This window comes from Micromonospora sp. AB353 (genome assembly GCF_049538395.1).
Taxonomy (GTDB): Bacteria; Actinomycetota; Actinomycetes; order Mycobacteriales; family Micromonosporaceae; genus Micromonospora; species Micromonospora aurantiaca.
On the sequence record NZ_JBMVFV010000023.1, the window covers coordinates 1 to 57226 of the forward strand.

Sequence of the window (57226 nt, forward strand, 5' to 3'; positions counted from 1 at the left end):
GCCGCCCCCGGTTCCCGCCCCGGCTCTGCCGCCGGGGCTACCGGCTCCCGTCCCGCCCCGGCTGGTGCGGCTGCCGAGTCCGGCCCGTCCGCCGCCGAATCCGGCCCGCGTCTCGCCCCGGCGGCGACCGAGGCGACAGCGGCTGCCGGGGTCCGCTCCGACACGGACGCCGGGTTCCCCGCGTCGGCCGCCTCCGAGCGGGCCGCCGCCGGCTCGGCGACGTCCGGTCCGGCCGCTGCCCGACGCCCGGTACCGCCGTCCGCGGTGATGCCCGACCCGGCCACGCCCGAGCCGCCCCGCCCCGGCGCGGCGAATCCCGGTGCGCTCGACGCGGTGGCGGTACGCCGGGTCTGGCCCGAGGTGGTCGGCAAGGTCAACCGGAGCAACAAGCGGATCGCCGCGCTGATGCGGGACGCGGTGGTACGCGACCTGGACGGCGACACCCTGGTGCTGACCGTGAAGTCGACGGTGCTGGCGAAGATGATGGCCGATCACGCCGCAGTGCTGACCGATGCGCTCTACGAGGAGCTGGGCGGCCGCTGGCAGATCCGCTGCGAGGTGGCCGGGGAGCGTGGCGCGGCCTCGCTCGGTGGCCCGTCCCGCCCGTCCGGAGCGAGCCGTGCGCAGGCCGACGCCGCGTCGGCCCGCAGCGCGTCCGACAGCGCACCGCCCCGCCCGGCGTCCGCCCCGACGGGTGCCGCGTCCGACGCCGCTCCCGGTCGCCCGGACCCCGGAGCGGCCGGCACCGCTCAGGCGCGCCCCGCTTCCGGCAGCGCAGCAGACTTCTCTCACTCGACCGCACCCGACCCGGGACCGGGCCGTCCGGACTCCGGTGCCGCCGGGCGTCCGGAATCGACGAAGCCCGACAGCATGGCCCGATCCTCGACCGCGCCGGCCGCTGCGGCTGGGCCGGTCGGCGAGGAGGACTGGCCGGAGCCCGTTCGGCCCGGTGGCGCGGCTGCCGGAACCGCCTCGGCGGCGGGCACCGGGGATACGGAGGACTGGCCGGCGGCGGCCCGTCCGGGCGGGGGCACGGCGACCGCTACCGCCCCTGTCGTCGTACCCAAGCCTGCTGCACCCGCGGCGGCGCCGGCACCCGCCGGTGGGGCGGGGCCGGCGGGGCCGAAGAACAGCGCGATCGCGGCGGCGCGGGCGGCTGCGGCGGCTGCCGCTGCGGGCGGTGGTCCCGGCAAGGGGCCGCGCGGGGCGCAGCCGGCGCGGAAGACGGCCGATGCCGAGTGGGCGGGCGAGCCGCCCTACGACCCGGACTTCGACGGCCCGGTGCGGGGCGGTGGCGCGCCCGCGGCGGCGCCCGCCTACGAGGGGTTCGATCCGGGCGACGAGCCGCTCGACGACGTGATCGACGAGCGGACCGCCCGGCAGTCGAGCGAGGAGCAGGCGGTGCAGCTGCTGCGCGAGACGTTCGGCGCGGAGAAGATCGACGAGGTGGACGCGCGCTGAGCGCGCGCCGACCGCGATTCAGCGGTGCCGTGGCCCGACTAGGCTGGGCGCGGCCGACCAGACGAGTGGAAGAAGGAGCGGTCCGTGCGCCCAGGTGGACAGCCGAACATGCAGCAGATGCTGAAGCAGGCGCAGAAGATGCAGCAGCAGATCGCCAAGGCCCAGGCCGAGCTGGCCGAGGCGGAGCTGACCGGCACCGCCGGCGGGGGCCTGGTCACCGCTACGGTCGCCGGTACCGGTGAGCTGAAGGCGATCAAGATCGACCCGAAGGCGGTCGACCCGGAGGACGTCGAGACGCTCGAAGACCTGGTGGTCGCCGCGGTGCACAACGCCGCCGAGGCGGCCCGCGAGTTGACCGAGAAGAAGATGGGCCCGGTCGCGGGCGGCATGGGCGGCCTCAGCCTGCCCGGGTTCTGAGCCGGCAGATGTACGAGGGTGCCATCCAGGATCTGATCGACGAGCTGGGCCGGTTGCCGGGCGTGGGCCCGAAGAGCGCCCAGCGGATCGCGTTCCACGTGCTGTCGGCGGATCCGGCCGACGTGAACCGGCTGGCCGGCGCGCTGCGCAAGGTCAAGGATCTGGTCCGGTTCTGCACGACCTGCTACAACGTGGCCGAGTCGGAGCAGTGCCGGATCTGCCGCGACCCACGGCGCACGGACGAGGTGCTCTGTGTGGTCGAGGAGCCGAAGGACGTGGTGGCGATCGAGCGGACCGGCGAGTTCCGCGGGCGCTACCACGTGCTCGGCGGCGCGATCAATCCGCTGGAGGGCATCGGCCCGGACAACCTGCGGATCCGTGAGCTGATGACCCGCCTCGGCGGCGGCGAGATCCGCGAGCTGATCCTCGCCACCGACCCGAACACCGAGGGCGAGGCGACAGCCACCTATCTGGCGCTGATGGTCAAGCCGATGGGGATCGCGGTGACCCGGCTCGCGAGTGGACTGCCGGTCGGCGGCGACCTGGAGTACGCCGACGAGATCACGCTGGGCCGGGCCTTCGAGGGCCGCCGGGCCGTCTGAATCCAGTGTGCCGCCTCCGGCGGGTGCCCTGCGGGGTGCCCGCCGGACGTGTCTCCGGGCCGGACCGGCATGTCCGTCGATCTGACAGGAACGTGCGTCCGGGACCGGATCGACGTAATAAATTCGGCCTTCTGGCCGACGAAACATCGGCAGCTCAAGTGATCCTCCTTCGATTCGTATGCCTCGTTGCGGAACAGACACGATTCGATACCAACCCGCCCCCCGCCCGTTTCCGCGCCGTCCACCCGAGGGCTAAGGTCTGCGCACATCGGTGACCCTGTCACCACGTTGTCCGTACCCCCAAGGACGAGGTGAAGCACCATGCGTGCATCCAGGCCGAAGGTCGCAATCGCGGCCGTCGCGGTCGCGGCCCTCGCGGTTGCAGGCTGCGCCGAGAGCGACCGTGAGAGTGGCTCCGGAGATAGCAAGAAGGACACCCTCGTCTTCGGCGTCGCCGGAGACCCGAAGGTGCTCGACCCCAGCTTCGCCAGCGACGGTGAGTCGCTGCGCGTGGCGCGCCAGGTCTTCGAGACCCTGGTCCGTCCGGAGGAGGGCGGCACCAAGGTGACGCCGGGCCTCGCCGAGTCCTGGACGCCGGATGCGGCGGGCACGACCTGGACCTTCAAGCTCCGCTCGGGCGTCAAGTTCCACGACGGCACCGACTTCAACGCCGAGGCCGTCTGCGCCAACTTCGACCGCTGGTACAACGCCAAGGGCCTCATGCAGAGCCCGGACGTGACCGCGTACTGGCAGGACGTCATGGGCGGGTTCGCCAAGAACGAGAACCCGGACCTGCCGCCGAGCCTCTTCAAGTCCTGCACCGCCAAGGACGCCACCACTGTGGACCTGGCGTTCACCCGGGTCTCCAGCAAGATCCCGGCCGCGCTGATGCTGCCGTCGTTCTCGATCCAGAGCCCCAAGGCGATGGAGCAGTACGACGCCAGCAACGTGACCGGCACCGCCGAGGACATCAAGTACCCCGCGTACGCGATGGAGCACCCGACCGGCACCGGCCCGTTCAAGTTCAAGGCGTGGGACGTCGCGAACAAGACGCTCACCATCGAGCGCAACGACGACTACTACGGCGACAAGGCCAAGCTGAAGACCATCATCTTCAAGACGATCTCGGACGAGAACGCCCGCAAGCAGGCGCTCCGCTCGGGTGACATCCAGGGCTACGACCTGGTCGGCCCGGCCGACGTCGAGCCGCTGAAGAAGGAGGGCTTCAACGTCCTCACCCGGCCCGCCTTCAACGTCCTCTACCTGGCGATCAACCAGAAGGGGAACCCGAAGCTGGCCGACCTGAAGGTCCGGCAGGCCATCGCGCACGCGCTGAACCGGCAGGCCCTTGTCGACTCGAAGCTGCCCCCGGGCGCCAAGGTCGCGATGAACTTCATGCCCGACACCGTCGAGGGCTGGAACGGCGACGTCACCAAGTACGACTACGACCCGGCCAAGGCGAAGGCCCTGCTGGCCGAGGCGGGCGCGTCGAACCTGACGCTGAAGTTCCACTACCCGACCGAGGTCACCCGGCCGTACATGCCGAACCCGAAGGACATCTTCGAGCTGCTCTCGGCGGACCTCAAGGCGGTCGGCATCAACGTCCAGGCCATCCCGCTGAAGTGGAGCCCGGACTACCTCAACGCCACCACCTCCGGCAACAAGCACGACCTGCACTTCCTCGGCTGGACCGGTGACTACGGCGACGCGTACAACTTCATCGGCACCTTCTTCGACCGCCCGAAGGACGAGTGGGGCTTCAACAACGCCCAGCTCTTCGCGCAGTTCAAGGACGCCGACACCACCGCCGACGCGGCGGCCCGTACGGAGAAGTACAAGGCACTGAACAAGTCGATCATGGACTTCCTGCCGGGTGTGCCGATCTCGCACTCCCCGCCGGCGATCGTGTTCGGCAAGGACGTGACCGGGATCAAGGCGAGCCCGCTCACCGACGAGCGGTACGCGACCGCAGAGTTCAAGTGATCTGAAGGCACCGTACGCGGGCGGGCGCTGTGACCACAGCGCCCGCCCGCACCCCTCCGCACACCCTCCGAGGCGCCCGTGTTCCGGTTCATCATCAGACGCCTGCTACAGCTGATACCCACGCTGTTCGGGCTCTCCGTCCTGCTGTTCATCTGGCTCCACCGACTTCCCGGCGGGCCCGAGACCGCGATCCTCGGTGAACGGGGCACGCCCGAGACGCGCGCCGCCATCCGGCGCAACCTCGGCCTCGACGAGCCGATCCTGGTCCAGTACGCCCGCTTCCTGCGGCGGATGATCCGGCTCGACCTGGGCACCTCGACCGGTACCAAGCGGGCCGTCACCACGGAGTTCGTGGAACGGTTCCCCGGCACCGTCGAACTGACGATCATGGCCATGATCCTCGCGGTCGGCATCGGCATCCCGCTCGGCTACCTGGCCGCCCGCCGCCGGGGCCGGTTCCTCGACCACGCCTCGGTCGGCGGATCGCTCATCGGCATCTGCATCCCGGTCTTCTTCCTGGCGTACGTGCTCAAGGCGATCTTCGCGGAGAACCTGGGCTGGTTCCCCTCCAGCGGCCGGCAGGATCCGACCATCGGCGCGACCCGGGTCACCAACTTCTTCGTCCTCGACGGGCTCATGACCCGCGAGTGGGACGCCGCCGCCGATGCGCTCTGGCACCTCGTGCTGCCGGGTATCGCGCTCGCCAGCATCCCGCTCGCGATCATCGTCCGGATCACCCGGGCCAGCGTGCTGGAGGTGCTGAACGAGGACTTCGTCCGCACCGCCGAGGCCAAGGGCCTGACCGAGCGGACCGTCCGCCGCCGGCACGTGCTGCGCAACGCCATGCTTCCGGTGGCCACCTCGATCGGTCTCCAGACCGGTCTCCTGCTCTCCGGCGCGGTGCTCACCGAGACCGTGTTCGCGTTCAGCGGCATCGGCGCGTTCGTCGCCGAGTCGATCAGTCAGCGCGACTACCCGGTGCTGATGGGCTTCATCATGATCATTGCGGTGGTGTACGTGCTGGTGAATCTCCTGGTCGACCTCTCCTACAGCGTGATCGACCCGAGGGTGAGGGTGCGATGACCATCACCACTGGCAAGAAGCGCGAGAAGATCGACCGGCTCGCCGAACTGGCCGCCCGCGACGACGAGCAGGGGGTGAGCCTCTGGAAGGAGGCGTTCCGCCGGCTGCGCCGCAACCCGGCCGCCGTCATCGGCGTGGTCATCCTGGCGGTCTTCGTCCTGGTCGCGGTCATCGGGCCGTTCCTCGTCCCGTACAGCCCGACCGACTCCATCGGCATCCGCGAGGGCCTGGTCAAGTCCGGCCAGGGCATCATTCCGGGCGCCTCCGCCGACCACTGGCTCGGCTTCGACCACCAGGGCCGGGACGAGTTCAGCCGGCTCATCGTCGGGGCCCGGCAGACGCTGCTCGTCGGCGTCGTCTCCACCCTGATCGGCCTCGCGGTCGGCGCGTTGATCGGCGGCGTCGCCGGTGCCGCGGCCGGCCTCGGCGGGCGCTGGGGCCGCTGGATCGACACCACCCTGATGCGCTTCATCGACATGCTGCTGGCCATGCCGAGCCTGCTGCTCGCGGTGAGCATCGCGGCGCTGCTCGGCGCCAGCCTCACCACCGTGATGATCGCCGTCGGTGTGGTGTCCGTGCCGATCTTCGCCCGGCTGCTGCGCGGCTCGATGATCGCGCAGGCGAACAGCGACTACGTGCTGGCCGCGACGTCGCTCGGCGTGAAGCGCTCCAAGATCGCCCTCACCCACGTGGTGCCGAACTCGATCGCCCCGGTCATCGTGCAGGCCACGCTGACGCTGGCGACCGCGATCATCGAGGCGGCCGCGCTGTCCTTCCTCGGTCTCGGCAACCCCGACTCGGCCATCCCGGAGTGGGGCGTCATGCTCGCCGACGCGCAGCCGTACCTGGGCATCCGGCCGGGCCTGGCGATCTATCCGGCGCTCGGCATCATCATCACCGCGCTGGGGTTCACCCTGCTCGGTGAGGCGATGCGCGAGGCTCTCGATCCGAAGCTGCGGAAGTAGGTCAGTCAGCCATGGCACTGCTCGAAGTGGACGACCTCTCCGTCACGTTCGCCCGTCGTGGGCAGCGCACCGTGCACGCGGTGGACGGGGTGTCCTTCTCGGTCGACGCCGGCGAGGTGGTCGGTCTGGTCGGCGAGTCCGGCTGCGGCAAGAGCGTCACGTCGCTGGCCATCATGGGCCTGCTGCCCAAGCAGCCGGGCCTGCGCGTGGGCGGCAAGGCGGTCTTCGACGGCACCGACCTGCTCCAGCTCGACGACCGATCCCGCCGCGACATCCGCGGCCGGGACGTGGCGATGATCTTCCAGGATCCGCTGTCCTCGCTGAACCCGGTCATCCCGATCGGGCTCCAGGTGACCGAGGTGCTGGCCCGGCACCGGGGCATGAAGGGCGAGGCGGCCACCAAGGAGGCGGCGGCCCTGCTCGACCGGGTGGGCATCCCGGACCCGCGACGGCGCCTGAAGGAGTACCCGCACCAGCTCTCCGGCGGCATGCGGCAGCGGGCGCTGATCGCCATGGCTGTCGCCTGCCAGCCCCGGCTGCTGATCGCCGACGAGCCGACCACCGCGCTCGACGTCACCATCCAGGCGCAGATCCTGGAGCTGCTGAAGGACCTGGTCCGGGACTCCGGCACCGCGCTGGTGATGATCACCCACGACCTCGGCGTGGTCGCCGGTATGTGCGACACCATCAACGTGCTCTACGCCGGCCGGGTGGTGGAGACGGCCACCCGCCGTCCGCTGTTCCGCCAGCCCCGGCACCCGTACACCGAGGGGTTGCTCGGTTCGGTGCCGCGCCTGGACGCCGGCCGCGGCGAACGGCTCAACCCCATCCCCGGCTCGGTGCGCGACGTGCTGCCCTGGCCGGACGGCTGCGCGTTCGCCCCGCGCTGCGCCCGCCGCGTCGACGCCTGCGTGGGCGAGCCGCCGGAGCTGGTGATCACCCACGACGCCCGCAGCTACCGCTGCGTCAACCCGGTGCCGGTGCCCGGCCTGACTCCGGAGGCGGACGCCCGCGCGACCGCGCCGACGACCACCGAACCGGGTGCGGTGCCGGCCCAGGCCGAACCGGCCGACCCGCCCGCCGTGCCCGGCTTCGGACCGGCTCCGCGCGAGGAGGAGACCCCATGAGCGACAACGACATCCTCGTCGAGGTCCGTGACCTGAAGGTGCACTTCCCGATCCGCCGGGGCGTGCTGTTCGACCGGACCGTCGGGCACGTCAAGGCGGTCGACGGGGTCGACCTCAGCATTCCGCGCGGCAAGACGTACGGGCTGGTGGGTGAGTCGGGCTGCGGCAAGTCCACGCTGGGCCGGGCGCTGCTCCAGCTCAACCCGCCGACCAGCGGCGAGGTGAAGTTCGACGGCGTCGAGCTGACCACGCTCCCGGCCGGCAAGCTGCGCGCGATGCGCCGCCGGATGCAGATGATCTTCCAGGATCCGATGTCCAGCCTGGACCCCCGGCAGAACGTCGAGTCGATCCTGACCGAGGGCCTCCAGACCCACGGCATCGGCGCCAACCGGGACGACCGGCGGCGGATCATCGGCGAGACGCTCGATGCGGTGGGCCTGCCCAAATGGGCGCTGTCCCGCTACCCGCACGAGTTCTCCGGCGGCCAGCGCCAGCGCATCGGTATCGCCCGCGCCCTGGTGCTCGGCCCGGAGCTGATCGTCGCCGACGAGCCGGTCTCCGCGCTGGACGTGTCGATCCAGGCGCAGGTGGTCAACCTGCTCGACGAACTCCAGGACAGCCTCGGCCTGACCTACCTGGTCATCGCGCACGACCTGGCGGTGGTGCGGCACATCTCCGACATCGTCGGCGTGATGTACCTGGGCGCGCTGGTGGAGGAGGCGCCGAGCGACCGGCTCTACACCGAGCCGATGCACCCGTACACCAGGGCGCTGATGTCGGCGGTGCCGGTGCCGGACCCCGACGTGGAGGACCGCCGCGAGCGCATCCTGCTCGCCGGTGACCTGCCCTCGCCGGCCAACCCGCCGTCGGGCTGCCGGTTCCACACCCGCTGCCCGTGGGCACAGCCGACCCGCTGCGCCGACGAGCGGCCCGAACTGCGCCAGATCGGCGCCAGCCGGGTGGCCTGCCACTGGGCCGAGCAGATCGCCGCCGGTGAGCTGCGCCCGCACGAGGTGACCGCGAAGGTCACCCGGCCGGAGGGCGAGGGCGAGGAGCCGGGCGTGGTCTCCGCGCCGAGCGAGCCCGGATCGTACGTCTGACACGACGAAGCGCGTCCCCACCCGGCCCGGGTGGGGACGCGCTTCTCGTCTGTCAGCCCTCGGGACGGTTGAGCAGGCCCACCGCGATCGTGTGCACGGCGTCCAGCGCGGCCGGGTCGGCCAGCGGCGCGGAACCGCCGGTGACCGCGTACCACTCGTCGGCGTCCTTGTACTGCACCCGCAGCGTCACCCGGCCGTCGGCGTGCTCGGTGCGCAGCGTCAACTCGCCGGTCACCACGCCCACCTCGTCCGTCATGACCCCGCCCGGACCGGCCGTGATGTCCGAGGTGCGGTCCGCCGGTCCGCCCGGCGCGCCCCCGGCCGGCGCCCCCGGCACCGCGTCGGCGGTCATGCCCGCCCCGGCCACGTCGGTGGGCTCCGGCTGCCGGCCGTCCGCCGTCATCCCGGCCGACGCCGGACCGGCGGGTGCGGCGTCTGTGTCCGGCGTGCCCGCCGGGGCCGGTGTGGCGTCCGGCCCGGTCACGGTTTGCTCGCCCATGTGCAGCCCTCCAGCATGTCGGTGAGAGCGGCCTTCTCGGCACTTGTCACAGTCAGCCGCCAGTAGTGCTTCACCGTCACCCAGTCCGCCGCGTACTGACACCAGGACGACCGGTTCGGCGGCTTCCACTGGGACGGATCCTGGTCACCCTTTGCCCGGTTGGACCGCGCCGAAACCGCGATGAGCTGCGGCCTGGTCAGGTCGTTGGCGAAGTCGCCACGCTTCGAGTCGTCCCACTCGGCCGCGCCCGACCGCCACGCGGCGGCCAGCGGCACCGTGTGGTCGATGTCCACGTCCGACGGATCGTTGAGCACCACACCGTCGTAGACGCTCTCCCACCGGCCGCCCACCACGTTGCAGCCGGACAGCTTGATGCCCTCGCCGTCGCGTTGCAGCACGCTGTCGCGGACGTCGCAGTTCTTGCCGGTGTCGCGCCAGTGCGGGAAGCGGGAACGGCTGTAGCCCTTCATCGACCCGGCCGTGGCCACTGTGAGCTCACCGAGCTGCTTGTTGACGTTCCCGGCGGCGCTCGGTGGCGCCTCCGGCTCGGTGACCGACACGTCGCAGCCGGCCACGCCGAGGGCGAGCACCGCGCTCAGCGCGGCCGCCAGCCCGGCTCGGGCTCCTGATCTCGTACGCACAGACGACACCTCTCCAGCTTGCGTGCTCCGGGCGAGTCCGCACAGTACCCGGCGGCGGTTTCCGCGATTCGTGGCGTCGAGGATGGGCGGCGGGCAGAGTGGTGAGACGTGACCGCACCCGCTCCCGCGCTGCGTACCGGCTCCGCCGCCGGACGCGGCACCCTGCTCGCCGCGATCCTCGCCTCCGGCATGGTGTTCCTCGACAGCACTGTCGTCAACGTCGCGCTACCGCGCCTCGGCGCCGAACTCGACGCCACAGTCGCCGGTCTGCAGTGGACCGTGAACGGCTACCTGCTCATGCTCGCCGCGTTCGTCCTGCTCGGCGGTGCCCTCGGCGACCGGTTCGGGCGGCGGCGCGTCTTCCTGCTCGGCGTCGTCTGGTTCGCCGCGGCGTCGGTGCTCTGCGGGCTGGCCCAGGACACCGGATGGCTCGTCGCCGCCCGGTTCCTCCAGGGCGCCGGCGGGGCGCTGCTCACCCCCGGCTCGCTGTCCGTGCTCCAGGCCAGCTTCCACCCCGACGACAGGGGCCGGGCCATCGGCACCTGGTCCGGGCTGTCCGGGGTGTCCACCGCGCTCGGACCGCTGCTCGGCGGCTGGCTGATCGACACGCTCTCCTGGCGGTGGATCTTCTTCGTCAACCTGCCGCTCGCAGTCGGCGTGGTGCTCGCCGCGCTGCGCTGGGTGCCGGAGAGCCGGGACGAGGAGATCTCGCGTACCGGGGGCGGGCGGCGGTTCGACGTTGCGGGCGCGCTGCTCGGCGCGCTCGCGCTCGGCGGCGTCACGTACGCGTTGATCGACGCCCCGGCGCGCGGCCTGGACTCCCCGGCGGTGCTCGCCGCGGCGGTGCTCGGAGTGGTCGCCGTGGTGGTCTTCGTGCTGGTCGAGCGGCGGCGCGGCGACACCGCGATGCTGCCCACCGGGCTGTTCTCCAGCCGGCTGTTCTCCGTGCTGAACGTCTTTACCGTCGTGGTGTACGCGGCGCTCGGCGGGTTCACCTTCTTCCTCGCCGTCTACCTGCAGAACGTCGTCGGCTGGTCGGCGCTGCTCACCGGCCTGGCCACCGTGCCGATGACGGTGCTGCTGCTGGTCGGCTCGCCACGCGCGGGCGCGCTGTCGGCCCGCATCGGCCCCCGGCTGCCGCTCACCGTCGGCCCGGTGATCGCCGCCGTGGGCCTGCTGCTGTTGCGGCGGGTCGGGCCTGGTGCGTCGTACTGGGTGGACGTGCTGCCGGGCGTGACGCTGTTCGGCGCCGGGCTCACACTCGTGGTGGCGCCGCTGACCACGTCGGTGCTCGGCGCCGTCTCGGACCGGTTCGCCGGGGTGGCGAGCGGCTTCAACAACGCCGCGTCCCGGGCCGGCGGCCTGCTCGCGGTGGCCGCGCTGCCGCTGCTGGTCGGGCTGTCGGGCACCGGGTACGAGCAGAAGGGCGCGCTCGCCGACGCGTACCGGGGGGCGTTGGCGTGGTGCGCGGGGCTGCTGCTGGCCGGGGCCGTGCTCGCCGCCGTGCTCATCCACCGCCCCGGGCGGGGGGAAGGAAGGGCCCCTTCTTAACGCCTCCGGTAGAGGAAGGGCCCCTTGTTAACACTCGGGCCATTCGGGCGCGGGCGTTAAGAAGGGCCCCCTCCTATGCAGAATGCGTTAAGAAGGGGCCCTTCCTTACACCTCAAGCACCTCAGGCGCGGGTGCGGTTCACCGCGCTCGTGACCGCCTTGATCGAGGCGGTCACGATGTTCGCGTCCACCCCGACGCCCCACACCGTACGGCCGTCCACCTCGCACTCCACGTACGCGGCGGCCTGCGCGTCCCCACCGGAGGACAGCGCGTGCTCGTGGTAGTCGAGCACCCGTACCGCCACGCCCAGGGACTGCAACGCGTTGACGTACGCGTCGATCGGGCCGTTGCCGACGGCGGTGAGCGCGCGGGTCTCGCCGCCGAAGCCGACGCGGGCGTCGATCTCGACCTTGCCGTCGACGGTGCCGATGGTGTATTCGGCCAGCTTGACGGCCGGGTCCACCTGGTGGTCGACCAGGTAGTTGCGGGCGAAGATCTCCCACATCGCGCCCGGCTCGACCTCGCCGCCGTCGTGGTCGGTGACCTGCTGCACCACGCCGGAGAACTCGATCTGGAGGCGGCGCGGCAGGTCGAGCTGGTGCTCGGTCTTCATGATGTACGCGACGCCGCCCTTGCCGGACTGCGAGTTGACCCGGATGACCGCCTCGTAGGTGCGGCCCAGGTCCTTCGGGTCGATCGGCAGGTAGGGCACGGCCCAGGTGAAGTCGTCGACCGGCACCCCGGCCGCCGTGGCGTCGGCGTTCAGCGCGGCGAAGCCCTTGTTGATCGCGTCCTGGTGCGAGCCGGAGAACGCGGTGTAGACCAGGTCGCCCGCGTACGGGTGGCGCTCGTGCACCGGCAGCTGGTTGCAGTACTCGACGGCGCGCTTGATCTCGTCGATGTTCGAGAAGTCGATCATCGGGTCGATGCCCTGGGAGAACATGTTCAGGCCCAGCGTCACCAGGTCGACGTTGCCGGTGCGCTCGCCGTTGCCGAACAGGCAGCCCTCGATCCGGTCGGCGCCGGCCAGCAGGCCCAGCTCGGCGGCGGCCACGCCGGTGCCCCGGTCGTTGTGCGGGTGCAGGCTCAGCACCAGGCTGTCCCGCCGGGGCAGGCGCCGGTGCATCCACTCGATCGAGTCGGCGTAGACGTTCGGCATCGCCATCTCGACGGTGGCCGGCAGGTTGATGATCAGCTTCCGGTCCGGCGTCGGGTCGATCACGTCGATGACCGCCGAGCAGACCTCCAGCGCGTACTCCAGCTCGGTGCCCGTGTACGACTCCGGCGAGTACTCGTAGTGGATGTCGGTGTCCGGGGTGTGGATCTCCGCGTATTTCTGGCACAGCCGCGCGCCCTGGGTGGCGATGTCGGTGATGCCGTCGCGGTCCAGGCCGAAGACCACCCGGCGCTGCAGCGTCGAGGTGGAGTTGTAGAAGTGCACGATGGCCCGGTGGGCGCCGCGCAGCGACTCGAAGGTCCGCTCGATCAGGTGCTCCCGGCACTGGGTCAGCACCTGGATGGTGACGTCCTCGGGAATCAGGTCCTGCTCGATCAGCTGCCGTACGAAGTCGTAGTCGGTCTGGCTCGCCGACGGGAAGCCGACCTCGATCTCCTTGTAGCCCATCTGCACCAGGAGCTGGAACATCCGCCGCTTACGCTCGGGCGACATCGGGTCGATCAGGGCCTGGTTGCCGTCGCGGAGGTCGACTGCGCACCAGCGGGGCGCGGCCTCGACGCGGCGGGTCGGCCAGGAGCGGTCCGGCAGGTCGACACCGAACTCCCTGTCGTACGGGACGTAGCGGTGGACCGGCATCCGGCTGGGGCGCTGGCTGGCGAAGGGATCGGTGGCGGTGACAGGTTGAGCCATCTCGGAGTGCTCCCTGGAACATGTGGCGTCAGCAGATCGGAAAGGTGTCGGCGGGCTGCCGGGCGACGGTGCGCGGCGGTGCCGAGAAGAAGATCGGATGTGCTGGACGGCGCGTAGCGACTCCGCGACGAGGTGCCGGCCGGTCAGGCCTCGTCGCGGCAGCCAAGGAGAAGGTACGCGCGCCACATGACAAGGTCACCCTACGTGGTGGGACGGGCGGTGGGAAGGCTGGTCCGGACTATGGGATCAGAGTCACCGAGTCGGCGGACCTGGACACGCCCGGTAGCCGAGGCGTCCGCTCCGCCCGGGCCACCGCCGGCACGATCGCCAGCCCGACCAGGACGAACAGCGCCGCCGCCGGGTACCAGCCCCAGCCGCCGGTGCTCACGCCGAGCGCGGTCAGCCCGGCCGGAGCGATCAGGAACTGCAACTGGGAGCCGAGCCCGAAGGCGCCGACGTACGCGCCGCGCTGGGCGGCGGGCGGCAGCGTGGCGGTCAGTCCCCAGGTGCCCGCCGACTCGATCAGCTCGGCCAGGATGAGCAGCGTCGCGGCGGCCACCAGCACCGCCACAGTGAGCGGTCCCCGGGTCGCGCCGGAGATCGGCAGGACCAGGCAGAACAGGGCGATCAGCACCGCGCCCCGGCGGGACGCCCGGGCCGCGCCCGGCGCGGTGTCCGCGCCCCGGCTGGCCCGTACCTGGAACAGCACGATCAGCACGGTGTTGAGCAGCACCAGCGCGGCGATGATCGTCTTCGGCGCGTCGGTACGGGTGAGGATCCACAGCGGCATCACCGTCAGGTAGAGCGTCTGGTGCGCGGTGAGCAGCCCGGACAGCAGCGCGACGGTCATGAACGGCCGGTCCCGCAGCACCGCCAGCCGGCTCATCGGTTCGGCCGTGCGGGTCACCTCCGGCAGCCGGGGCAGCCGGCGCACGAAGCCGGCGGTCACCAGGAAGACCACGGTGATGAACCAGACCATCCCGCGGTACGCCCAGATCGTGTCGACGGCCAGCACCAGGCCGCTGATCAGCGCGCCGAGTCCGAAGCCGACGTTCAGCGAGGAGCGCTGGTAGGCCATCGCGGTGACCCGTTCCTCCGGGCGCAGCACGTTGATCGAGTAGACCTGGCGGGCGACGCCGGTCGCCGCGCCCGTCACGGCCAGCGCGATCACCACCGCGAGGAACCCGGCGAAGCCGCCGACGAACGGGTACGCGGCGAACAACGCCGCGTCCAGCAGCAGGCAGACGATCCACACCCGCTGCGGCCCGTACCGGTCGGTGAGCCCGCCCAGCGGCACGGTGCCGAGCAGGGACGCGCCGGCGGCGAGGGAGAGGCCGAGACCCACCTGGGCCGGACTCAGCCCGAGCGCCCGGGTGAAGAAGACGGCGCTGCCCGCCTGGAACAGGCCGTGACCGACGGCGAACACCATGGCCTGCACGGCCAGGGCGCGGGTCAGACCGGCAGGCGGTACGACGTGACGGACGGCGGTGCGGATGCTTTCTCTGGCCCCCATGACCGGTGAGCAAACCGTGCCCCCCGCGCTCCGGTCGAACCTTTTAGTCTGGGCCGAATCCGGCGTCCGGGGGTGCGCGTGTCCGAGTTGCGGTTCAACCTGGCCGACGTGGCGGGCGTGCGGTTCGCGGTGTCGCCGGCCAACGAGACCGTGATGAGCATGTGGGCGCTGGCCGAGCCGGTCCGCTACGCGGTGCACCTGCCGTGGATCGACCGCGCCCGGGCGACGCTGCGCCGCCCCGCGGTGGCCGATCGGGTCCGCCCGTTGACGGACCTGGCCCGGCCGCGCCGCTGGCTACCTGACTTCCTGACCCCGGCCGCCCGCCCGGACACGGACATGGCGGACCAGCTCGACCAGATCGCGGCGACGCCGCCCGACGTGGTGGTGCAGGATCTGCTGGCCACCGTTCCGAGCCGTCCGCTGAGCCCGTTCGGGCAGGCGTTGCTCGCCGACCCGGCCGGGCTGCTGCCGCAGCTCGTCGAGGCGCTCCGGGTCTGGTACGAGGAGGCGATCGTCCCCGACTGGCCGCGCATGCGGGCGCTGCTGGACGCCGACGTGGCGTACCGGGCGGCCCAGCTCGCCGAGGGTGGCGCCGGCCGGTTGTTCGAGCAGCTGCACCCGAGCCTGCGCTGGCTCGGCGACCGCGTGGTGAGCGACGATCCGTTCGAGCGGGACTTCGACCTGCGGGGGCGAGGGCTGGCGCTGAATCCGAGCGTGTTCACCGACCGGCGGGTGCTGTGGAACCTGCTGGAGGACTCGATGCCCGCCGGGGCGTACCCGGTGCGGGCGGTCGGGACGCTGTGGGAACGCGGACCCGAACCGGCCGGCGACGCGCTCGCCCGGGTGGTGGGTGCCGGCCGGGCCGCGTTGCTGCACCTGCTCGACGCGGCGACGACCACCACGGACCTCGCCCGGCTCACCGGGCTGTCCGCCGGGAACGTGTCCCAGCACCTCTCCGCGCTGCACGCCGCCGGTCTCGTCACCCGGTCCCGGGCCGGGCGGCACGTGCTCTACCGCAACAGCGAGGTGGGTGCCGCGTTGCTCCGCGCGGCGCGGGGCGGCTGAGCGGGACGCGTCAGGGCGTGCCGGGGCTCGGGGCGTCCCGGCTGACCGGCTCGCCGTCGGTCACCGCGCCGGCCAGCTCGACGGTGCCCGGCGCGGCGCCGGGTTCGCCGGTCAGTGTCAGCGTGCCGAACCCGGCCCGTACCGCCGCCGGTGTGCCGTCCTCCCGGAAGCAGTAGATGCCCACGTCGAGCGGCGCGTTCAGCGACGCCGAGGTGCTGTCGACCGAGTAGCAGGGGCCGTCGGCTCCCGGCAGCGGATCGGCCGGGGAGACGGCGAGCGGCGCACGCCTGTCGGTCAGCACCTCCAGCCAGTCGGTGAACGGGTGCTGCACGCGGGGGTCGAGCCGGCGCGGCACCGCATCGTCGGCGTCGCCGAGGCGGACGCAGGTCGCCGCCTGCGGCCAGCCGGCCGAGGGCAGCGCGCACTGGAACAGCCCGTCGGAGGTGCCGGCGAGCGAGACGTCCACCGTGCCGGCGTGCCCCCAGCCGGGCACGTCGACCCGCCAGCTGCCGTCGTTGGCGCTGGTGAAGGCGACCGTGCGGGGCGTGCCCTCGGCGGGCGCGAACGCGTACGTGGCGGTGAGGTGGCGGTCCTGCGCCGCGGCGGCCAGCCCGGCCAGTTCCTCGCGGGCGGCGTCGACCTGCACCGGGACCGGGTCGGCGGTGCCGGTGGGCGCCGCCTCGGGGTTGCCGCCGTCGCAGGCGGCCAGCAGTACCGGCAGGGTGAGCGCGACCACGCCGGTCAGGCGGGCCGCACGTCGATGAGCGTGCACCGGCTCATTCTGCGTCGTGGACACGGTCCAGGTCAGCCCACCGTACGGCTGTACCGCTTGGCGTGTCGCGTCCTTCCGGGCTGGTGAGCCGCCCCACGCCGGGGCCGGATGGTGGGATCACCCGACCCGGCGTCGCGGGCCGCCCGATAGGCTGAGGCGGTCTGACACGCGCCGCCGGACCGAGAGCGCCGGCGGCGTCGGCACGCTCAGGGTCGTCGCTGGGAGGGAGTGCACCGTCGTGGCACTCGTGGTGCAGAAGTACGGCGGGTCCTCCGTCGCCAACGCCGAGCGGATCAAGCGGGTGGCCGAGCGCATCGTGGCCGCGCGCAAGGCCGGCGACGACGTGGTAGTCGTGGTGTCCGCCATGGGCGACACCACCGACGAGCTGCTCGACCTGGCCAACCAGGTCAGCCCGCTGCCGCCGGGCCGCGAGCTGGACATGCTGCTCACCGCCGGGGAGCGGATCTCCATGGCGCTGCTCGCCATGGCCATCCACAACCTGGGGTACGAAGCCCGCTCGTTCACCGGTTCGCAGGCCGGCGTGATCACCACCTCGGTGCACGGCCGGGCCCGGATCATCGACGTCACCCCGGGGCGGCTCAAGGGCGCGCTGGACGAGGGCGCGGTGGTCATCGTCGCCGGTTTCCAGGGCGTCTCGCAGGACACCAAGGACGTGACCACGCTCGGGCGCGGCGGCTCGGACACCACCGCCGTGGCGCTCGCCGCCGCGCTGGAGGCGGACGTCTGCGAGATCTACACCGACGTGGACGGCATCTTCAGCGCCGACCCGCGCATCGTGCCGAACGCCCGGCACATCAAGCAGATCACCTACGAGGAGATGCTGGAGCTGGCCGCCTGCGGCGCGAAGGTGCTGCACCTGCGCAGCGTCGAGTACGCGCGGCGCGCGGGCTTGCCGATCCACGTCCGTTCGTCATACTCGACCAACACCGGCACGATGGTCACCGGATCGATGGAGGACCTTCCTGTGGAACAGGCACTGATCACCGGGGTCGCCCACGACCGCAGCGAAGCGAAGATCACGATCGTCGGCGTGCCCGACGAGCCGGGCGCCGCCGCCTCGATCTTCGACACCGTGGCCGGCGCGGAGATCAACATCGACATGATCGTGCAGAACGTGTCCACCGAGGGCACCGGCCGCACGGATATCTCGTTCACGCTGCCCAAGGCCGACGGCCCGACCGCGATGACCGCGCTCAGCAAGATCCAGGAGTCGGTCAAGTTCAAGGGCCTGCTGTACGACGACCACGTCGGCAAGGTGTCCCTCATCGGCGCGGGCATGCGCTCGCACCCGGGCGTGGCGGCCGGCTTCTTCGCCGCCCTCGGCGCGGCCGGCGTCAACATCGAGATGATCTCCACCTCGGAGATCCGGGTCTCCGTGGTCTGCCGCGACACCGACCTCGACAAGGCGGTCCGCGCCATCCACGACGCCTTCGAGCTGGGTGGTGACACCGAAGCCGTCGTCTACGCCGGCACCGGGCGGTAACGCGCCGTGGCGTCGCTGCCCACCCTCGCCGTGGTCGGGGCGACAGGTGCCGTCGGTACGGTGATGTGCCAGATCCTCTCCTCCCGGCGCAACGTGTGGGGCGAGATCCGGCTGCTCGCCTCCGAGCGGTCGGCCGGCCGGCGCCTGCGGTGCCGGGGCGAGGAACTGACCGTCCAGGCGCTCACCGCCGACGCGCTCGACGGCGTCGACGTGGCGATGTTCGACGTGCCGGACGACGTCTCCGCGCAGTGGGCCCCGGTCGCCGTCGCGCGCGGCGCGGTGGTGGTGGACAACTCCGGCGCGTTCCGGATGGACCGTGACGTGCCGCTCGTGGTCCCCGAGATCAACCCCGAGCAGGTACGGAACCGGCCCAAGGGCATCATCGCCAACGCCAACTGCACGACGCTGGCGATGATCGTGGCGGTCGCGCCGCTGCACCGCGAGTACGGGCTGCGCGAGCTGGTGCTCGCGTCGTACCAGGCGGTCTCCGGGGCGGGGCAGGCCGGTGTGGACGCGCTGCACCTCCAGCTCGGCAAAATCGCCGGGGATCGGGTGCTCGGTTCCCGGGCCGGTGACGTGCGACAGGCGGTCGGCGACGAGCTGGGTCCGTTCCCGGCGCCGCTGGCGCTCAACGTCGTTCCGTGGGCGGGCTCGCTGGCGGACGGCGGCTGGTCGTCGGAGGAGATGAAGCTGCGCAACGAGTCGCGCAAGATCCTCGGGCTGCCCGACCTCAAGGTGTCCGCCACCTGCGTACGGGTGCCGGTGGTGACCGGTCACTCGGTCGCCGTGCACGCGGTCTTCGCCACCGAGGTGGACGCCGAGGGTGCCCGTGAGGTGCTGCGCAACGCGCCGGGCGTGATCCTGGTCGACGACCCGGCGGCGGGGGAGTTCCCGATGCCGATCGACGCGGTCGGCACCGACCCGTCGTGGGTGGGCCGCATCCGCCGAGCGGTCGACGACCCCCGCGCCCTGGACCTCTTCGTGACCGGCGACAACCTCCGCAAGGGCGCCGCCCTCAACACGGCCCAGATAGCCGAACTCCTGGCCAGGGACCTGACCCGCCCATAAGCCCCGCCCCGCCCCCGCCCCCGCCCCCGCCCCGCGCCCGCCCAGCGCCCGTCGATCATGAAGTTGACGGCAATCGCCGCCCGATTTGTCACCGCCAACTCCATGATCGACGGGCTGGGAGAGGGGGGGCGGGGAGAGGCGGGCGGGGAGAGGGCGGGGTGGGTCAGGCGGCGGAGAGGTGGACGCCGTCTCGGCCGTGGCGCTTGACGGCGTAGAGGGCCTGGTCGGCGCGGTGCAGGGTGCGCTCGGGAGACTCGCCGGGGCGCGGCAGGGCGATGCCGACGCTGATCGTCCGGCCGGTACGGCGGGCCGCCTCGGTGAGCCGTTCGGCGATCCGGACCGCCTCCTCCGGGCGGCTCACCTCGATCACCGCCACGAACTCGTCGCCGCCGGTCCGGTACAGCTCGTCGCCCTGACGCAACGCGCCTTCGAGGGCCCGGGCCAGACCCACCAGCAGCCGGTCGCCGGCCTGGTGGCCGTACGTGTCGTTGACGTCCTTGAACCCGTCCACGTCGATCGCCAGCAGCGCGGTACGCCCCGGCGTGGCGGTGGCGATCCGCTGCCCGAACGGGCCGGTGTGCCGCAGCCCGGTGAGCGGGTCCGAGCTTGCCTGCTCGCGCAGCCGGGCGAGCGTACGCAGCCGGTCCAGGCAGGTCCACGCCTGCCCGGCGAGCAACTCGATCAGGTTGACGGTGGTCGGGTCGGGGCACAGGCGTTGCTCGTCGGCCACGAGCAGCACGCCACCGGAGGCGGGTGTGCCGACCGGCACCGCCACGAGCGTGCGCGCGCCGGCCCGGGTCAGCGGCAGGTACTCCTCGGTGGGCGGGTGGCCCGCCTCGCCCAGCGTGTACGCCGAGCCGTACCGGTGGGCCCGGTCGATCATGCGGTGCAGCGCTACCGGTCCGGCCTCGTCCAGCTCGGCCCGGATGCGCGCCTCCAGCGCCCCAGGGGTGCCGGTGGGCGCGCCGAGGCGCGGGCCGCGCCGGCCGGTGAGCACCAGTACGGCGGCGGAGAGCGCCGACACGTCCCGGGCCGCGGCGAGCGCGGCGGTCATCAGATCCCAGTCGGTCGGCGCGGCGGTGAACGCGGCGGCGTGCCGCAACAGCTTCTCGCTACGGCTCTCGGCCGGCGGCCCGCCGAGCGCGGCGATCCGCGCGCCGAGGTGGTCGGCCACCAGTTCGGCGGTCTCCCGCCACGCCGCGAGCACGACGGGTTCGCTCCATTGCAGGTCGAGCACCCCGATGGGATGGCCGTCCGGGTCGCGTACCGGCACACAGAGTTCGGCGGTGACGTCCGGGCGGACCTCGAGGTAGTCGGGGTCGGCGCTGACGTCGGGCACGGCGGCGGTGATCCCGGAGGCGTAGACCCGCCGCACCACAGAGGGTTCGGGCCGGTGGCGGCCCGGCGGGGTGCCGTCGGCGGTGGCCGGTACGTGCGAGAAGACCTGCCAGGTGCCGGTGGCGGCGACGCAGCGCAGACGGTCGTGGACGCGGAGCAGGACGGTGGCGGTCGCCGGGGTGTGCCGGGCGAGCGCGGCGACGGTCCACTGGCACGCCTCCGGGACGGTGGACGCCGTGGGAAGGCGCACCGTGACGTCGCGGAGGACTCGCTCGTGGTCCACGTCGTTCCTGCTCGGAGGGGGTCGGGTCGCGATCAAGGGTACTCAGCGCAACCGCCGCCGACCTTCGTACACATGTGCTATCCACAGGCTGTGGACGCAGCCTGTGGGCGGAAGCGGGCCTGCGCGGGGAGGGTGCGCGGCGATAGCGTGGGGGCCCGGGCACCCGAGGAGGCGGCCGATGCTCATCGCCCAGCTCAGCGACCCGCACGTGACCACCGGGCCGCTCGCGGCCGACCCGGCGTCCGGGTTGCACCGGGCGCTCGGCACGGTGCTCGCCCTGCGTCCGCGGCCCGACTGCGTGGTGATCACCGGTGACCTCACCGCCAACGGCCGGCCGGACGAATACCTCGCCCTGCGCGAGATCGTCGGCGCGTTCCCGCTGCCTGTGCACCTGGTGACCGGCAACCACGACGACCGCGAGTCGCTGCTCGACACGTTCGGCGGCACGCCCTACCTGGCCGGTGGCTTCTCGGCGCACTACCACGTCGACCTGCCGGACGCGACGCTCGTGGTGCTCGACTCGCTCACCCCGGGCAGCCCCGGCGGGCGGCTCGGCGACGAGCAGCTCGCCTGGCTGGACGGGGTGCTCGCCGGCCGTACCGACGTGCCCGCCGTCGTGTGCCTGCACCATCCGCCGGTCGCGGTGGGAGTGCCGGGCATGGACGCGATGGGCCTGGCCGACGCCGACGCGCTCGCCGCCGTGGTCGGCCGTCACCTCCATGTCGTACGCGTCGCCGCGGGGCACCTGCACCGCCAGGTGACCAGCGCGTTCGCCGGTACGGTGCTGACCACCGCGCCGAGCACCTGGATCCAGGTGAGCCTCAGCATGACCGACGAGGAGGAGCCGGGCTTCGTCGCCGAGCCGACCGCCTTCCTGTTGCACCGGATCGCCGACGGCGGCTGCGTGACGCACACCGTCCAGGTCAGCCACGCCGCCGGGCGCACCTGCTGGTTCTGAGCCGCGCCGCCGATGCTCTGGTACGTCGCGTACGGCTCGAACCTGCACGCCGCCCGGCTCGACTGGTATCTGCGTGGCGGGTGCCCACCGGGCGGGCTGCGCACGTACCCCGGCTGCCGGGACCGCCGGCCACCGCGCCGGACGGTTCCGGTGCTGATCCCCGGCGGTGTCTACTTCGCCGGGGAGTCGCGGGCCTGGACCGGCGGCATGGCGTTCTACGACCCGCTGCTGCCCGGGCGGGCGGCGGCGCGCGGTTACCTGGTGACCGTCGAGCAGTTCGCGGACATCGCAGCGCAGGAGATGTACCGGCCGCTCGGCGCCGACCTGGCCGGGATCCTCGCGGCGGTCGAGACCGGGCGGGCGACGCTCGGGCCGGGCCGCTACGAGACGCTGCTGCGCGTCGGCGTCCACGAGGGCCTGCCGCTGCTCACGTTCACCGCGCCGCACCGGGCGGTGGAGGTGCAGTGGACCCGCCCCGCGCCGATCTATCTCGGGATGCTGGCGCGCGGGCTGCGCGAGGCGCACGGCTGGGACGCCGCGCGGACCGTCGGCTACCTGGCGGGCCGGCCGGGGGTGGCCGGGCGGTGGACCCGGCCCGCGTTGCGCAGGCTGGTCGCCGCCGCCCACAGCGGGTTTCCAACCGGCACGCCCGACAGTGAGTCGAATTCGGACAGTCCGCTCGGGATGCCGAACCGTCGGACATGAACGACCGTTCGGTCCGCGATGGGTGTCCGGCAGGAGGTGATTCCGGCAAGGACGGTTGCCAGCGCAACGATTTCCGCGTGACATGAGCGTCGGCGCCGGCTCCCTGTCCCTGGGAGCCGGCGCCTTCGACGGTGGCGGGCATCGACAGCGTGCCCCGCGCGGAATTTCACCTGACCGTCATGTCCGACTCGTCCGGCAGACCGGTACGGGCCGCCCGAGGCAGCGACGATTCCTGATGCCACCCCGTTCGACCTGGCGGCCGGTGGATGAGAAGCTACCCCGGCGGGGCGGCGTTCCCCCGAGTACCGCCCTCCGCGATCGACACCTGTCACGGCACGGACCAGGGTCGCCGGGCGCACCATCGCCCGGACGCCACATACCGGCATCTCACGAGGAGTTCCATGTCCGTCACCGGGATGCGACGCCGGGCCGCCGTCGGCCTGGCCGCACTCGCCGCGACCGCGTTCACCGCTGTCGCCGTCACCCCCGACCAGGCCGAGGCCCGCCCGAAGCCGGTCGACGTCCAGTTGCTCGCGATCAACGACTTCCACGGCAACCTGGAACCGCCGAGCGGGTCCAGCGGCACCATCGACGGCCAGCCGGCCGGTGGCGCGGAATACCTGGCCAGCCACCTGAAGTCGATGCGCGCCGAGGCCAAGAGGCAGGGCAAGGGCACCGTCACCGTCGCCGCCGGCGACCTGATCGGCGCCTCGCCGCTGCTGTCCGCCGCGTTCCACGACGAGCCCACCATCGAGGAGATGAACCTCGCCGGGCTGGAGTTCGCGAGCGTCGGCAACCACGAGTTCGACGAGGGCGCGGCCGAGCTGCTGCGCATGCAGCGCGGCGGCTGCCACCCGGTGGACGGCTGCGCCGACGGCACCCCGTTCGGCGGTGCCAAGTTCTCGTACCTCTCGGCGAACGCCTTCAAGACCTCGACCGGCCTGCCGCTGATGCAGCCGTTCGGCATCAAGATCGTCAAGGGTGTCCCGATCGGCTTCATCGGGATGACCCTGGAGGGCACCCCGAACATCGTCAGCCAGCAGGGCGTCGCCGGCCTGCGGTTCACCGACGAGGCCGACACCGCCAACAAGTACGCCAAGATCCTGCGCCTGCTCGGGGTCAAGAGCATCGTCGTGCTGCTGCACGAGGGCGGCGTGCAGAACGGCGGCGGCATCAACGACTGCACCGGTTTCAGCGGCCCGATCGTCGACATCGCCAACCGGATGGACCCGTCCATCGACGTGATCGTCAGCGGGCACACCCACGCCGCGTACAACTGCAACATCAACAACAAGCTGGTCACCAGCGCCAGCTCGTTCGGCCGCCTGGTCACCCAGATCGACCTGAAGATCGACCCGCGTACCCGCGACGTGGTGAGCGCGTCCGCCAACAACGTGGTGGTCACCCGGGACGTCGAGAAGGACCCGGCCTCGACCGAGCTGATCAACCGGTACAAGACCGCGCTCGGCCCGGTGGCCGATCGGGTCGTCGGCGAGACCACCGCCGCGATCACCAAGACCCAGGAGAACCTGTACCAGACCGGGGTCGACGCCAACGGCAAGCCGACGTACCAGACCGGTGAGTCGCCGCTGGGCAACCTGATCGCCGACGCCCAGCTCGCCGCCACGGACACCGAGCAGAACGCGGTCGCCGCGTTCATGAACCCCGGTGGCGTCCGCGCCGACCTCGACGCCGGCCCGGTCACCTACGCCGAGGCGTTCACCGTGCAGCCGTTCGCCAACAACCTGGTGACGCTGGACCTGACCGGCGCGCAGCTCTACTGCATGCTGGAGCAGCAGTTCACCGTCGCGCGCGTGCTCTACGCGTCCTCGACCGTCAACTACGTCGTGGACGTCAACGGCACCACCGCGCCGGCCGGCACGCCGTGCGCCGGCACCCGCGTGGTCCGGGGCAGCCTCACCATCAACGGCACCCCGGTGACGGACACCGCCACCTACCGGGTCACCGTGAACAACTTCCTCGCCGGTGGCGGCGACGGCTTCAGCGTCCTGACCGGCGGCACCAACGCGGTGACCGGCCAGATCGACCTGGACGCCTTCACCGGGTACCTGACCGAGAAGTCGCCGGTCTCCCCGCCGGCGCTGGACCGGATCCGCACGACCACCGAGGTAGCTGCCGGCTGACGGCCGACCGCAGCACCGACGGGCCCCGGAGCGTTCGCTCCGGGGCCCGTTCGCGTGTCAGCCGACCCGGGCCGGCTCGGGCGCCTCGACGGCCGCCAGGCGGCCGTCCTGCGCGGCGGTGAGCAGCGGACGCAGCGACAGCGCCAGCACCGAGGCGGCCAGGCAGCCGCCCACCACGACGGCCACCCACACCCGTCCGTTCGCCGCGCCGATCAGCGGACCGGCGGTGACCGGGCCGACCACGCCGCTGATCCCGAAGATCATCGAGCTCATCGCGTTGTACCGGCCCCGCAGCTCGTCGGTGGCGAGCGCGTTGGTGATCGCGGGCATGACCGGCGACAGCATCGTCTCGCCGAACCCGAAGATCGCCGAGCAGGCCACCACGCCGAGCGCCGCGAGCACCGCGTTGCCGCTGCCCACCACCCCCGCCGCGCCGAGCACCAGCCACGCGCCGGCGAAGACCGCGCCGACGGTGGCGAGCGCACGGGTACGGCTGCGCCCCTCCAGCCGCCGGATCACCAGCAACTGCGAGAGCACGATCATGACGGTGTTCGCGGCCAGCGCCCACGCCACCACCCGGGGCGTCACCTCGACCACCCGGACCGAGTACGCCGCGAAGCCCACCTCGATCTGCGCGTACCCGCAGGTGGTGAGCACCAGGCCGAAGACGACCAGGCGGCGGAACGGCCGGTCCCGCAGCACCGTGAGGTAGCCGCCGGTCCTCCGGTCGTCAGCCTTCGCGCCGGCGGCCACGGCCGGGCGGCGCCCGACGTGTGGTAGCGCGAGCAGGATCAGCGCGGGGGTCAGGTAGCTCACCGCGTCCAGCAGGTAGATCACCTCGAAGGTGATCGGGCGGGCCACGTCGACCACCGCGCCGGAGATCAGGCCGCCGGTACCGATACCCAGGTTGAGCAGCGCGAAGTTGAGCCCGAAGACGCGCTGCCGCTCGCCGTCGTCGGTCAGCGAGGCGAGGATCGTGTTCTGCCCGGCCCAGATCGCCGAGCTGCCGACGGCGATCAGCGTCATCACGCCGAACGCCGACGCGGTCGAGTCGACGAGCGCCAGCGAGCCGGTGCCGATCGCCTCGATGACCAGGCAGGGCAACACCACCCGGCGCGCGCCGAACCGGTCGATGAACGTGCCGGCCAGCGGCGAGAGAGCCAGCGTGACAGCGCCGAACCAGCCGATCACCAACCCGGCCCGGGTGTCGGTCAGGCCGCGTACGTCGGTGAGGTAGATGAACAGGAACGGCAGGGTGAGGCCGCGCCCGACAGCGGAGAACAGGGTGCCGAGCAGGATCCGGCGGGCTTCGGGACGGGCGGGCAGGGCGCGGCGCAGCATGGCAGGGATTCTGTTCGGCGGGTACGACTACCGCGACCCGTTTACCCCTTACATGCGCGGTCGCCGGGCCGGAAGGTGAGCGAGCACACGTGCTCTGCCATGCTGGGCCGGTGACGACGACCTGGCGGCACCTGCCCGCACCGGCCCGCGAGATCGCCGAGACGGCCACCGACGCGGTGAGCGCCGCGCAGGCCCGCGACGCCGAGGCGTACGCCCCGGCCGTCGCGCGGCTGGCCGCCGCCGACCGGTCCGGGCTGGTGCTCGGCGGCGTGGTCCGGCTGCTGCTGGAGGAGGGCCACCCGGACGGGCTGGACGGCGACGACGTACGCCAGGTGCTGGAACAGTGCGTCCGGTCGGCGGCGACGTGGTGGCCCGACGTCGACCCGCACGTGCTGCTGGTGCTGCTGGCCGGCGCGCTCGGCGTCTACGACCCGGGTGACGACGAGAACCCGCCCGACCCGGCGGCGATCGCCCGGCACGCGCCGCTGCTGGTGGCCGACCTGCTGGCGGTCACCGGGCGGCCGTTCGCCGAGTACCTGACCGCCGCGTTCGCCGAGGTGGCGCGGACGGAGACGCACGACTGACGGTTCTTGCCGGCGCGCTTGCCGGCGCGCGGCCGGCCGGTGGGCCCGCTTACGGGCTGGCGGCCAGGAAGACGAACGCGGCGAGCAGCACCAGGTGCACCCCGCCCTGGAGCACAGTCGCCCGGCCCGGCACGACGGTGAGCACCGCCGTCACCGCGGTCAGCGCCAGCAGCGTCATCTGGGTGCCGCCCAGGCCCAGCACCAGCGGCCCGTCCAGCCAGATCGAGGCGATCGCGATGGCCGGGATGGTCAGGCCGATGCTGGCCATGGCCGAGCCGAGCGCGAGGTTGAGGCTGATCTGCACCCGGTCCCGCCGGGCCGCCCGAGCTGCGGCGAGCGTCTCCGGCAGCAGCACCAGCAGCGCGATGACCACGCCGACGAACGCCTGCGGCAGGTTCGCCGCGCTGACCGCCGTCTCGATCGCCGGGGAGATCGTCTTCGCGTCGCCGACCACCGCGACGAGCGCCACCACCAGCAGGGCCAGGCTGGCCAGTGCGGTACGGGTGGACGGCGGCTCGGCGTGCCCGTCGCCGGTCTTGTCCTCGGCGAGGATGCTGCCCTCCTGCGTGACCGGGAGGAAGTAGTCGCGGTGCCGGCCGGTCTGCACCATGACGAACAGCAGGTAGAGCGCGAGCGAGGCGACCGCCGCGAAGGCGAGCTGCGCGGGGGAGAACTCCGGGCCCGGCCGGCTCGTGGTGAACGTCGGCACCACCATGCTGAGCGTGGCGAGCGTGGCCACCGTGGCGAGCGCCCCGCCGGTGCCCTCCGGATTGAAGACCGCCACCTTTCGCCGCAGCGCACCGAGTAGCAGCGACAGGCCGAGGATGCCGTTGCAGGTGATCATCACGGCGGCGAAGACGGTGTCCCGCGCCAGCGCCTGCGTCTTGTCGCCACCGCTGATCATCAGTGTGACGATCAGACCGACTTCGATCACGGTGACCGCCACCGCGAGCACGAGTGACCCGTACGGCTCACCGACCTTGTGCGCGACCACCTCGGCGTGGTGGACAGCCGCCAGGACGGCCGCCGCGAGCAGGCCCGCCACCACGAAGATGAGCGGGCCGGGCAGCTCCCGTCCCCAGGTCATCACGAGCACGAGCACGGCGACCAGGGGCGCGACGGTGGTCCAATCGGTCAGGCGGGATCGGATCATCGGCGGCATGCGCATACTTTGCCAGGCAGCGAGGTCAACCGCGCGTGGCGGGGTGGCTTCGGGCAGTCCTGTCGATCTATTCGGCCGAGGCCGGTTGCTCCAGGTGGGCGGGCAGGTCACCGAGGTTCGCGATCACCGGTCCGATCCAGCCCGGATCGGTGTCCTGGTGTTCGGTCGTCCGGATCACCGTCATCCCGGCCGCCGCCGCGCCGGCCAGCTCGCCGTCCGCGCCGTCGCCCACGTACACGCAGTCCGCCGGCGCGACGCCCAGCCGCTGCGCGGCGGCGCGGTAGATCGCCGGATCCGGCTTGGCCAGCCCGGCCTCGCAGGAGAACACCGTGACGTCGAAACGCCGGGCGAGCGGGCCGCCCGGCCACGCCTCGGCCGTCTCCGAGGTGGCGTTGCTGATCAGGGCCAGCCGGTGCCCGCGCTCCCGCAGCGCGTCGAGCACGTCCAGCGTGGCGAGCGAGACGCGGCCCAGCACCCGGTGGGCGAGGGTCAGCCGGTGCGCGGCGGCCCGGGCCACCTGCTCATCCGTCGGCACACCACCGAGGCGCCCGGCGAGGATGCGGACCGTCTCCGCCGCGTTCCAGCGGACGAGGCGGTCCCGCCAGGTCGCGTGGTACGCGGCGACGAGAGCCGCCGGATCCACGCCGACGACGAGCGCCATCTCGCCGACCACCCGGTCCCGCTCGTCGTCGGCGCCGTGGACCAGGGTGTGGAAGAGGTCGAAGACGACCGGCCGTGGCATGGCGGGATCCTACTGCGACGGTGAGCGGGGCCGGGAAGACGCAGAGGGCACATCCGATCGATCGGATGTGCCCTCTTACCTCTGGTCGGGGTGGCCGGATTCGAACCGACGACCTCTTCGTCCCGAACGAAGCGCGCTACCAAGCTGCGCCACACCCCGAGGCGTGCCGACAAATAGTAGCCCACCCGCCCCCACGGTCAAACTCGGTACCCCCCGCCCCGCGTACCCGGCAGATCTTGGTACGGATCGGCCCTCCGAGGGGCGGCCGCGTACCAAGATCTGCCGGGGGTCAGCGGGGGATCAGGGTGAGGATGCTGGCCTCTGGGGGGCAGGCGAAGCGGATCGGGGCGGTGGGGTGGGTGCCGAGGCCGGCGGAGACGTGCAGCCAGGAGTCCGAGCCGGGCCAGCGGTGCAGCCCGCGCGCCATCGAGCGGGGCAGCCCGCAGTTGGTCACCAGGGCGCCGTACCCGGGCACGCAGACCTGGCCGCCGTGGGTGTGGCCGGCGAGCAGCAGACCGAAGCCGTCTGCGGCCATCCGGTCCAGCACGATCGGCTCGGGGGAGTGGGACACCGCTATCGACAGCGCCGCGTCGCCGCTGACCCGGCCGGCCACGGCGTCGTAGTCGTCCCGTTCGATGTGTGGGTCGTCCACGCCGACCAGCTCGATCTCCCGCCCGCCGGCCTTGACCGTGGTGCGGGCGTTGTTCAGGTCGGCCCAGCCGGCACCGGTGAGGATGTCGCGCAGTTCCTCGGACGGCAGCGGCACGCCCTCGGTGTACTCCCGGTCGGGCAGGAAGTAGGTGAAGGGGTTCTTGAAGACCGGACCGGTGTAGTCGTTGGAGCCGAAGACGAACGCGCCGGGCAGGTCGAGCAGCGGCTGCAGGGCGCGCAGCACGCCCGGCACCGACTCCGGGTGCGCCATGTTGTCGCCGGTGACCACTACCAGGTCCGGGTCGAGCGCGGCCAGCGAGGCCACCCAGTCCTGCTTGCGTCGCTGGCCGGGCATCATGTGCAGGTCGGAGAGGTGCAGCACCCGCAGTGGTTCGGCGTCGGTCGGGAGCACCGGTACGTCGTACCGGCGGAGGGTGAACATGTTGCGCTCGATGAGCGACGCGTACGCCAGGGTGGCCGCGCCGGCGGCGACGGTTCCGGCCGCGAGCCGGAATAGTGTGCGCTTTCGCATGGCGTTCAGGGTAGTTTCACCGTCCATGAGCACGCTGAAGGACCGTCTCACCGCCGACATGCGCGCCGCTCTCAAGGCGCGCGACGAGCTGACCACCTCCACGCTGCGGATGGCCCTGGCCGCCGTGGGCAACGCCGAGGTCGCCGGCCGGGAAAAGCGCGAGCTCAGCGACGACGAGGTGCTCGCCGTGCTGACCAAGGAGGCCAAGAAGCGCCGCGAGGCGGCGGTGGCGTTCGCCGACGCCGGGCGCGCCGAGCAGGCCGGCAAGGAGACCGCCGAGGGTGAGGTGCTGGAGCGCTACCTGCCCAAGCAGCTCTCCGACGAGGAGCTGGCCGAGCTGGTCTCGGGGGCGCTCACCGCGGGCGGCTTCACCGGCAAGGCGCAGATGGGCCCGGCCATGAAGGCGGCCCAGGGCGCGGTGGCCGGCCGGGCCGAGGGTGGTCGGGTCGCCGCGGAGGTACGCCGCCAGCTCGGCCTCTGACCCGGGCGCTCCGGTAGCGCGGACACGACGACGGCCACCTCCCGGGGGAGGTGGCCGTCGCTGTCTGCTGTCCGGGGTCAGTTGCCCGGTCGTCCCGGTCTGCCGTTACCCCCGCCCGGCCCACCCGGCCGGTCCGGTGTCGCGGTGCCGCCCTGCTCCGGGGTGCCCGTGCCCTGGCCGGAGCTGACCTCGATCATCACCACGCCACCCTTGATGGTGCGCCCGTCCGGGCTGGTGCCGGCGGCGGTGCCGGCCGGGCACTCCGACGGCACCTTGTTGCTGGAGACCACCGGCTCGAAGCCGGCACCCTTCAGCCGGGACTTCGCGGTGTCGATCGACTCGCACTTGACGCCCGGGATGGAGCGCTGGTCACCGAGGACGATCTTGCCGCTGGGCGGCGTGAAGTTCTTCCGCTCCTTGCCCTTCATGGCGTCGCGCAGCGTCTGGTAGACCGCCGGGTTGATGCCCTGGGGCGTCTCGTCGTGGCCCATCTTCTGGTTGGTCTGCGGCCAGTCCGGGTCGGCCATGATGCCGGCCACCGCGTACTGCTTGGTCATCGCGACCAGGGCCGAGGTGCGGTCGGAGTCGGTGGTGCCGGACTTGCCGGCCACCGGCGCGTTGACGATGTTGCGGACGTTGCCGGCGGTGGCGGGGCCGCACTTGGTGGTGGAGGAGCGGTCACCGACCGGGCAGCGCGCGGCGTCCACGGCGGCGCGGGCCACCTCGGTGCTGACGCGCTGCTCGCAGCGCGGGTTGGCGACGTCCAGCTTCTCGCCGTCCGGGCCGCGGATCTCCTGCACCGGGATCGGCTCGCAGTACTTGCCGTCGGCGGCGAGCGTGGCGTACGCGTTCGCCAGCTCCAGCGGGGTGGTCTGGGAGACGCCGAGGCTGAACGCACCCCACTGGTGCGGGTTGGCGGCGAGCTGCGCGTCGCTCGACGAGCGGAACGTGATGCCGAGCTTCTGCGCGGCCTTCACCACGTTCTCCGCGCCGACCCGCTGCTGCAGGTCGATGAAGAACGTGTTCACCGAGAAGCCGAAGCCGCTCCACATGTTGTGCATGCCGGCCATCGCGGGGTTGGCGTTCTTCGGGCAGTACTTGCTGGTGCCCGGGCAGGCCGCGGGCGAGTTGAACTCGACCGGGTAGTCGGACTTGAACACCGGCTGCGCGTTGATGGGGTAGCTGAGCGGGTAGCCCTTCTCCAGCGCGGCCACCAGCGTGAAGATCTTGAAGGTCGAGCCGGCCTGGTAGCCGGCGATGCCGGGACCACCGGTGACCAGCGGGTTCACCGTGTTGGGGTAGTTGCCCCGGATCTTCTTCTTGGCCTTCTTCGGGTCGCTGGAGATCTTGTTCTGCGGGTCGGCCGGGTCGTCGAGCTTGAAGTTCCGGTTCACCGCCACGGCGCGGACCCGGCCGGTGCCCGGTTCGACGGCGGCCACCATGCGGGCCGCCTTGCTGCTCTCGCCGAGCTTGTTGCGGACGGCCTTGTCGGCGCCCTTCTGGGCCTGGACGTCGAGGGTGGAGATGATGGTGTAGCCGCCGCTCTTGAGCCGCCGCTCACGGTCGTACGAGGTGGCGCCGAACGTCTCCTGCTGGAGCCACCAGCGGTAGAGGTAGTCGCAGAAGAAGCCCCAGGAGCGGGTGGTGGTCTGGGTGCAGCCGTTCGGGGTGCGCTTGCCCTTGACCTGGAGCTTGATCTTCTTGGCGGCGTCCGCCTCCTGCTGGGTGATCGCGCCGATCTGCACCATGTTCTGGATGACGTAGTCGCGCCGGCCGACCGCCTCCGGGTAGCCCGCCTTGGTGGTCGGGTCGAACGCCGTGGGGGCCTTCACCATGCCGGCGAGCATCGCCGACTCCTGGATGTCGAGCTTGCTCGGCGGCTTGTTGAAGTAGACCTGGCTGGCCGCCCAGATGCCGTACGCGCCGTTGCCGAACGCGGCGATGTTCAGGTAGCGCCGGAGGATCTCGTCCTTGGAGAGCTCCTTGTCGACCTGGAGCGCCAGGCTCATCTCGCGCAGCTTGCGACCGCTGGTGTCCTCGGTCGCGGCGACGACGTCGGCCGGGTGCGTGGCCGAGTAGGAGATGGCCAGCCGGACGTACTGCATGGTGAGCGTCGACGCGCCCTGCCGGGAGGAGCCGGCGGCCTGGTTGTTGACGAAGGCGCGCGCCACGCCGTTGATGTCCACACCGTTGTGCTTGTAGAAGTCGTGGTCCTCGGCCGCGATGATGGCCTTCTTCATGTGCGGCGAGATGTCCTCGAACTTGACGTCCTTGCGGTTCTCGTCGTACATCGTGGCCAGCACGGTCTTGCCGTCGGACGCGAGCAACTTGGTGATCTGGGGTGCCCGGGCGACTGTCAGCTCCTTGGGCAGCGCCTCGAACGTCTCCGCTCCGGCCTTGGCGGCCAGTCCGGACATCGCTGCCACGGGGAAGGCCGCCGCGGCGACCACCACTCCGGCCAACAGGCCGCAGATCAGCAGCGATGCGGCGTTGGTCAGCACGTTGTGGTCACGTTTCCGCATCCAGGTCACCTCGACAGGGTACGCGAGTAGGAATCGGCGGGCGCGCGGGGAAGTTTCCCCATTTCCTGCACGCGCCGGCCTCGTTGTGCTAAACGCACGAGCCCTGGTCCGAGGTTGCGTGGGATCCGGCGGAAGTCTCGCCGAACTCCGGGAGCGGCGCAGCGTTTTCACGTAGTCGGGCGGGGTAGTCGCGGGGCGAAAGCCCGGGAAGCCGGGAGTGTCCGGAATGATGGATTTCGCCGACAACGTTGCGTAATCGGGCGACTACACAGCATGATGGTGGCGGCGATCGCAGCCGGTGTCGTTCGTGCCGCCCTGGGGAGGCCGGGGCGAACGACCGGGGGGATGTACGAGGGCTGCTCGCGCGAAGTCGGTAGGTACTGCAAGGGGGGACGTGTACAGATGGGCATGATCACTGACTGGCCGTCACTGGCGGCATGTCAGAACGGAGACCCGGACGCGTTGTTCGTACAGGGCGCCGAACAGAACGTGGCGAAGAGGATCTGCCGGAGCTGCCCAGTTCGGTACGAGTGCCTGGCCGACGCGCTCGACAACCGGATCGAGTTCGGCGTGTGGGGTGGCATGACCGAGCGCGAGCGCCGGGCGTTGCTGCGCCGTCACCCGCAGGTCACCAGCTGGCGCAAGATGTTCGAGGCGGCCATGAAGAAGAACGCCAAGGAGAAGGCCGGCAAGGACAAGGTTCTGGTCACCACGGCCACCTGACCGCAGCGGTCAGCTCCGGCTGATCGCCTCGCCGATCGTCCGCAGCCCGTCGACGTCGTGCACGTCGGCGGGCTGCGCCGTCACCGACACCGCCGGCACCGCCGGGAACGCCTCGGTGAACCGCGCCGCCACCTGCTCCTCGCGTACCGCCTGCTGGGCCAGCGCGGCGTGCGCCCGCAACACCTCGACGGTGCCCTCGTGCCCACCCTCGCCGGCCAGCCGCTCCGCGGCGGCCAGGCTCTCCGCCGCGGACAGGCCCGCCGCCGGCCGGTGCACCCGGTTGAGCACCAGCCCGGCCAGCGGCATCCGCTCCTCACGCAGCCGGCCCGCGAAGTAGGCGGCCTCCCGGACCGCGTCCGGCTCCGGCGTCGCGACCAGCAGGAACGCCGTCTCCCGGGCCTGGAGGATCCGGTACGTCTGCTCGGCGCGCTGCCGGAACCCGCCGAACATCGAGTCGAGGGCGGCGACGAAGCCGGACAGGTCGGTGAGCAGCTGGGCGCCGATCACCTTCTGCACCACCTTGGAGAACATCCCGAAGCTCGCCGTGACCAGGCTGAACATGCTCCGGCCACCGCTGCGCGCCGGAGCCAGCAGCAGCCGCAGCATCCGGCCGTCGAGGAACCGGGACAGCCGGGCCGGCGCGTCCAGGAAGTCGAGCGCGGACCGCGACGGCGGCGTGTCCACCACGATCAGGTCCCACTCGCCCCGGGCGTGCAACTGGCCCAGCTTCTCCATCGCCATGTACTCCTGCGTGCCGGCGAAGGTGGAACTCATGGCCTGGTAGAAGGGGTTGGCGAAGATCTCCGCGGCCTTCGCCGGGTCGGTGTGCTGGAGCACCACGTCGTCGAACGTGCGCTTCATGTCGAGCATCATGGCGTGCAGTTCCCCGCCGCCGGCCTCGACGTCGATGCCCTTGACCTGCCGGGGTGTGTTGTCCAGCTCGGTCAGGCCGAGCGACTGGGCCAGCCGGCGGGCCGGGTCGATGGTGAGCACCACCGTCCGCCGGCCGTGCCGCTCGGCCGCCCGCAACGCCAGCGCCGCGGCAGTGGTCGTCTTGCCCACGCCGCCCGCCCCGCAACAGACCACGATCCGTACGCCGTCGTCGGCGAGGATCTGGTCGACGTCAAGCGGAGGCGCCGCGTCTTCGGAAGGCACCAATCGAGCGTATCGGTCCCGAGGGCCTCTCTGCTCCGTGCCGGCCGCAGGTGTGAGTCAATCCGCCCGGACGAGGGCCTCGGCGAGCGTCTCCAGCCCGGCCCGGTCGACCCCCGCGGGCAGCAGCGGCAACTCGACCAGGGGCAGGCCCAGATCCACCAGGTCACCCCGCAGGGAGTCCTCCAGCTCACGGCGTACCTGCTGGTCACGAGCCTCCTCGACGAGCCCGGCCACGGTCGGGCCGTCGGCCGGCAGGCCGGCGGCGGCCAGCCCGCGCTTCAGCTCGGCCGCTGTCACCGCCCGCCCGGCCGGCACCGGCGGGCGGACGCCGTTGACGATCACGCGGCCGACCGGGAAACCGAGCTGGGTCAGCTCCGCGACCGCGTCGAGCGTCTCCTGGACCGGCATCTCCTCCAGCAGCGTGACCACGTGCACCGCGGTCATCGGGGACCGGAGCAACGCGGAGACGCCCTCGCTCTGGGTCTTGATCGGGCCGACCTTCGCCAGCCGGGCGGTCTCCGCCGTCACGTTGAGGAAACGGCCGATCCGCCCGGTCGGCGGCGCGTCCAGCACCACCGCGTCGTACGTCCGGCGCGACCCGCTGGTGCGGGTGGTCGCCTCCTTGACCTTGCCGGTGAGCAGCACGTCGCGCAGGCCCGGCGCGATCGTGGTGGCGAAGTCGATCGCGCCGAGCTTGCGCAGCGCCCGGCCGGCCGCGCCGAGCTTGTAGAACATGTCCAGGTATTCGAGGAGTGCCTCCTCGGCGTCCACCGCCAGCGCCCGCACCTCACCGCCGCCGGGCGCGTCGGCGAGGTGCCGTTCCTCGTACGGCAGCGGGTCGGTGCCGAAGAGCTGGGCGATGCCCTGCCGCCCCTCCACCTCGACCAGCAGGGTGCGCCGGCCCCCGGCGGCCAGGCCGAGGGCCAGCGCGGCGGCCACGCTGGTCTTTCCGGTGCCGCCCTTGCCGGTCACCACGTGCAGGCGGGCCGGCCATCTGCCGGCGGACTCGGCCGGCTGCTCACTAGCTGCCACCCGTCGAGCCTAACCAGCCGTTGGGACCAGCCCTGTCCGGCCGGCGGGATCAGCCGACCTCGCAGACCCACCAACCCGTCTTCCGCACCACAGTGAAACGCAGCGCCTGCTCGGCGACCTTCTCGTCGGCGGTGGTCATGGTCACCCGCGCGGAGACGGTGGCCCGGTCCCCGGTCTGGTTGTCGACAGTCGGGGTGGGCCAGCGGAACCGGGGGTTCTGGTACTGCGCGACGTACTCCCGTACCTCGGTGACCTTGGCGGCGATCTTCTCGTCGTCACGGGCCGCCGAGCAGACGAACGTGGCCGCCTTCTCGGGGTCGCGCTCCTGGTAGACGGCCTTGAGGAAGCCGTCCACGGCTACCTGCGGTTCTTTCGCGCCCTGGCCGTCCTCGCTGTTGCGTAACGCGAGGAACGCGGCGGTGCCCCCACCGCCGCAGAGCACGACCGCGGCGGCCAGCACCAGCGAGACGATCAGCACCGCCGGTCGCTTTCGCGGCGGGGTGTCGGACGGGTACGGCGGCGGACCGGCTGCGGGTGCGGGTCCCGGCGGCGGTTGCGGATTCGGGTCGCCGGGCGTGCCGGTGTCGCCACCGGCGGGCGGTTGGGTCATCTGTCTCCCCCGGGTTGCGGCTCCCGTCGCCGCCCCAGGCGACGGGCGCGGGTCGAGGTGTGCGGGCGCGCGTCGGCGCGCGTCCAGTCCGGAAGGGTATCGGTCGGCGGTGCGCTTGCCAGCCCCGCGTACGCGCCCCGCCGGGCGGACACGGCTACCGCGTTCCCGACCAGCCTTGTGTCGCAAATGTGACTGGACGTGACGAAGCGTGCGCGTCCCGTTGCCGGGACTTGTCGCAGGATCTACCTTCGTCCCCGACGCGGAGAGCCGGGCCGGGGACGGCTCCGAGCCGGATGGCGGTGTTTGTTGAACAGGTACGACGCCCGGAGGCGAAGGATGCGCGACGCGGAGAACAGTCCCCGAGGCCAGTTCCCCGGTGACCGGGCCGGCCGGCCGGGTGAGGCCGAGGTGCCGGGCGCGCCGTTCAACGAGCGCTCCTACGGCCCGCCGGCCGAGGCGGTCCGGACGCTGCCCCGCTCCGGCGGGAAGGGGCGGGACGAGGACGAGCCCGGCTACGTCATCCACCTCCAGGTCCGGGTGCCCGACCTGGCGGCGGCCACCGCGCTCGCCGGAACCGTGGCCACCTCGCTGGGCTTCCTGGTGGAGCTGGACGCGGGCGAGACCACCGTCTCCACCGCCGACGACCAGAACAACAGGCACCGGGTCTTCTGCGACCTGCTGCTGCCCGACCGCAGCCGGTGCCCGCAGCGCTTCGAGCACGAGGGCCCGTGCGGCGAGCCGCCACCGGCACCGGAGCCGCGTCCCGCGTCCTGGTGACCGCGGCGGACCGTAGGCTGTGCCTGACCGAAGTCCAAGTCAGGCAAGGGAGCCCTCCTCCGATGCAGAAGTGGGAATACGCCACGGTGCCGCTGCTGGTCCACGCGACCAAGCAGATCCTCGACAACTGGGGCGAGGACGGCTGGGAACTGGTCTCCGTGGTTCCTGGCCCGAACCCGGAGCAGCTCGTCGCGTACCTGAAGCGTCCGAAGGGCTGACCTCCATGAGCAACGGACCTCACGCGAAGCTCGCCGAGCTCGGCCTCGCACTGCCCGAGGTGGTGCCGCCGGTGGCCAGCTACGTGCCGGCCGTCCAGTCCGGGCAGCACGTCTACGTGTCCGGCCAGCTGCCGATGGCCGAGGGCAAGCTGCTCGCCACCGGCAAGGTCGGCAACGGCGTCTCGGCCGAGCAGGCCAAGGACCTGGCGGAGCGGTGCGCGCTGAACGCGCTCGCCGCGATCGACGCGCTGGTCGGGCTGGAGAACGTGGTGAAGGTCGTGAAGCTGACCGGCTTCGTGGCCAGCGCACCCGGCTTCACCGGTCAGCCCGGCGTGATCAACGGTGCCTCCGACCTGTTCGGCGCCGTGTTCGGCGAGGCCGGCCGCCACGCCCGCAGCGCCGTGGGCGTGGCCGAACTTCCCCTCGACGCCCCGGTAGAGGTAGAGGTCATCGTCGAGGTCGCGTAACGCTGAGCCCGCGATCTTGCGGTTGTGGCCCCCGGCAGAAGCCCCAGACGGGGACAAAGCTCGGGCCGGAACTGCAAGATCGCGGGGAGTGGCGGGCGGAGTCGTACGATCGCAGCCATGGGTGGGCGTATGGCCGGTGCGGCGGGGGCGCTTGCGGACGGGCTGCCGGGGTGGGTGACGCTGCTGCGTGCGCCGAACCCGGGGCCGATGACGCTCGACGGGACCAACACCTGGGTGCTGCGGGCCGGGCCGGACGCGCCCGCCGTCGTGGTCGACCCGGGGCCCGCCGACGAGGGGCACCTGGCCGCGATCGCGGCGCAGGGACGCATCGGATGCGTGCTGATCACGCACGGGCACGCCGACCACACCGAGGGCGCGCCCCGGTTGCGTGAGCTGCTCGACGGCGTACCGGTGCTCGCCGCCGACCCGGCGCACACCGCCGGAGGCGAGCCGCTCACCGCCGACACCACCATCGACGTGGGGCTGGACCTGCGACTGCTGCCCACCCCCGGGCACACCGCCGACTCGGTCTGCCTGGTCGCCGCGCACGACGGCGAGCACGTCGTGCTGACCGGTGACACCATCCTCGGCCGGGGCACCACAGTGGTCGCCCACCCGGACGGGCACCTCGGCGACTACCTGTCGAGCCTGGAGCTGCTCTCCGCGTACCGGGGGATCCCGGCGCTGCCGGGCCACGGCCCGGCGCTCGCCGACTGCGGTGTGGCGGCCGACTTCTACCTGGCCCACCGGCGGGCCCGGCTGGACCAGGTGCGCGCCGCCGTCGCCGCGGGCGCCACCACCGCGGCCGAGGTGGTCGCCCTGGTCTACGCCGACGTCGACAGGTCGCTGTGGTGGGCCGCCGAGTGGTCGGTCCGGGCCCAGCTCGAACACCTCGGAGTGGAGCAGCCGTGACCTGCCCGGTGTGCGGAACCGTAGCCGTGCCCGGGGCGCGGTTCTGCCACAACTGCGGGGCGGCGCTGCCGGCTGCCGCCACCCTGCCCGCCGCCGAGCGCCGCGTGGTGACCGTGCTCTTCGGCGACCTGTCCGACTTCACCTCCTGGTCGGAGGACCTGGACCCGGAACGGGTCGGCGCGGTCACCGACCGGGTGCTGGCCGCTCTCGCGGGCGCGGTCAAGACGTTCGGCGGGCACGTCGACAAGCTCACCGGCGACGGCATCATGGCGGTCTTCGGCGCGCCTGTGGCGCACGAGGACGACGCCGAGCGGGCGGTCCGCGCCGCGCTGTCCATGCAGCGCGCGGTGCGGCGGGTGCTCGACGACGAGCGCGGCGGCGGCGCACCGCTGGGCCTGCGCGTCGGCCTCAACACCGGGGACGTGATCGCGGGCATCCAGGCGGCGATCGAGTACACGGTCATCGGCGACACGGTGAACACCGCCGCCCGGCTGGCCGACGCCGCCGCGGTCGGCGCGGTCTACGCCGGGGCGCGCACCTCCGCCGCCACCCGGCACGTCGCCTCCTGGCGGGCGCTGCGCCCGCTGCGGCTCAAGGGCAAGCGGGAACCGGTCGAGGCGTACGAGCTGCTGGGCCTGCTCGACGCGCCCGGCACCCGGTCCGGCCTCGGCGACGAGGCGCCGTTCGTGGGCCGGGAGACCGAGATCGGCCGGGTCGCCGGCCGGCTCGCCGAGGTGATCGACAGGGGCGAGCCCCGGGTGCTGCTGATGACCGCCGAGGCGGGGATCGGCAAGTCCCGGTTCGCGGCCGAGGTGGAGCGGCTCGCCGCCGGCTACGACGTCGGCGCCGGGCGGTACGCGGCGCACACCGGCGCCCGCGTCCTCTCGGTGCGCTGCGCGGCGTTCGGCGAGCGCCGCCGGCTGGCCCCGCTGGCCGACCTGGTCCGGGCCGCCGTCGGCCTGCCGGGCGACGCGGCCACCGCCGTCACCCGGCCGGCCGTCGAGGAGCGGCTGCGCCGGCTCGGCCAGCGCCTGTCCCGGCTCCCCGGCGACCCGCCGCCGATCGCCGTGGACCAGCTCCTGGCCCTGCTCGGGTACGCCGAACTCCCGCCCGCCACCGAGAACGGCGAGTGGAACGCGGCCGGACCCCCGCCGGACGACGAGGCGGTGCCCACCGCCGTGGCGGACCTGCTCAGCGCGCTCGCCGGTGAGGCGCCGCTGGTGATCGTGGTGGACGACCTGCACGACGCCACCGCCGAGACGCTCAAGGCGCTGGCGCTGACCCTCAACCGGCTCAGCGGGCCGGTGCTGGTGCTGCTGCTCGGCCGCCCCGAGCTGGTACGGACCGCCGGCGCGCTGACCCGCGTCGCGGACGCCGAGGTGCACGCGCTGCCGCCGCTGCGCGGCGCGGACGCCTCCCGGCTGCTCACCAGCTACCTGTCCGGCGGCCGCATGCCCCAGACCGACACGGACCGGCTGCTCGCCACCGCGCAGGGCAACCCGTTCTACCTGGCCGAGCTGGTCACGCTGCTGATGGAGCGCGGTGCGCTCACCGCCGGGCCGGGGCGGGGCGCCGACGTCGGCTGGCGGCTCGCCCCCGGTTCGCTCGGCAGCCGGCTGCTCTCCCGGGACCTGGCCGCGGTGCTCGCCGCGCGTATCGACGCGCTGCCGCCGAACGCCCGCTCGGCGCTGCGCGACGCCGCGGTGGTGGGCGACACCGTACCGGCGGGTGCGCTGGAGGCTCTGCGGGAACAGCGGGTCGGGCAGGACGGGCGGCCCGCCGCGGTGGCCGCCGTCGAGCTGGACCGGGCCGTGGAGGAGCTGCTGCAACGGCGCATGCTGCACCGCACCCGCAGCGGGTTCGCCTTCGCCACCCCGCTCATGCGGGAAGCCGCGTACGCGGGGGTGAGCAAGGCCGAGCTGGCCGAGCGGCACGCGGCGCTGGCCCGCTGGGCCGCGCCGGAGAGTGTCGACGAGGCCGGTGGCGCACCCGGGGGCGCGTTCACCGAGGCCGCCCGGGACGACTTCGTCGCCGAGCACGTGGAGCGGGCCACAGCGCTCGCCGACGCGGTCAAGCTGCGCCCGGACGCGCCGGCCCGGGCGGTCACCCCGCTGGGCGTGGCCGCGCTGGGCCGGGCCGCCCGCCGGTCGCTGCGGTCGGGGGAGCCGGCGCTCGCCGTCGAGTACGCCGAACGCGCGGCCGAGCTGGCCCGCGACGGGGTGCCGGCGGCCGACCGGGTGGTGCACGCCCGGGCGCTGCTCCAGGTCGGTCGCCCGGCCGACGCGCTCGCGTTCGCCGAGAAGATCGCCGCGAACACCGGCGACCCGGCCACCCGTACCGCCGCGCTGCTGCTGGCCGGGCAGGCCCAGCAGACCCTCGGTGACGCCGAGCGGGCCGAGTGCAACTGGCAGGAGGCGTTGCAGGTGGCCACCGACGCCGACCTGCCCACGCTGCGGGCCTCGGCGATGCGGCGGCTCGGCATGGCCGACTTCATCGCCGGCCGGCTCGGGCAGGCGAGCAGCCGGCTCGCCGCGTCCTACCAGGTCAGCCTCGCCGCCCGGGATCCGCGCGGGCAGGCCTGGTCGTTGCAGAACCTGGCCTGGGTGACCACCACCCGGGGTGACTTCGCCGGCACCGACGCGGTCCTCGGCCGGGCCGCCCGGCTCTTCGCCGAGCTGAAGGATCCGTACGGGCGGGCCTGGCTGCGCGGCACCACCGCGTTCGCCCGGCTGCTCGCCGGCCGGCTGCGGGAGGCGTGCCGGATGGCGCGGGTGTTCCTGCCGTTCGGGGAGCGGGTCGGCGAGGCGTGGGCGGTGGGGACGCTGCGCGCGGTCGAGGCGTACGCCACCGCCGAGCTGGGCGACCTGGCCGAGGCGGACCGGGCGGCGCGGCGCGCGTACCGGGACTTCGCCGAGGTGGGCGACGACTGGGGGCAGGGCTTCGCGCTCGTGGTGCGCGGGGTGGTGGCGCGCGGGCTGGGCGAGCCGGAACACGCGGCCGACCTGTTCACCGACGCGCTCGAGTACGCCGACCGCACCACCCACCCGCTGCTCACCGGCATGGCCGGGACGCTGCGCGGCTTCGTGGCGCTGGACATGGGCGACCACGAGACCGCCGAGCGGGAGGCACGGTCGGTGCTGACCCGGGTGGAGCCGCACAACCCGCAGGCACCGGCCCAGGTCGCGCCCCGGGTGCTGCTCGCCATGGCCCGCCTCGCGGCGGGTGACCCGGGCACCGCCGTGGGGCTGCTCGCGCCTGTCGCCACCGGCGCGGCGAACGCGCCCTCGCTGCTGTTCTCCCGGCGGCAGACGATGGCCCGGTACGCCGCCGCGCTGCTCGCACACGGCCAGCGCGAACAGGCGCTCGACTGGGCGCAGCGGTCGATCACCGCCCCGGCGGAGGACGTCCGCAGCCAGGTGGTGGCACTGCTCGTGCTGGCCGAGGCGCTTGACGCCTGCGGTCGCCGGGCCGAGGCGCTGACGCACGCGGAGGAGGCGGTACGCCTCGCGTACGCCACCGAGCAGCGCAGTGAGCGGATGGTCGCGGACGCGTTGCGGGTGCGGCTCGCCGGCGGCTGATCGCCCGTGTTCTGACGGTTCCGGGGATGTGTTCGTCGGTGGAGCCGGTTAGCGTGGGGCGGCCACAGTCGTGGATCGACTGTCGCCTCCCGGTGCGCGCCTGCGCCACCGGCAGATCACGCTGGGGAGGAACGATGAGGCTGCCGCGCTCGGGCGCCGGCTGGACGATCGCGGTCTTCGGGCTCCTCGCGCTGCTGCTCGGCGCGCTCGGTCTGATCTGGCCGGAGACGCAGCTGCGCCTGCTCGGCTTCGAGGTGCCGGCCGAGCGCGCTCCGGGCGACTACACCGGCACGTTCCTCACCGCGTCGTCGATGGCCTCGTTCAACATGGGGGTCTACTACCTGCTCGCCGTCGCCACCGAGTGGCGGCCGTTCTACCGGTTCACCGTGTGGTTCCGCCTGGTCACCTTCACCGTGTTCACCATCGCGGTGCTCTCCGACGTCGCGCCGGACCGCTTCTTCGCGGTCGCCGCGTGGGAGGGCCTGGGCGCGCTCGCCACGGCGGCCGGACTGTGGTGGGACGCCCGCCGGGCGGCTCCCGCCGCTGCCGTGTCCGCGCCGGAGCTGGCGCCGGCCACCGACGCGGCCCGCTGACGGGTCCGGATCGTTGGGTATTTTCGAGTCGTGACCGAGACCCCGCCCGGCGCCCTGCGGCTGCCCATCGTGCCCGGTCTGACCGATCTGCAGGTGTTCGCCCGGGGCGGCTACGCCACCATCTACCGGGCCACCCAGATCTCGGTGGGACGCGAGGTCGCGGTCAAGATCGAGAACCGCACGCTGGACAGCGAACGCGACCAGGCCCGCTTCCTGCGCGAGGCCCGTGCCGCCGGGCGGATGTCGTCCCACCCGCACGTCGTCGACCTGTTCGACGTCGGGGTCACCGTCAACCAGCACCCCTACCTCATCATGGAGCTGTGCGACGGCTCGTACGCCGAGCGGATGCGCACCTCACCGCTGGGCCCGGCGGAGACCCGCGACCTCGGCGTGAAGATCGCCGACGCGCTGGCCCACTCGCACGCGGCGGGCGTCCTGCACCGCGACGTCAAGCCGGCGAACATCCTGCACTCCGAGTTCAACTCCGCGGTCCTGGCCGACTTCGGCCTGGCGGTGCTCGCCGAGTTCCGCGACTCCTCGGTGATGCTGGAGGCGCTCACCCCGGCGTACGCGCCACCGGAGACGTTCAACCACAGCCCGCCCACGCCCGCCGTCGACGTGTACTCGCTGTGCGCCACGCTCTACGCGCTGATGTACGGCCGTCCGCCGCGCTGGCACTCCGAACGCAACCCGAGCCTGGTGACCGTGCTGGAGATGTTCCAGCAGCCGATCCCGGGTCTGCCCGGCGTACCAGGCGAGCTGATCGACGTACTCCGGTTGGGCATGTCGAACGACCCGGGCGCGCGGCCCTCGGCGGTCGAGCTGCGCGGCCTGCTCACCTCGCTGCCGCTCGACGGCGCCCCGGCGACCGGCGGCCGGTTCGACGACGGCATCGGCGACCGGTTCCACCACACCGGCGGGCCGAACCCGCGACCGCCCGCGGACGACGACCACCCGACGGTGGCCTCGCGTGGCCGGCGCTGGCCCAAGCGCTGGTTCCTCGGCGGCGCCGGCGTGCTGGCGCTGGCGGCCTCGGCCGGCGGTGGCTGGGTCGCCGGCGGCCACGCGCCGGCCGTCACGCCCACGCCGGCGACCAGCGGGGTGGCCGGGGTGGCGCCGGTGCCCGGCTGCGCGTCCGCCGACGTGCGGCTGCCCGCCGGGGCGCGCTGCGCGACGGAACTGGAGTGCTTCGGTCCGGTACGGCTGCGCCGCGACCGGGCCGAGGCGAGCCGGGTGCCGTGCGACGGCCAGCACACCTGGGAGACCTACGCCGCCGGTGACCTGCCGGCCGCGCTCGCCGGGGCCCGCCACGAGACGGTCGCGGCCGACCCGGCCGTCGGCAGGGTGTGCAACGCCGACACGTTCCGGCTGGTCAGCGGCGGCAAGTCGGCGAGCGGGTGGAACCTGGAGGTGCTGCCGCCGGAGGCCGAGGCGGACCGCACCTACCGCTGTCTGGCCGGCCGGGGCGTCAACGCGCTCGCCGGTCCCACGCTCACCGGTCGCTGAGCCCGTTCACGGTCCGGCTCTGCCGCACCGACCGCGGGTCGAGCGTCTCCAGCGTGTCGGCGTCCACCGCCGTCGGCGCGCGCATGCCGCGTACGACGCGCGGGTCCAGCGTCTCCAGCGTGTCCGCGTCGATCGGCTGGCCAACCGGGGTGCGCAGGTTCCGCACCGCGCGCGGGTCGATCGCCTCCAGCGTGTCGGCGTCCACTCCGTACCCCTGGTGGGGGACCGGCCAGGTCTCGGCCTGCGGGGCGGACCCGCCGGTGCCGCCGGGCTGGCGCGCGGCGGTGATCGTCACTCCCGTGATCATGGCGAGCAGCACGCAGACCAGGGCCAGCACGACCGACAGGATGCCGGGCGGACGCCACACGGCCAGGGTCACCACCGCCGCCACCGTCGCCAGGGACGCGACGACGGCCTTCGCCCGCGCATCGGGCTTCGGGAACGATCTCACCCGACAAGCATGGCCCAGCGCGTCCACCTGTCAACCGGCGGGATGAGACAGCTTCCCGTCACCGAGGCTCCACTTCGGAGTCGCAGGTAGCGACGATCGAGAAAAAGTCGTTACATCATCTGGTTGTTTGCCGTATCGATCCACGTTTGGGGGCCACTAACGTGGGCGTCGATCCCTACAGTGACGGGGGTCGAGGTCTCCTCGACGGAACTGTTCCCCGACGGAAGGCAGCCTCATGCCCCGTGCAATCCGATCCCTGGCCGCAACCGGGATCGCCGGCGTCCTCCTCGCCGGACCGGCCGTCGCGCCCGCCGCGGCGGCGACTCCGCAACCACCCGCGCACGACCGGACCACCGCCGCCGAGGCACGCCGGGTGGACCGCGTGCCGACGCCGAAGCTCGACTGGTACGCCTGCTACGACTACGCCGAGTGCGCCACGGTCCGGCTCCCGCTGGACTACGACAACCCGAAGGGCGCCACCACCGAGGTCGCACTGCTCCGGGTCAAGGCCCGCGACCAGCAGCGCAAGGTCGGCAGCCTCTTCCTCAACCCGGGTGGCCCGGGTGGCTCCGGCACGAGCATCGCGCTCGCCGCGCCCTACTTCCTCGGCGACGACCTGCTCGACCGCTTCGACATCGTCGGCGTCGACCCGCGCGGCGTCGAGGCCAGCGAGAACATCAAGTGCTTCCGCTCGGTGAAGGACCAGACCCGGGCGTACGCCGGGCTGAACGTCGCGTTCCCGTGGACCAAGGCGGAGGAGAAGGCGTACGTCGCCGCGTCCAAGGCGGTCGGCAAGGCGTGCTCCACCACCGGCAAGCCGCTCACCGGCGCGGCCTCCACCGCCGAGGTGGCCCGCGACATGGACGTGCTGCGCCGCGCCGTCGGCGACAAGTTGCTCAGCTACCTCGGCTTCAGCTACGGCACCGCGCTGGGCCAGTACTACGCCAACATGTTCCCGGACCGCTTCCGCGCGATCGTCGTCGACGGCGTGCTCGACCCGAACGCCTGGGTCGGCCAGGGCAGCGCCCGCAACCAGCTCCAGGAGACGCGTCTGCGCAGCGCCGACGGCGCGTACCGGGCGCTGCGGGAGATCCTCGTCCGGTGCGGCAAGGCCGGCGCCGAGCAGTGCGAGCTGGCCGCCACCGGCAACCCGCTGGCCGCGTACGACACGGTGGCCAAGCGGCTCCGCAAGAAGCCGGTGGTGATCGAGGATCCGGACTTCGGCTCGTTCACCGTCAGCTACGCCGACTTCGTCGGCGCCACGCTCGGCGCGCTCTACGACCCGTACGGCTGGCAGTCGGTGGTGGACCTGACCGTCCAGCTCCTGGCCGCGACCGATCCGGCCGCCGGCAAGGCCGCCACCGCGTCGGCCCGCACGGCACTCGCCGCCCGCGCCGCGCAGGCACGGCAACAGCGGGGGTACGACTTCCCGTACGACAACGGGCTGGAGACGTTCCTGACCGTCGACTGCACCGACGCGTACCACCCGAAGAGCGCCGACGCCTGGCTGGCGCTGTCGGCGAAGGAGGACAAGCGGGCACCGTACTTCGGGCGGGCGTGGGCCTGGGGCACCTCGCCCTGCGCCCGCAACACCTGGACGGTGCGGGACGAGGACGCCTGGACCGGGCCGTTCAACCGGGTCACCGCCGCTCCGGTGCTGGTGGTCGGCAACTACTGGGATCCGGCGACCAACTACCAGGGTGCGGTCAGCTCGGCCGAGCTGCTGCCGAACAGCCGCCTGCTGAGCAGCGACAGCTGGGGCCACACCGCGTACGGCACCTCGGCGTGCGTGACCGGCCGGGTCGACGCGTACCTGCTCACCGGCAAGCTGCCGGCCAAGGGCACGCTCTGCGTCGGTGACGCGCAGCCGTTCCAGGAGGACGCGGCGGCCGGCCGGGCGGACGCGTCGAAGAGCGAGCTGGCCCGGGCGGGCGAGCCGCGCCGGGGCGAGCCGAAGCGGCTGCCGCCGGTGGCGACGCCGCGTCCGGCGGTCGGCACGCTGACCGTCCGCTGACGGACCCCCGGGGTGCGGCGGGTGATCGGGCACCCGCCGTACCCCGGGCCCACCTCGGTCAGTAGGACTTGTCCTGGCCGAGGACGTGCTGGGCGACGAAGTTGAGGATCATCTCCCGGCTGACCGGGGCGATCCGGCCCGCGCGTACCGCGCCGAGCAGCGTCGCCACGCCGTACTCGGTGGTCATGCCGGCCCCGCCGAGCGCCTGGACGGCGGTGTCGACGGCGAGCGCGGCGGCCTCGCCGGCCGCGTACTTGGCCATGTTGCCGGAGATGCCGGCCTCCAGGTCGCGGCCCGCGTCGTAGAGCGTGGCCGCCTTGTGGATCATCAGCCGGGCCAGCTCGACCTGCACTGCCGCGTGCGCCAGCGGGTGCGCCACACCCTGGTGCGAGCCGATCGAACGCCCGCCCCACACCTTGCGGGTGGACGTGTAGTCGCTGGCCCTCTCGATCGCGTACCGGCCGGTGCCGGCGCCCATCGCGGCGACGGTGATGCGCTCCGGGTTGAGCCCGGCGAACAGCGCGGGCAGCCCGGCGTCGAGCGACTCGCCGACGAGCGCGTCGGCGGGCAGCCGGACGTCGTCGAGGAAGAGCAGGAACTGGTTCTCCGGCGACAGGATCTCCATGTCCAGCTTGGACTTCTCCAGGCCGGGCGCGTCGGTCGGCACGATGAACAGCGCCGGCTTCAGCTTCCCGGTGGATGCGTCCTCGGTGCGGGCTACCACCAGCACGTGCCCGGCCTCGTCCACGCCGGAGATGTAGATCTTCCGGCCGCTGAGCAGCCAGTCGTCGCCGTCGCGCCGGGCCACGGTGGCGAGGCGGTGGAAGTTCGATCCGGCGTCCGGCTCGGTGATCGCGAAGACGATCTTCTGGGAGCCGTCGGCGAGGCCGGGGAGGTGCTTCTTGCGCTGCTCCTCTGTACCGTGCTTGTGGATGATCGTGGCGGCGATGGCGGGGGAGACCACCAGGAGCAGCAGCGGGCAGCCGGTCGCGGCCAGTTCCTCGCACACCAGCGCCAGCTCGGTGATGCCGCCGCCCCCGCCGCCGTACTCGGTGGGGATGTTCACGCCCAGGTAGCCCAGCCGTCCGGCCTCGTGCCACAGCTCGGTGGTGTGTTCGCCGGACCGGGCCTTCTCGACGAAGTAGGAGTGGCCGTACTTGCGGCCCAACGCCCGTACGGCGTCGCGGAGCTGGTCCTGCTCGGGGGTCAGGTCGAAGTTCACTGCGGGTCCTCCTCGGGGTCCACCACGGCAAGTACGGCACCCGTCTCGACCTGGCCGCCGGCCGGCACCGGCAGCTCCGTCACCACGCCGTCGGCGGGGGCGAGCACGGGATGTTCGAGCTTCATCGCTTCCAGCGTCAGCAGCAGGTCACCGGCGGCGACCCGCTGACCGACCTCGACGTGCACCCGGGTCACCGCGCCGGGCAGCGGCGCGAGCAGCGACCCGGCCGCCAGCTCCGCGGTGGGCAGGGGCAGGCGGGGCAGCTCGGTGAGGCTCGCCGCCCCGTCCGGGCCGTCCACGAAGACCGACGACCCGGCCCGGTGTACGCGGAAGGCCCGCCGTACCCCGTCGACGTCGAGCACCACCCGGTCCGGGGTGGCCGTCACCAGCTCGACAACCGGCAGCTCGGTGTTAACAGGGGACCCTTCCTCTACCGGATCCGTTAAGAGGGGGCCCTTCCTTCCCCACTGGGCGAGGGCGCCGGTGCGGTCGAGGCGGTAGTGCACCTCGATCTCCTCGTCGCCCGGGCCGGTGAAGCGGGTGACCTGCGGGACGGACGGCACGTTGCGCCAGCCCGACGGCAGCCCGGCCAGCACCGGTGCGGCGGCCCGGCGCGCGGCCGCACCGGACAGCGCGGCGGCCAGCGCCACCACCGGAAGCTGCTCCGCCGGCAGCAGCGGCGCGAACACCTCCGGGTGCCGGTCCAGGAAGCCGGTGTCCACGTCCACCGCGGCGAACTCCGGGCTGCGCAGCACACGGACCAGCAGATCCCGGTTGGTGGCCACGCCGTGCAGTTCGGCGCGGGCCAGCGCGCCGGCGAGCGCGCGGGCCGCCTCGGTGCGGGTGGGCGCCCAGGCGACGAGCTTCGCCAGCATCGAGTCGTAGTGCACGCTCACCGTCGAGCCGTCCACCACACCCGAGTCCAGGCGCAGTCCCCGGGCCGGGCCGAATTCGGCTGCCACCCCGGGGATCGCGAACCGGTGCAGCGTGCCGGTGGCCGGTCGGAAACCCTGAGCCGGGTCCTCGGCGCACAGCCGTACCTCGATGGCGTGGCCGTCGGCCGGCGGCGTGGTGGTGACCGGCAGCGGCTCGCCCTCGGCGACGAGCAGTTGCAGCCGGACCAGGTCCAGCCCGGTGGTCAGCTCGGTGACCGGGTGCTCCACCTGAAGACGGGTGTTCATCTCCAGGAAGTGCACCTGCCCGTCCGGCGCGAGCAGGAACTCCACTGTTCCCGCGCCGACGTAGTCGACTGCGCGCCCGGCCGCCACCGCCGCCTCGTGCAGCGCCGCCCGCACGTCGTCGGGCAGCACACCCGGCGCCTCCTCGACGATCTTCTGGTGGCGGCGCTGGATCGAGCAGTCGCGGACCCCGAGGGCCACGACGGTGCCGTGGGTGTCGCCGAAGATCTGCACCTCGACGTGGCGGCCACGTTCCACGTACCGCTCGATGAAGACCGTGCCGTCGCCGAACGCCGCCGCCGCCTCGCGGCGCGCACCAGCGACGGCCTCGGCCAGGCCGGCCGCGTCGCGGACGATCCGCATGCCCCGGCCGCCGCCACCGGCGGCGGCCTTGACCAGCACCGGGAAGGCGGTGACCTCGGCCGGGTCGATCCAGGTGGGCAGCATCGGCACGCCCGCGTCGGCGAGCAGCGCCTTGGCGGCCATCTTGTCGCCCATCGCGGCGATCGCCTTCGCGGACGGACCGACCCAGGTCAGGCCCGCGTCGGTCACCGCCGCCGCGAACTCGGCGTTCTCGGCCAGGAACCCGTAGCCGGGGTGGACGGCGTCCGCGCCGGAGCGCCGGGCCGCGTCGAGGATGGCGTCGATGCGCAGGTACGTCTCGGCCGGCGTGTTCCCCGGCAGCCGGACGGCCTGGTCGGCGTCTGCGACGAACGGCGCGTCGGCGTCCGCGTCGGAGTGCACGGCGACGGTGGCCACGCCGAGGGCGCGGCAGGTGGCGAAGACCCGGCGGGCGATCTCGCCCCGGTTCGCAACCAGAAGCTTCGTGATCATTGTGAGCACGCCCCCTACATCCGGAAGACGCCGAAACCGTCGGCGCCCTTCACCGGTCCGTTGTGGATCGCCGACAGGCACAGCCCGAGGACGGTACGGGTGTCCCGGGGGTCGATCACCCCGTCGTCGTAGAGCCGCCCGGACAGGAACAGCGCCCCGGACTGCGACTCGATCTGCTGCTCGACCATCATCCGCATGGCGGCGTCGGTGTCCTCGTCGTACTCGCGTCCCCGGGCGGCGGCGGCCTGCCGGGCCACGATGGACAGCACACCGGCGAGCTGCGCCGGACCCATCACCGCCGACTTCGCGTTCGGCCAGGTGAACAGGAACCGCGGCTCGTACGCGCGGCCGCACATGCCGTAGTTGCCGGCGCCGTAGGAGGCGCCCAGGTTGACCGTCAGGTGCGGCACCGTCGAGTTCGACACCGCGTTGATCATCAGGGCGCCGTGCTTGATGATGCCGCGCTGCTCGTACTCGGTGCCGACCATGTAGCCGGTGGTGTTCTGGAGGAAGACCAGCGGTGTGTCCGCCGCGTTGGCGAGCTGGATGAACTGGGCCGCCTTCTGCGCCTCCTGGCTGAACAGCACGCCCCGCGCGTTCGCGAGCACACCGACCGGGTAGCCGTGCAGCTCACCCCAGCCGGTTACGAGCGCGGTGCCGTAGCCGGGCTTGAACTCGTCGAACGCGCTGTCGTCGAGCACCCGGGCCAGCACCTCGCGCGGGTCGAACGGCACCTTCAGGTCGGCGCTGGCGATGCCGAGCAGCTCCTCCGGGTCGTACCGGGGTGGCAGCGGGTGGGGGTTGCGCGGGGGTGGGCCGTGCTTGCGCCAGTTGAGCCGGCGGACGCACTGCCGGGCCAGCCGGATGCCGTCGCGCTCGTCCTCGGCGAGGAAGTCGGCCAGGCCGGACGTGGTGGCGTGCATCGCCGCGCCGCCGAGCGACTCGTCGTCGGTGACCTCACCGGTGGCCATCTTCACCAGCGGCGGCCCGGCCAGGTAGACCTGCGACCGGTCCCGGATCATGACGGTGAAGTCCGACATGCCCGGCACGTACGCGCCGCCGGCGGTGGCGTTGCCGAACACCACGCTGACGGTCGGGATCCGCTGCGCGGACAGCCGGGTCAGGTCACGGAACACCCGGCCGCCGGGAATGAAGATCTCCGCCTGGGTGGGCAGGTCCGCGCCGGCCGACTCGACCAGGTTCACCATCGGCAGCCGGTTCGCCGCCGCGATCTCACCCGCCCGCCGGGTCTTCGCCAGCGACCACGGGTTGATCGCGCCGCCGCGTACCGTCGGGTCGTTCGCCACGATCAGGCACTCGACGCCCTCGACGACGCCGATGCCGGTCACGGTGCTGGCGCCGACCGGGAAGTCCGTGCCGTACGCGGCCACCGACGACAGCTCCAGGAACGGGCTGTCCGGGTCGAGCAGCAGTTCGATCCGCTCCCGGGGGAGCAGCTTGCCGCGATTGTGGTGCCGGGTCACGTACTTCTCGCCGCCACCGCCCCGGGCCTGGTCGAGCGCCGCGTCCAGCTCGGCCAGGCGTTCCAGTAGCGCCTCCCGGTTGGCGGTGAAGGCGGGCGCGGACGGGTCGATGCTGCTCTGCAGGACAGTCGTGCTCATAGGCCCATGCCCTTCGCGATGATCTCGTTCATGATCTCGGTGGTGCCGCCGCCGATGCCGAGCAGACGGGCGTCCCGGTAGTGCCGCTCCACCTCGGCGTCGCGCATGTAGCCGAAGCCGCCGTGCAGTTGCAGCGCGGCGTCGACCACCCAGTCGCAGGTGGCCACCGCCACGTTCTTCGCCATCGCCACCTCGGTCACCACCGGCTGCCCGGCGGCCACCCGCTCGGCGACGTCGTGCACGTACGCCCGCGCCGCGTCGGTGCGGCTGTGCATCTCGGCCAGCTTGTGCCGGACGACCTGGCGCCCGACGAGCGGCCGGCCGAACGTCTGGCGGTCCCGGCACCACTGCACGGCCAGGTCCACGCAGCGCTGCGCGGTCGCGTACGCCTGGGTGGCGAGCGACAGCCGCTCGTTGGCGAACTGCTGCATGATGGCGAGGAATCCGGTGTCCTCCGGGCCGACCCGGTTCGTCACCGGCACCCGCACGTCGACGAAGGACAGTTCGGCGGTGTCCGAGCAGTGCCAGCCCAGCTTCTCCAGCCGCCGCCCCACCGTGAACCCGGGCGTGCCCTTGTCGATGACGAGCAGGCTGACCGAGCCCGAGCCGGGGAACTCGGTGCAGACCGCAGTGGTGACGAAGTCGGCGCGGATCCCGCTGGTGATGTACGTCTTCGCGCCGTTGACGACGTAGTGGTCGCCGTCGCGGACCGCGCAGGTGCGGATGCCCGCCACGTCCGAGCCGCCGTCCGGTTCGGTGATCGCCAGCGCGCCGATCATCGTCCCGGCGAGCGCGGGGCGGACGTACCTGTCGATCAGCCCTTCGTCCTGGGTCTCGACCATGTGCGGCAGCGCGATCCCGTGCGTGAACAGCGCAGCGACCAGCCCGGACGACCCGCCCGAGCGGATGATCTCCTCGGTGACGACCATCGAGTCGAGCAGGTCACCGCCGCTGCCGCCGACCGACTCCGGGAAGCCGATGCCGAGCAGGCCGATCTTGGCGGCGGTCTCGTGCAGCGACCGGGGCACCTCGCCCGCCCGTTCCCAGTCGGACAGGTGCGGCAGCACCTCCCGGGTGACGAACGAGCGGGTCAGCTCGCGCAGTTGCCGGCGTTCCGGTGTGTCCACGATGGTCATGCCGGAACCTCCGCCGGAAGATCGACGATTCGTGAGCGCAGCAGCTCCCCGAGCGCCTTGGCCTGGGGGTCGAACCGGGTGGACGCGGCCACACCCTGCCCGAGCAGCCCACGGATCACGAAGTTGACAGCGCGCAGGTTCGGCAGCTCGTACCGCTCGACGCTGAGCGCCGCCGTCTCCGGCAGCAGCTCGGCCAGCCGCTCCACGGTCAGCCAGTCGCGCAGCCAGGGCCAGGTCGCGTCGGTACGGGCCCAGACGCCCAGGTTGGCGTCGCCACCCTTGTCGCCCGACCGCGCCCCGGCCAGCTCACCGAGCGGCCCCCGCCGGATCCCGTGCAAGGAAGGGCCCCCTGTTAACGCCTCGTGTTGTACAGGGGCCCCCTGCAAACCGTCCGTCACCGTCGGCGGCGCGATCGGCACCCGCTCACCGGAGGGCAGCACCGCGACGTGCTCGACGGCGTCCTGCGCGATCGTGTCGGCGGTGAACACCCCGTACGGCGTCGCGTCGCCGGGCAGCGTGGTCAGCGTGCAACCCGGGTAGGAGGCCAGCGCCAGCTCCACCGCCGCCGCCGAGAACGCCCGCCCGGCCCGCGACTTGTCGCCGTCGCGCAGGTGTACGTGCAGCAGCGCGCTCGCCGCCTCGGTGTCGCCGGTGTCCGGGTGGTCGGTACGGGCCAGTGTGAACTCCAGCCCCTCCGTGCCGACCGACTCCTCGATCTGGCCCCGGACCAGCGCCGCCTTGGCCGGGATGTCCAGCCCGCAGAGCACGAACGTCATCGAGTTGCGGAAGCCGCCCAGGTTGTTGACGCCCACCTTGAGCGTGTCCGGCGGCGGCGTGCCGCGCACCCCGGACACCCGTACCCGGTCCGGGCCCTCCTGCTCCAGCCGTACCGTGTCCAGCCGGGTCACCACGTCCGGCCCGAGGTAGTCCGGCCCGCCCACCTCGTACAGCAACTGGGCGGTGACCGTCTCGACCGTCACCGCACCGCCGGTGCCGGCGTGCTTGGTGAGCACCGACGAGCCGTCCGCGTGCAGCTCCGCGATCGGGAAGCCGGGCCGGTGCCCGCCGTCCGGCAGTTCGGTGAAGAAGCTGAAGTTGCCACCGGTGACCTGCGCACCGCACTCGATCAGGTGCCCGGCGACGGTCGCGCCGGCCAGCGCGTCGAGGTCGTCGCGGGTCCAGCCGAAGCGGGCGATCGCCGGGCCGACGGCCAGCGAGGCGTCGGTGACCCGCCCGGTGACCACCACGTCCGCGCCCGCGTCGAGGCAGGCCGCGATCCCGAACGCGCCCAGGTAGGCGTTAGCGGTCAGCGCGTCCGGCCGCTGGATCGCGTCGCCCTCGACGTACCCGACCCGGACCTGGAGGCCGAGCCGGTCGCCGAGCGACCGGATCGCGTCGGCCAGCCCGGCCGGGTTGAGGCCGCCCGCGTTGGTGACCAGCGTGACGCCGCGCTCCAGCGCGGTGCCGAGCACGCCCTCCGCCTGACGCAGGAACGTCTTCGCGTAGCCGAGCGACGGGTCGCGCATCCGGTCCCGGCCGAGGATGAGCATGGTCAGCTCGGCCAGGTAGTCACCGGTCAGCACGTCCAGCTCGCCGCCGTCGAGCATCTCCTGCCAGGCGGCGAAGCGGTCGCCGTAGAAGCCCGACGCGTTCCCGATCCGCAGCACGCTCATGAGGAGGTTCCGTTCGCCGGCTCGCGCTTGTCGCCGGGCGGCCCGGCGAACGCCTGGGCCACGTCCAGCCACTCGTCGGCCACCGGCCCGGTGGCGGTCAGGGCCAGGTCCGCGCGATGCCGGCGCTGCGTGACGAGCAGGCAGAAGTCGAGCGCCGGGCCGGTCACCCGGTCGGCCGCGTCGGCCGGACCGAACTCCCACACCTCGCCGTCCGCGGGCGCGGTCAGCTCGACCCGCACCGGCGTCGTGGGCACGTCGCGGCCGTGGGCCGCGAAGCCGTGCCCGAGGGTACGGAAGCCGAGGTGCGCGATGTGCCGCAGGCGCGCGGTCGGGGTACGGCTGACGCCGAGCGCGTCTGCCACGTCCTCGCCGTGCGCCCACGTCTCCATCAGCCGGGCGGTCACCATCGACGTCGGCGACATGCTGGTGCCGTACCAGGGGATCTTCTGCCCGGCCGGGACGGCGGCGAGCGCACCGGCGAGCGCCGACCGGCCGGCACGCCAGCGGGCCAGCAGCGCGCCCGGCGGCGCGAGGAAGGACTCGGCGCCGTCCTCGACCAGGCGCGACGGGTCCGGCGCGGCCATCACCGAGGCGAAGAACGCGGACTCGTCGGTGGCCGCCAGGTAGGCCACGTGGTCGGTCCAGGCCAGGTGCGCCACCTGGTGTGCGACGGTCCAGCCCGGGGCCGGCGTCGGCCGCTCCCATCCGTCCGGCGGCAGGTCCGCGACGAGCGCGTCGAGCTGTTCGGACTCGGCGGCCAGATCCGCGAGCAGGGCTGTCAGGTCGACCATTGTGCCTCCGGGCGGGGGTGGGGCGTCAGGGGATCAGTGCCGCTCGCTCTCGGGGGTGAGCAGTGCGGCGAGCTGGCGTTTCCAGGTGTGCAGCAGGGCGGCGCGGCGGGGCGAGTCGTCGCTGAGCAGGTTGGCCACGCCGAGGCCGCGCAGCAGGTCGAGGGTGGCCTGCACCGACTCGCGTACGCCCGGCCTGCGTTCGTCCACACCGAGCAGCTCGACGGTGAGCCGGTGCATCTCGCGGCCGATCCGCGCCTCCAGCGGCACCAGCGCGGCGCGCAGCTCGGCGTCGGTACGCGCGGCCACCCACAGCTCCAGCGCGGCCACGAACAGCGGGCCGGTGAACGAGGCGGCGAGCAGGTCGACCACCCCGTCGAGCCGCTTCGGGCCGACCGGCAGGTGCGCCGCCTCGGCGCGCAGCTCGGCCGCCCGGCGCTCGGTCAGGTGGGTGACGGCGGCGGTCACCAGCGCGGCCTTGGTGGGGTAGTGGTGCAGCTGGGCGCCCCGGGAGACGCCGGCGTGGGCCGCCACCACAGTCGTCGTGGTGCCGGACCAGCCGTGCTCCACCAGGCACTCGACAGTCGCCTCCAGCAGCCGGGCCTGGGTGGCGCGGCTGCGCTCCTGCTGCGGAACTCGGCTCGACACGCAGACAGCGTGCCCCGCCCAAAACAAACAGTCAAGCCTGACTTTTTTGAAAGGAGGGGGCCCTTGTTAACGCCTGCGGTAGAGGAAGGGCCCCTTGTTAACGCCTCAGCGGCCGTCGCGCGGACCGAAGACGGTGAGCGCGTCGGCGTCGGAGTGGCGGGAGCGGACGTACTCGTCGGCCCAGGCCGCCGCATCCGGGAACGTGGACTCGGCGGCGACCCGTGCGCAGGCGGCGTCCACGTCGAAGCGGGTCCGGCGCAACTGCACGCCCGGGCCGAGCAGTGCCCACCAGGCGCCCGCGCCCCCGTACGGCATGCCGACGCTGCCCGGGTTCACCACCAGGCGACGGTCGACCAGCCGGGTGAACGGCATGTGCGTGTGCCCGCAGACCACCGTGCCGACCTCGGCTGGCAGGCCGGCGAAGACCTCGGCCCAGCGGTCCAGCCGCGAGTCGACGAGCACGACCTCCTCGTCGTCGCGCGGAGTGGCGTGGCAGAACAGCACGTCGCCCAGACCGCTGACCGGCAGCGTGACGGACGGCGGCAGCGCGGCCAGCCGGGCCACCTGGTCGTCGCGGAGCTGTCCGGCGGCCCAGTTGGAGACGGCGATCGGGGAGGACTTGCCGGCCCGCGCCTGCACCAGCTCCCGGGTCGGCGTTCCCGCCGACCCAGCAGGCCCGGTCACCGAGGGCGGCCAGCCGGTCCAGCACCTCGACCGGCTGCGGACCGGCCGCGAGGTCACCGGTGAGGACGATCAGGTCGGCGGCTGCCACGTCCGGCTCGGCCAGGACTGCTTCCAGCGCGGGCAGCACACCGTGGATGTCGGAGAGGACGGCGACGCGATCGGGCATCGTCCCAGCCTGGCGACACCGGCCCGGGAGAACCAAGCGATTCTGCGGCGGGCAGAGCCGGCACCGGCCGGCCCGGCTTGCGCAGCAGACGCATCGGCCCGGCCGGCGCAGCGGAACGGCAGCAGAAGACGGCATCGGCCCGGCTCCGCGCGGTGGCGGGCCGGGCCGGGAAGCCGGTACGGAGGATCAGACCCGCGCGCGGCGGGCCAGGCGCTCCGGGTCGAGGATGATGATGCTCTTGCCGTCCAGCCGCAGCCAGCCGCGCGAGGCGAAGTCGGCCAGCGCCTTGTTGACGGTCTCCCGGGAGGCGCCGACGAGCTGGGCGATCTCCTCCTGGGTGAGGTCGTGCGTCACGCGCAGCACGCCGCCGTCGCGGGTGCCGAACCGGCCGGCCATCTGGAGCAGGTTCTTGGCGACCCGGCCCGGCACGTCGGTGAAGATCAGGTCGGCGAGCGAGTCGTTGGTCCGGCGCAGCCGGCGGGCGAGCACCCGCAGCAGCTGCTCGGCGATCTCGGGCCGGTTGTTCAGCCACGGCCGCAGCGCCTGCTTGCGCAGCCGGACCAGGCGGGTGTCGGTGA

General features: G+C 72.8%; 49 protein-coding genes, 1 tRNA gene and 2 pseudogenes (1 of these 52 cut by a window edge). 26 read left to right on the plus strand and 26 right to left on the minus strand.

The features are described 5' to 3' along the window. The 8 genes and pseudogenes from ACPCK6_RS12760 to ACPCK6_RS12795 all read left to right on the plus strand — a co-directional run. Nucleotides 1–1461, plus strand: a pseudogene (locus ACPCK6_RS12760) (DNA polymerase III subunit gamma and tau); the annotation flags it as partial. 108 nt (nucleotides 1462–1569) lie between these two features. Next, nucleotides 1570–1878: a YbaB/EbfC family nucleoid-associated protein gene (locus ACPCK6_RS12765; RefSeq protein ID WP_228533033.1), complete on the plus strand. Its 309-nt coding sequence runs from the start codon at nucleotides 1570–1572 to the stop codon at nucleotides 1876–1878. Between the two features lie 8 nt (nucleotides 1879–1886). After that, complete coding sequence (gene recR / locus ACPCK6_RS12770; protein ID WP_366594525.1) at nucleotides 1887–2480, plus strand: recombination mediator RecR; 594 nt, start codon at nucleotides 1887–1889, stop codon at nucleotides 2478–2480. Nucleotides 2481–2801: 321 nt separating this feature from the next. Further along, nucleotides 2802–4463, plus strand: a complete 1662-nt coding sequence (locus ACPCK6_RS12775; protein WP_396880822.1) for an ABC transporter substrate-binding protein — start codon at nucleotides 2802–2804, stop codon at nucleotides 4461–4463. A 78-nt stretch (nucleotides 4464–4541) separates the two neighbouring features. Next, on the plus strand, nucleotides 4542–5546 hold the full coding sequence (locus ACPCK6_RS12780) for an ABC transporter permease (protein WP_194803309.1): 1005 nt from the start codon (nucleotides 4542–4544) through the stop codon (nucleotides 5544–5546). Next, the gene (locus ACPCK6_RS12785) at nucleotides 5543–6511 is read left to right on the plus strand and encodes an ABC transporter permease (protein ID WP_396880823.1); all 969 of its coding nucleotides are present in this window, start codon (nucleotides 5543–5545) and stop codon (nucleotides 6509–6511) included. The genes ACPCK6_RS12780 and ACPCK6_RS12785 overlap by 4 nt, the downstream gene beginning before the upstream one ends. Before the next feature lie 11 nt (nucleotides 6512–6522). After that, a complete protein-coding gene (locus tag ACPCK6_RS12790) occupies nucleotides 6523–7638 on the plus strand; it encodes an ABC transporter ATP-binding protein (RefSeq protein ID WP_194803311.1) in 1116 nt (371 codons plus the stop codon). Continuing rightward, entirely contained in the window at nucleotides 7635–8738 is a 1104-nt protein-coding gene (locus ACPCK6_RS12795) for an ABC transporter ATP-binding protein (protein WP_396880824.1), read from the plus strand. Before ACPCK6_RS12790 ends, ACPCK6_RS12795 begins: the two co-directional genes overlap by 4 nt. A 52-nt stretch (nucleotides 8739–8790) precedes the next feature. On the opposite strand, the gene ACPCK6_RS12800 is transcribed toward ACPCK6_RS12795, so the two are convergent. Together ACPCK6_RS12800 and ACPCK6_RS12805 are read right to left on the minus strand one after the other, a co-directional pair. Further along, nucleotides 8791–9237: a hypothetical protein gene (locus ACPCK6_RS12800; RefSeq protein WP_396880825.1), complete on the minus strand. Its 447-nt coding sequence runs from the start codon at nucleotides 9235–9237 to the stop codon at nucleotides 8791–8793. After that, nucleotides 9219–9878 (minus strand): HNH endonuclease family protein, encoded by a 660-nt coding sequence (locus ACPCK6_RS12805; RefSeq protein WP_396880826.1) that lies wholly within the window; start codon nucleotides 9876–9878, stop codon nucleotides 9219–9221. Before ACPCK6_RS12805 ends, ACPCK6_RS12800 begins: the two co-directional genes overlap by 19 nt. 108 nt (nucleotides 9879–9986) lie before the next feature. Here ACPCK6_RS12805 and ACPCK6_RS12810 point away from each other — a divergent pair, with 108 nt between their 5' ends. Then, entirely contained in the window at nucleotides 9987–11429 is a 1443-nt protein-coding gene (locus ACPCK6_RS12810) for an MFS transporter (protein ID WP_423481205.1), read from the plus strand. A gap of 121 nt (nucleotides 11430–11550) precedes the next feature. Here ACPCK6_RS12810 and leuA read toward each other — a convergent pair whose 3' ends face one another. Together leuA and ACPCK6_RS12820 are read right to left on the minus strand one after the other, a co-directional pair. After that, nucleotides 11551–13296 (minus strand): 2-isopropylmalate synthase, encoded by a 1746-nt coding sequence (gene leuA / locus ACPCK6_RS12815; protein WP_396848964.1) that lies wholly within the window; start codon nucleotides 13294–13296, stop codon nucleotides 11551–11553. 238 nt (nucleotides 13297–13534) lie between these two features. Continuing rightward, the gene (locus ACPCK6_RS12820; protein ID WP_423481206.1) at nucleotides 13535–14809 is read right to left on the minus strand and encodes an MFS transporter; all 1275 of its coding nucleotides are present in this window, start codon (nucleotides 14807–14809) and stop codon (nucleotides 13535–13537) included. Nucleotides 14810–14887: 78 nt separating this feature from the next. Between ACPCK6_RS12820 and ACPCK6_RS12825 the strand changes: the two genes are divergently transcribed. Continuing rightward, entirely contained in the window at nucleotides 14888–15874 is a 987-nt protein-coding gene (locus tag ACPCK6_RS12825) for a DUF5937 family protein (RefSeq protein WP_377624541.1), read from the plus strand. Between the two features lie 10 nt (nucleotides 15875–15884). Here the strand turns inward: ACPCK6_RS12825 and ACPCK6_RS12830 are convergent, their stop codons facing one another. Further along, nucleotides 15885–16646, minus strand: coding sequence for a hypothetical protein (locus ACPCK6_RS12830; RefSeq protein ID WP_396880828.1), 762 nt, complete (start codon nucleotides 16644–16646; stop codon nucleotides 15885–15887). A 238-nt stretch (nucleotides 16647–16884) separates the two neighbouring features. Here ACPCK6_RS12830 and ACPCK6_RS12835 point away from each other — a divergent pair, with 238 nt between their 5' ends. Then, a complete protein-coding gene (locus ACPCK6_RS12835; RefSeq protein WP_135242401.1) occupies nucleotides 16885–18150 on the plus strand; it encodes an aspartate kinase in 1266 nt (421 codons plus the stop codon). A gap of 6 nt (nucleotides 18151–18156) precedes the next feature. Next, complete coding sequence (locus tag ACPCK6_RS12840) at nucleotides 18157–19218, plus strand: aspartate-semialdehyde dehydrogenase (protein ID WP_423481207.1); 1062 nt, start codon at nucleotides 18157–18159, stop codon at nucleotides 19216–19218. A 163-nt stretch (nucleotides 19219–19381) separates the two neighbouring features. On the opposite strand, the gene ACPCK6_RS12845 is transcribed toward ACPCK6_RS12840, so the two are convergent. Further along, a complete protein-coding gene (locus tag ACPCK6_RS12845) occupies nucleotides 19382–20839 on the minus strand; it encodes a GGDEF domain-containing protein (RefSeq protein WP_396880830.1) in 1458 nt (485 codons plus the stop codon). A 178-nt stretch (nucleotides 20840–21017) separates the two neighbouring features. Between ACPCK6_RS12845 and ACPCK6_RS12850 the strand changes: the two genes are divergently transcribed. The 3 genes from ACPCK6_RS12850 (at nucleotide 21018) to ACPCK6_RS12860 (ending at nucleotide 24646) form a co-directional block, all read left to right on the plus strand. After that, nucleotides 21018–21797, plus strand: coding sequence for a phosphodiesterase (locus tag ACPCK6_RS12850; RefSeq protein WP_423481208.1), 780 nt, complete (start codon nucleotides 21018–21020; stop codon nucleotides 21795–21797). Nucleotides 21798–21809: 12 nt separating this feature from the next. Beyond that, complete coding sequence (locus ACPCK6_RS12855; RefSeq protein ID WP_396880832.1) at nucleotides 21810–22502, plus strand: histone deacetylase; 693 nt, start codon at nucleotides 21810–21812, stop codon at nucleotides 22500–22502. Nucleotides 22503–22903: 401 nt separating this feature from the next. Beyond that, the gene (locus tag ACPCK6_RS12860) at nucleotides 22904–24646 is read left to right on the plus strand and encodes a bifunctional metallophosphatase/5'-nucleotidase (protein WP_423481209.1); all 1743 of its coding nucleotides are present in this window, start codon (nucleotides 22904–22906) and stop codon (nucleotides 24644–24646) included. Nucleotides 24647–24703: 57 nt separating this feature from the next. Here ACPCK6_RS12860 and ACPCK6_RS12865 read toward each other — a convergent pair whose 3' ends face one another. After that, nucleotides 24704–25987: an MFS transporter gene (locus ACPCK6_RS12865; RefSeq protein ID WP_423481210.1), complete on the minus strand. Its 1284-nt coding sequence runs from the start codon at nucleotides 25985–25987 to the stop codon at nucleotides 24704–24706. 110 nt (nucleotides 25988–26097) lie between these two features. Between ACPCK6_RS12865 and ACPCK6_RS12870 the strand changes: the two genes are divergently transcribed. Next, nucleotides 26098–26571 (plus strand): hypothetical protein, encoded by a 474-nt coding sequence (locus tag ACPCK6_RS12870; RefSeq protein ID WP_396880835.1) that lies wholly within the window; start codon nucleotides 26098–26100, stop codon nucleotides 26569–26571. A 49-nt stretch (nucleotides 26572–26620) separates the two neighbouring features. Here ACPCK6_RS12870 and ACPCK6_RS12875 read toward each other — a convergent pair whose 3' ends face one another. The 4 genes from ACPCK6_RS12875 to ACPCK6_RS12890 form a co-directional block, all read right to left on the minus strand. After that, entirely contained in the window at nucleotides 26621–27724 is a 1104-nt protein-coding gene (locus ACPCK6_RS12875) for a calcium:cation antiporter (protein ID WP_318336031.1), read from the minus strand. A gap of 76 nt (nucleotides 27725–27800) precedes the next feature. Next, nucleotides 27801–28475, minus strand: a complete 675-nt coding sequence (locus tag ACPCK6_RS12880) for an HAD family hydrolase (RefSeq protein ID WP_423481211.1) — start codon at nucleotides 28473–28475, stop codon at nucleotides 27801–27803. 82 nt (nucleotides 28476–28557) lie between these two features. Next, nucleotides 28558–28634: transfer RNA gene (locus ACPCK6_RS12885), tRNA-Pro, on the minus strand. 130 nt (nucleotides 28635–28764) lie between these two features. Beyond that, entirely contained in the window at nucleotides 28765–29658 is an 894-nt protein-coding gene (locus ACPCK6_RS12890) for a metallophosphoesterase (RefSeq protein WP_423481212.1), read from the minus strand. A 25-nt stretch (nucleotides 29659–29683) separates the two neighbouring features. Between ACPCK6_RS12890 and ACPCK6_RS12895 the strand changes: the two genes are divergently transcribed. Beyond that, on the plus strand, nucleotides 29684–30139 hold the full coding sequence (locus ACPCK6_RS12895; protein ID WP_194801991.1) for a GatB/YqeY domain-containing protein: 456 nt from the start codon (nucleotides 29684–29686) through the stop codon (nucleotides 30137–30139). Nucleotides 30140–30216: 77 nt separating this feature from the next. Here ACPCK6_RS12895 and ACPCK6_RS12900 read toward each other — a convergent pair whose 3' ends face one another. Further along, a complete protein-coding gene (locus ACPCK6_RS12900) occupies nucleotides 30217–32661 on the minus strand; it encodes a transglycosylase domain-containing protein (protein ID WP_396880838.1) in 2445 nt (814 codons plus the stop codon). 402 nt (nucleotides 32662–33063) lie between these two features. Here ACPCK6_RS12900 and ACPCK6_RS12905 point away from each other — a divergent pair, with 402 nt between their 5' ends. Continuing rightward, a complete protein-coding gene (locus tag ACPCK6_RS12905; protein ID WP_043327856.1) occupies nucleotides 33064–33384 on the plus strand; it encodes a WhiB family transcriptional regulator in 321 nt (106 codons plus the stop codon). A gap of 9 nt (nucleotides 33385–33393) precedes the next feature. On the opposite strand, the gene bagB is transcribed toward ACPCK6_RS12905, so the two are convergent. The 3 genes from bagB to ACPCK6_RS12920 are packed head-to-tail and all read right to left on the minus strand — an operon-like array spanning nucleotide 33394 to nucleotide 36181. Beyond that, the gene (gene bagB, locus ACPCK6_RS12910) at nucleotides 33394–34542 is read right to left on the minus strand and encodes an ArsA family ATPase (protein ID WP_396880839.1); all 1149 of its coding nucleotides are present in this window, start codon (nucleotides 34540–34542) and stop codon (nucleotides 33394–33396) included. Nucleotides 34543–34596: 54 nt separating this feature from the next. Next, a complete protein-coding gene (bagA, locus tag ACPCK6_RS12915) occupies nucleotides 34597–35571 on the minus strand; it encodes an ATPase BagA (protein ID WP_423481213.1) in 975 nt (324 codons plus the stop codon). A gap of 49 nt (nucleotides 35572–35620) precedes the next feature. After that, on the minus strand, nucleotides 35621–36181 hold the full coding sequence (locus tag ACPCK6_RS12920; RefSeq protein WP_423481214.1) for an Rv0361 family membrane protein: 561 nt from the start codon (nucleotides 36179–36181) through the stop codon (nucleotides 35621–35623). A 336-nt stretch (nucleotides 36182–36517) separates the two neighbouring features. Here ACPCK6_RS12920 and ACPCK6_RS12925 point away from each other — a divergent pair, with 336 nt between their 5' ends. From ACPCK6_RS12925 to ACPCK6_RS12955, 7 genes are all read left to right on the plus strand, one after another. Continuing rightward, nucleotides 36518–36958 carry a hypothetical protein gene (locus tag ACPCK6_RS12925; RefSeq protein WP_396880841.1) on the plus strand — a complete coding sequence of 147 codons (441 nt, stop codon included), beginning with the start codon at nucleotides 36518–36520 and terminating at the stop codon, nucleotides 36956–36958. Nucleotides 36959–37020: 62 nt separating this feature from the next. After that, nucleotides 37021–37176, plus strand: coding sequence for a Sp36 family protein (gene sp36, locus ACPCK6_RS12930; protein WP_013289021.1), 156 nt, complete (start codon nucleotides 37021–37023; stop codon nucleotides 37174–37176). Nucleotides 37177–37181: 5 nt separating this feature from the next. Next, on the plus strand, nucleotides 37182–37643 hold the full coding sequence (locus ACPCK6_RS12935) for a RidA family protein (RefSeq protein WP_120572751.1): 462 nt from the start codon (nucleotides 37182–37184) through the stop codon (nucleotides 37641–37643). Nucleotides 37644–37760: 117 nt separating this feature from the next. Beyond that, entirely contained in the window at nucleotides 37761–38555 is a 795-nt protein-coding gene (locus ACPCK6_RS12940) for an MBL fold metallo-hydrolase (protein ID WP_423481215.1), read from the plus strand. Beyond that, nucleotides 38552–42133 (plus strand): adenylate/guanylate cyclase domain-containing protein, encoded by a 3582-nt coding sequence (locus ACPCK6_RS12945; protein WP_396880843.1) that lies wholly within the window; start codon nucleotides 38552–38554, stop codon nucleotides 42131–42133. The genes ACPCK6_RS12940 and ACPCK6_RS12945 overlap by 4 nt, the downstream gene beginning before the upstream one ends. Nucleotides 42134–42267: 134 nt before the next feature. Continuing rightward, nucleotides 42268–42726, plus strand: coding sequence for a hypothetical protein (locus ACPCK6_RS12950; protein ID WP_423481216.1), 459 nt, complete (start codon nucleotides 42268–42270; stop codon nucleotides 42724–42726). Nucleotides 42727–42756: 30 nt separating this feature from the next. Then, nucleotides 42757–44232: a serine/threonine-protein kinase gene (locus tag ACPCK6_RS12955; RefSeq protein ID WP_423481217.1), complete on the plus strand. Its 1476-nt coding sequence runs from the start codon at nucleotides 42757–42759 to the stop codon at nucleotides 44230–44232. Here ACPCK6_RS12955 and ACPCK6_RS12960 read toward each other — a convergent pair. Continuing rightward, nucleotides 44219–44683: a hypothetical protein gene (locus ACPCK6_RS12960; protein ID WP_396880846.1), complete on the minus strand. Its 465-nt coding sequence runs from the start codon at nucleotides 44681–44683 to the stop codon at nucleotides 44219–44221. The two genes, ACPCK6_RS12955 and ACPCK6_RS12960, sit on opposite strands and share 14 nt — an antisense overlap. Nucleotides 44684–44918: 235 nt before the next feature. Between ACPCK6_RS12960 and ACPCK6_RS12965 the strand changes: the two genes are divergently transcribed. Then, complete coding sequence (locus ACPCK6_RS12965) at nucleotides 44919–46697, plus strand: alpha/beta hydrolase (protein WP_423481218.1); 1779 nt, start codon at nucleotides 44919–44921, stop codon at nucleotides 46695–46697. Between the two features lie 58 nt (nucleotides 46698–46755). Here ACPCK6_RS12965 and ACPCK6_RS12970 read toward each other — a convergent pair whose 3' ends face one another. The 10 genes and pseudogenes from ACPCK6_RS12970 to ACPCK6_RS13015 all read right to left on the minus strand — a co-directional run. After that, nucleotides 46756–47919: an acyl-CoA dehydrogenase family protein gene (locus ACPCK6_RS12970; protein ID WP_396880848.1), complete on the minus strand. Its 1164-nt coding sequence runs from the start codon at nucleotides 47917–47919 to the stop codon at nucleotides 46756–46758. Beyond that, nucleotides 47916–49931 (minus strand): ATP-binding protein, encoded by a 2016-nt coding sequence (locus tag ACPCK6_RS12975; RefSeq protein ID WP_396880849.1) that lies wholly within the window; start codon nucleotides 49929–49931, stop codon nucleotides 47916–47918. Before ACPCK6_RS12975 ends, ACPCK6_RS12970 begins: the two co-directional genes overlap by 4 nt. A gap of 14 nt (nucleotides 49932–49945) precedes the next feature. Continuing rightward, complete coding sequence (locus tag ACPCK6_RS12980; RefSeq protein WP_423481219.1) at nucleotides 49946–51553, minus strand: acyl-CoA carboxylase subunit beta; 1608 nt, start codon at nucleotides 51551–51553, stop codon at nucleotides 49946–49948. Continuing rightward, nucleotides 51550–52689, minus strand: a complete 1140-nt coding sequence (locus tag ACPCK6_RS12985; protein ID WP_423481220.1) for an acyl-CoA dehydrogenase family protein — start codon at nucleotides 52687–52689, stop codon at nucleotides 51550–51552. The genes ACPCK6_RS12980 and ACPCK6_RS12985 overlap by 4 nt, the downstream gene beginning before the upstream one ends. Next, nucleotides 52686–54362 (minus strand): acyclic terpene utilization AtuA family protein, encoded by a 1677-nt coding sequence (locus tag ACPCK6_RS12990; protein ID WP_423481221.1) that lies wholly within the window; start codon nucleotides 54360–54362, stop codon nucleotides 52686–52688. Before ACPCK6_RS12990 ends, ACPCK6_RS12985 begins: the two co-directional genes overlap by 4 nt. Beyond that, entirely contained in the window at nucleotides 54359–55153 is a 795-nt protein-coding gene (locus ACPCK6_RS12995; protein ID WP_396880853.1) for a TIGR03084 family metal-binding protein, read from the minus strand. The genes ACPCK6_RS12990 and ACPCK6_RS12995 overlap by 4 nt, the downstream gene beginning before the upstream one ends. A gap of 33 nt (nucleotides 55154–55186) precedes the next feature. Beyond that, nucleotides 55187–55798, minus strand: a complete 612-nt coding sequence (locus tag ACPCK6_RS13000; protein WP_194801974.1) for a TetR/AcrR family transcriptional regulator — start codon at nucleotides 55796–55798, stop codon at nucleotides 55187–55189. A gap of 105 nt (nucleotides 55799–55903) precedes the next feature. Beyond that, complete coding sequence (locus ACPCK6_RS13005; RefSeq protein WP_423481222.1) at nucleotides 55904–56539, minus strand: metallophosphoesterase family protein; 636 nt, start codon at nucleotides 56537–56539, stop codon at nucleotides 55904–55906. Next, nucleotides 56508–56783 (minus strand): annotated as a pseudogene (locus tag ACPCK6_RS13010) (metallophosphoesterase family protein); the annotation flags it as partial. The pseudogene ACPCK6_RS13010 and the gene ACPCK6_RS13005, both read right to left, overlap by 32 nt. A 51-nt stretch (nucleotides 56784–56834) precedes the next feature. Further along, nucleotides 56835–57226 carry the 3' portion of a Crp/Fnr family transcriptional regulator gene (locus ACPCK6_RS13015; protein WP_007466162.1) on the minus strand. The gene runs 286 nt beyond the window's last position, so 392 of the gene's 678 nt are visible here — the last part of the coding sequence; its start codon lies beyond the right edge, outside the window; it ends in the stop codon at nucleotides 56835–56837.

Coding starts and splice junctions, on each gene's coding strand:
- ACPCK6_RS12765 (WP_228533033.1), top strand. CDS start 1,570: ATGCAGCAGATGCTGAAGCAGGCGCAGAAGATGCAGCAGCAGATCGCC.
- recR (WP_366594525.1), top strand. CDS start 1,887: ATGTACGAGGGTGCCATCCAGGATCTGATCGACGAGCTGGGCCGGTTG.
- ACPCK6_RS12775 (WP_396880822.1), top strand. CDS start 2,802: ATGCGTGCATCCAGGCCGAAGGTCGCAATCGCGGCCGTCGCGGTCGCG.
- ACPCK6_RS12785 (WP_396880823.1), top strand. CDS start 5,543: ATGACCATCACCACTGGCAAGAAGCGCGAGAAGATCGACCGGCTCGCC.
- ACPCK6_RS12790 (WP_194803311.1), top strand. CDS start 6,523: ATGGCACTGCTCGAAGTGGACGACCTCTCCGTCACGTTCGCCCGTCGT.
- ACPCK6_RS12795 (WP_396880824.1), top strand. CDS start 7,635: ATGAGCGACAACGACATCCTCGTCGAGGTCCGTGACCTGAAGGTGCAC.
- ACPCK6_RS12800 (WP_396880825.1), bottom strand. CDS start 9,237: ATGGGCGAGCAAACCGTGACCGGGCCGGACGCCACACCGGCCCCGGCG.
- leuA (WP_396848964.1), bottom strand. CDS start 13,296: ATGGCTCAACCTGTCACCGCCACCGATCCCTTCGCCAGCCAGCGCCCC.
- ACPCK6_RS12820 (WP_423481206.1), bottom strand. CDS start 14,809: ATGGGGGCCAGAGAAAGCATCCGCACCGCCGTCCGTCACGTCGTACCG.
- ACPCK6_RS12850 (WP_423481208.1), top strand. CDS start 21,018: ATGCTCATCGCCCAGCTCAGCGACCCGCACGTGACCACCGGGCCGCTC.
- ACPCK6_RS12855 (WP_396880832.1), top strand. CDS start 21,810: ATGCTCTGGTACGTCGCGTACGGCTCGAACCTGCACGCCGCCCGGCTC.
- ACPCK6_RS12860 (WP_423481209.1), top strand. CDS start 22,904: ATGTCCGTCACCGGGATGCGACGCCGGGCCGCCGTCGGCCTGGCCGCA.
- ACPCK6_RS12865 (WP_423481210.1), bottom strand. CDS start 25,987: ATGCTGCGCCGCGCCCTGCCCGCCCGTCCCGAAGCCCGCCGGATCCTG.
- ACPCK6_RS12875 (WP_318336031.1), bottom strand. CDS start 27,724: ATGATCCGATCCCGCCTGACCGATTGGACCACCGTCGCGCCCCTGGTC.
- ACPCK6_RS12880 (WP_423481211.1), bottom strand. CDS start 28,475: ATGCCACGGCCGGTCGTCTTCGACCTCTTCCACACCCTGGTCCACGGC.
- ACPCK6_RS12890 (WP_423481212.1), bottom strand. CDS start 29,658: ATGCGAAAGCGCACACTATTCCGGCTCGCGGCCGGAACCGTCGCCGCC.
- ACPCK6_RS12895 (WP_194801991.1), top strand. CDS start 29,684: ATGAGCACGCTGAAGGACCGTCTCACCGCCGACATGCGCGCCGCTCTC.
- ACPCK6_RS12900 (WP_396880838.1), bottom strand. CDS start 32,661: ATGCGGAAACGTGACCACAACGTGCTGACCAACGCCGCATCGCTGCTG.
- ACPCK6_RS12905 (WP_043327856.1), top strand. CDS start 33,064: ATGGGCATGATCACTGACTGGCCGTCACTGGCGGCATGTCAGAACGGA.
- ACPCK6_RS12920 (WP_423481214.1), bottom strand. CDS start 36,181: ATGACCCAACCGCCCGCCGGTGGCGACACCGGCACGCCCGGCGACCCG.
- ACPCK6_RS12925 (WP_396880841.1), top strand. CDS start 36,518: ATGCGCGACGCGGAGAACAGTCCCCGAGGCCAGTTCCCCGGTGACCGG.
- sp36 (WP_013289021.1), top strand. CDS start 37,021: ATGCAGAAGTGGGAATACGCCACGGTGCCGCTGCTGGTCCACGCGACC.
- ACPCK6_RS12935 (WP_120572751.1), top strand. CDS start 37,182: ATGAGCAACGGACCTCACGCGAAGCTCGCCGAGCTCGGCCTCGCACTG.
- ACPCK6_RS12940 (WP_423481215.1), top strand. CDS start 37,761: ATGGGTGGGCGTATGGCCGGTGCGGCGGGGGCGCTTGCGGACGGGCTG.
- ACPCK6_RS12950 (WP_423481216.1), top strand. CDS start 42,268: ATGAGGCTGCCGCGCTCGGGCGCCGGCTGGACGATCGCGGTCTTCGGG.
- ACPCK6_RS12965 (WP_423481218.1), top strand. CDS start 44,919: ATGCCCCGTGCAATCCGATCCCTGGCCGCAACCGGGATCGCCGGCGTC.
- ACPCK6_RS12975 (WP_396880849.1), bottom strand. CDS start 49,931: ATGATCACGAAGCTTCTGGTTGCGAACCGGGGCGAGATCGCCCGCCGG.
- ACPCK6_RS12980 (WP_423481219.1), bottom strand. CDS start 51,553: ATGAGCACGACTGTCCTGCAGAGCAGCATCGACCCGTCCGCGCCCGCC.
- ACPCK6_RS12985 (WP_423481220.1), bottom strand. CDS start 52,689: ATGACCATCGTGGACACACCGGAACGCCGGCAACTGCGCGAGCTGACC.
- ACPCK6_RS12990 (WP_423481221.1), bottom strand. CDS start 54,362: ATGAGCGTGCTGCGGATCGGGAACGCGTCGGGCTTCTACGGCGACCGC.
- ACPCK6_RS12995 (WP_396880853.1), bottom strand. CDS start 55,153: ATGGTCGACCTGACAGCCCTGCTCGCGGATCTGGCCGCCGAGTCCGAA.